Origin of the sequence: Microvirga flocculans ATCC BAA-817 (assembly GCF_000518665.1) — a bacterium.
In the GTDB taxonomy this organism is placed as follows: Bacteria; Pseudomonadota; Alphaproteobacteria; order Rhizobiales; family Beijerinckiaceae; genus Microvirga; species Microvirga flocculans.
Window position 1 is genome coordinate 54600 of record NZ_JAEA01000001.1, and the last position, 54193, is coordinate 108792.

At 66.3% G+C, this 54193-nt stretch carries 59 protein-coding genes (2 of these 59 only partly in view); 22 read left to right on the forward strand and 37 right to left on the reverse strand.

Annotated features, from left to right (window positions below):
• Together L879_RS0100305 and L879_RS23430 are read left to right on the forward strand one after the other, a co-directional pair.
• Positions 1-245: the final stretch of an adenylate/guanylate cyclase domain-containing protein gene (locus tag L879_RS0100305; RefSeq protein WP_051434925.1), read on the forward strand. Its footprint begins 1441 nt before the window's first position; the window shows 245 of its 1686 coding nt (coding positions 1442-1686); its start codon lies off the left edge, out of view; the stop codon is at positions 243-245.
• A gap of 109 nt (positions 246-354) precedes the next feature.
• Entirely contained in the window at positions 355-1050 is a 696-nt protein-coding gene (locus L879_RS23430) for a hypothetical protein (protein ID WP_154664032.1), read from the forward strand.
• 103 nt (positions 1051-1153) lie between these two features.
• Here the strand turns inward: L879_RS23430 and pnp are convergent, their stop codons facing one another.
• From pnp to rimP, 8 genes are all read right to left on the reverse strand, one after another.
• Positions 1154-3328 carry a polyribonucleotide nucleotidyltransferase gene (pnp, locus tag L879_RS0100320; protein ID WP_027314370.1) on the reverse strand — a complete coding sequence of 725 codons (2175 nt, stop codon included), beginning with the start codon at positions 3326-3328 and terminating at the stop codon, positions 1154-1156.
• A gap of 295 nt (positions 3329-3623) precedes the next feature.
• Positions 3624-3893 carry a 30S ribosomal protein S15 gene (gene rpsO / locus L879_RS0100325; protein WP_027314371.1) on the reverse strand — a complete coding sequence of 90 codons (270 nt, stop codon included), beginning with the start codon at positions 3891-3893 and terminating at the stop codon, positions 3624-3626.
• A gap of 269 nt (positions 3894-4162) precedes the next feature.
• On the reverse strand, positions 4163-5083 hold the full coding sequence (truB, locus tag L879_RS0100330; protein WP_027314372.1) for a tRNA pseudouridine(55) synthase TruB: 921 nt from the start codon (positions 5081-5083) through the stop codon (positions 4163-4165).
• 5 nt (positions 5084-5088) lie between these two features.
• A complete protein-coding gene (gene rbfA / locus L879_RS0100335) occupies positions 5089-5514 on the reverse strand; it encodes a 30S ribosome-binding factor RbfA (RefSeq protein WP_027314373.1) in 426 nt (141 codons plus the stop codon).
• Positions 5515-5620: 106 nt separating this feature from the next.
• Complete coding sequence (gene infB / locus L879_RS0100340) at positions 5621-8476, reverse strand: translation initiation factor IF-2 (protein WP_027314374.1); 2856 nt, start codon at positions 8474-8476, stop codon at positions 5621-5623.
• The gene (locus tag L879_RS19835; protein WP_051434926.1) at positions 8469-9143 is read right to left on the reverse strand and encodes an RNA-binding protein; all 675 of its coding nucleotides are present in this window, start codon (positions 9141-9143) and stop codon (positions 8469-8471) included. Before L879_RS19835 ends, infB begins: the two co-directional genes overlap by 8 nt.
• 31 nt (positions 9144-9174) lie before the next feature.
• Complete coding sequence (nusA, locus tag L879_RS0100350; protein ID WP_027314375.1) at positions 9175-10794, reverse strand: transcription termination factor NusA; 1620 nt, start codon at positions 10792-10794, stop codon at positions 9175-9177.
• Between the two features lie 12 nt (positions 10795-10806).
• Positions 10807-11430, reverse strand: coding sequence for a ribosome maturation factor RimP (rimP, locus tag L879_RS0100355; protein ID WP_027314376.1), 624 nt, complete (start codon positions 11428-11430; stop codon positions 10807-10809).
• A 248-nt stretch (positions 11431-11678) separates the two neighbouring features.
• On the opposite strand from rimP, the gene L879_RS0100360 reads away from it, so the two are divergent.
• From L879_RS0100360 to L879_RS0100370, 3 genes are read left to right on the forward strand one after another with little or no spacing between them, the layout of a single operon-like run.
• Entirely contained in the window at positions 11679-12677 is a 999-nt protein-coding gene (locus L879_RS0100360) for an efflux RND transporter periplasmic adaptor subunit (RefSeq protein WP_027314377.1), read from the forward strand.
• A gap of 1 nt (position 12678) precedes the next feature.
• Positions 12679-13926, forward strand: a complete 1248-nt coding sequence (locus L879_RS0100365; RefSeq protein WP_027314378.1) for an ABC transporter permease — start codon at positions 12679-12681, stop codon at positions 13924-13926.
• Positions 13923-14624, forward strand: a complete 702-nt coding sequence (locus L879_RS0100370) for an ABC transporter ATP-binding protein (RefSeq protein WP_027314379.1) — start codon at positions 13923-13925, stop codon at positions 14622-14624. Before L879_RS0100365 ends, L879_RS0100370 begins: the two co-directional genes overlap by 4 nt.
• 126 nt (positions 14625-14750) lie before the next feature.
• Here L879_RS0100370 and trmB read toward each other — a convergent pair whose 3' ends face one another.
• The 10 genes from trmB to L879_RS19840 form a co-directional block, all read right to left on the reverse strand.
• Entirely contained in the window at positions 14751-15434 is a 684-nt protein-coding gene (gene trmB, locus L879_RS0100375; RefSeq protein ID WP_027314380.1) for a tRNA (guanine(46)-N(7))-methyltransferase TrmB, read from the reverse strand.
• A 220-nt stretch (positions 15435-15654) separates the two neighbouring features.
• On the reverse strand, positions 15655-16833 hold the full coding sequence (gene metK, locus L879_RS0100380) for a methionine adenosyltransferase (RefSeq protein WP_027314381.1): 1179 nt from the start codon (positions 16831-16833) through the stop codon (positions 15655-15657).
• 104 nt (positions 16834-16937) lie between these two features.
• Positions 16938-17342, reverse strand: a complete 405-nt coding sequence (locus L879_RS0100385) for a helix-turn-helix domain-containing protein (protein WP_027314382.1) — start codon at positions 17340-17342, stop codon at positions 16938-16940.
• Positions 17343-17392: 50 nt separating this feature from the next.
• Positions 17393-19000: an apolipoprotein N-acyltransferase gene (gene lnt / locus L879_RS0100390; RefSeq protein WP_027314383.1), complete on the reverse strand. Its 1608-nt coding sequence runs from the start codon at positions 18998-19000 to the stop codon at positions 17393-17395.
• Positions 18997-20031 (reverse strand): hemolysin family protein, encoded by a 1035-nt coding sequence (locus L879_RS0100395; RefSeq protein ID WP_027314384.1) that lies wholly within the window; start codon positions 20029-20031, stop codon positions 18997-18999. Before L879_RS0100395 ends, lnt begins: the two co-directional genes overlap by 4 nt.
• A gap of 20 nt (positions 20032-20051) precedes the next feature.
• Positions 20052-20510 (reverse strand): rRNA maturation RNase YbeY, encoded by a 459-nt coding sequence (gene ybeY / locus L879_RS0100400; protein ID WP_035458396.1) that lies wholly within the window; start codon positions 20508-20510, stop codon positions 20052-20054.
• Positions 20511-20524: 14 nt separating this feature from the next.
• Positions 20525-21622: a PhoH family protein gene (locus tag L879_RS0100405; protein WP_027314386.1), complete on the reverse strand. Its 1098-nt coding sequence runs from the start codon at positions 21620-21622 to the stop codon at positions 20525-20527.
• 161 nt (positions 21623-21783) lie between these two features.
• Complete coding sequence (gene miaB, locus L879_RS0100410) at positions 21784-23142, reverse strand: tRNA (N6-isopentenyl adenosine(37)-C2)-methylthiotransferase MiaB (RefSeq protein ID WP_027314387.1); 1359 nt, start codon at positions 23140-23142, stop codon at positions 21784-21786.
• Between the two features lie 104 nt (positions 23143-23246).
• Positions 23247-23930 (reverse strand): glutathione S-transferase family protein, encoded by a 684-nt coding sequence (locus L879_RS0100415; RefSeq protein ID WP_027314388.1) that lies wholly within the window; start codon positions 23928-23930, stop codon positions 23247-23249.
• Between the two features lie 21 nt (positions 23931-23951).
• A complete protein-coding gene (locus L879_RS19840) occupies positions 23952-24188 on the reverse strand; it encodes a DUF1127 domain-containing protein (protein ID WP_035458306.1) in 237 nt (78 codons plus the stop codon).
• Positions 24189-24312: 124 nt separating this feature from the next.
• On the opposite strand from L879_RS19840, the gene gcvA reads away from it, so the two are divergent.
• A complete protein-coding gene (gcvA, locus tag L879_RS0100425) occupies positions 24313-25245 on the forward strand; it encodes a transcriptional regulator GcvA (RefSeq protein ID WP_027314389.1) in 933 nt (310 codons plus the stop codon).
• A 113-nt stretch (positions 25246-25358) separates the two neighbouring features.
• Here the strand turns inward: gcvA and olsA are convergent, their stop codons facing one another.
• The 5 genes from olsA to L879_RS0100455 form a co-directional block, all read right to left on the reverse strand.
• The gene (gene olsA / locus L879_RS19845) at positions 25359-26129 is read right to left on the reverse strand and encodes a lyso-ornithine lipid O-acyltransferase (RefSeq protein ID WP_035458308.1); all 771 of its coding nucleotides are present in this window, start codon (positions 26127-26129) and stop codon (positions 25359-25361) included.
• Positions 26126-26500 carry a Fur family transcriptional regulator gene (locus L879_RS0100435; protein WP_051434988.1) on the reverse strand — a complete coding sequence of 125 codons (375 nt, stop codon included), beginning with the start codon at positions 26498-26500 and terminating at the stop codon, positions 26126-26128. The genes olsA and L879_RS0100435 overlap by 4 nt, the downstream gene beginning before the upstream one ends.
• Positions 26501-26631: 131 nt before the next feature.
• Positions 26632-27117, reverse strand: coding sequence for a GNAT family N-acetyltransferase (locus L879_RS0100440; protein WP_027314391.1), 486 nt, complete (start codon positions 27115-27117; stop codon positions 26632-26634).
• Entirely contained in the window at positions 27114-27797 is a 684-nt protein-coding gene (gene tsaB, locus L879_RS0100445) for a tRNA (adenosine(37)-N6)-threonylcarbamoyltransferase complex dimerization subunit type 1 TsaB (RefSeq protein ID WP_027314392.1), read from the reverse strand. Before tsaB ends, L879_RS0100440 begins: the two co-directional genes overlap by 4 nt.
• Positions 27798-27975: 178 nt before the next feature.
• Complete coding sequence (locus L879_RS0100455; protein WP_027314393.1) at positions 27976-28404, reverse strand: VOC family protein; 429 nt, start codon at positions 28402-28404, stop codon at positions 27976-27978.
• A gap of 69 nt (positions 28405-28473) precedes the next feature.
• Here L879_RS0100455 and L879_RS0100460 point away from each other — a divergent pair, with 69 nt between their 5' ends.
• The gene (locus L879_RS0100460) at positions 28474-29058 is read left to right on the forward strand and encodes a TetR/AcrR family transcriptional regulator (RefSeq protein WP_027314394.1); all 585 of its coding nucleotides are present in this window, start codon (positions 28474-28476) and stop codon (positions 29056-29058) included.
• A gap of 1 nt (position 29059) precedes the next feature.
• Here the strand turns inward: L879_RS0100460 and L879_RS0100465 are convergent, their stop codons facing one another.
• The 6 genes from L879_RS0100465 to L879_RS0100490 all read right to left on the reverse strand — a co-directional run bounded on the left by L879_RS0100465 (position 29060) and on the right by L879_RS0100490 (position 34648).
• Complete coding sequence (locus L879_RS0100465) at positions 29060-29650, reverse strand: malonic semialdehyde reductase (RefSeq protein ID WP_027314395.1); 591 nt, start codon at positions 29648-29650, stop codon at positions 29060-29062.
• 82 nt (positions 29651-29732) lie between these two features.
• Positions 29733-30293: a NifU family protein gene (locus L879_RS0100470; RefSeq protein WP_027314396.1), complete on the reverse strand. Its 561-nt coding sequence runs from the start codon at positions 30291-30293 to the stop codon at positions 29733-29735.
• Positions 30294-30418: 125 nt separating this feature from the next.
• On the reverse strand, positions 30419-30916 hold the full coding sequence (locus tag L879_RS0100475) for a universal stress protein (protein WP_027314397.1): 498 nt from the start codon (positions 30914-30916) through the stop codon (positions 30419-30421).
• 175 nt (positions 30917-31091) lie between these two features.
• Positions 31092-32132 carry a tryptophan--tRNA ligase gene (trpS, locus tag L879_RS0100480; RefSeq protein ID WP_027314398.1) on the reverse strand — a complete coding sequence of 347 codons (1041 nt, stop codon included), beginning with the start codon at positions 32130-32132 and terminating at the stop codon, positions 31092-31094.
• A gap of 165 nt (positions 32133-32297) precedes the next feature.
• Entirely contained in the window at positions 32298-33821 is a 1524-nt protein-coding gene (gene murJ / locus L879_RS19850; RefSeq protein WP_051434927.1) for a murein biosynthesis integral membrane protein MurJ, read from the reverse strand.
• 95 nt (positions 33822-33916) lie between these two features.
• Positions 33917-34648: a sulfate transporter family protein gene (locus L879_RS0100490; RefSeq protein WP_027314399.1), complete on the reverse strand. Its 732-nt coding sequence runs from the start codon at positions 34646-34648 to the stop codon at positions 33917-33919.
• A 107-nt stretch (positions 34649-34755) separates the two neighbouring features.
• Here L879_RS0100490 and L879_RS19855 point away from each other — a divergent pair, with 107 nt between their 5' ends.
• Entirely contained in the window at positions 34756-36051 is a 1296-nt protein-coding gene (locus tag L879_RS19855; RefSeq protein WP_051434928.1) for a flavin monoamine oxidase family protein, read from the forward strand.
• On the opposite strand, the gene L879_RS0100500 is transcribed toward L879_RS19855, so the two are convergent.
• The 3 genes from L879_RS0100500 to L879_RS0100510 all read right to left on the reverse strand — a co-directional run bounded on the left by L879_RS0100500 (position 36026) and on the right by L879_RS0100510 (position 38449).
• On the reverse strand, positions 36026-36745 hold the full coding sequence (locus L879_RS0100500; protein ID WP_027314400.1) for a Crp/Fnr family transcriptional regulator: 720 nt from the start codon (positions 36743-36745) through the stop codon (positions 36026-36028). The two genes, L879_RS19855 and L879_RS0100500, sit on opposite strands and share 26 nt — an antisense overlap.
• Before the next feature lie 181 nt (positions 36746-36926).
• On the reverse strand, positions 36927-37304 hold the full coding sequence (locus tag L879_RS0100505; RefSeq protein WP_027314401.1) for a response regulator: 378 nt from the start codon (positions 37302-37304) through the stop codon (positions 36927-36929).
• Between the two features lie 152 nt (positions 37305-37456).
• Positions 37457-38449, reverse strand: a complete 993-nt coding sequence (locus L879_RS0100510; RefSeq protein ID WP_027314402.1) for a 2-hydroxyacid dehydrogenase — start codon at positions 38447-38449, stop codon at positions 37457-37459.
• 149 nt (positions 38450-38598) lie between these two features.
• Here L879_RS0100510 and L879_RS0100515 point away from each other — a divergent pair, with 149 nt between their 5' ends.
• Complete coding sequence (locus tag L879_RS0100515; RefSeq protein WP_438268090.1) at positions 38599-39150, forward strand: SH3 domain-containing protein; 552 nt, start codon at positions 38599-38601, stop codon at positions 39148-39150.
• A gap of 132 nt (positions 39151-39282) precedes the next feature.
• Here L879_RS0100515 and L879_RS0100520 read toward each other — a convergent pair whose 3' ends face one another.
• Both L879_RS0100520 and L879_RS19860 read right to left on the reverse strand, forming a co-directional pair.
• Positions 39283-39897 (reverse strand): 3'-5' exonuclease, encoded by a 615-nt coding sequence (locus L879_RS0100520; RefSeq protein WP_027314404.1) that lies wholly within the window; start codon positions 39895-39897, stop codon positions 39283-39285.
• Positions 39898-40132: 235 nt separating this feature from the next.
• The gene (locus L879_RS19860; RefSeq protein ID WP_183501300.1) at positions 40133-40693 is read right to left on the reverse strand and encodes a P-loop NTPase family protein; all 561 of its coding nucleotides are present in this window, start codon (positions 40691-40693) and stop codon (positions 40133-40135) included.
• Positions 40694-40966: 273 nt separating this feature from the next.
• Here L879_RS19860 and L879_RS24435 point away from each other — a divergent pair, with 273 nt between their 5' ends.
• Both L879_RS24435 and L879_RS23035 read left to right on the forward strand, forming a co-directional pair.
• Entirely contained in the window at positions 40967-41089 is a 123-nt protein-coding gene (locus L879_RS24435; protein WP_275944439.1) for a hypothetical protein, read from the forward strand.
• A 137-nt stretch (positions 41090-41226) separates the two neighbouring features.
• Complete coding sequence (locus L879_RS23035; RefSeq protein ID WP_084020587.1) at positions 41227-41373, forward strand: DUF3096 domain-containing protein; 147 nt, start codon at positions 41227-41229, stop codon at positions 41371-41373.
• Positions 41374-41382: 9 nt separating this feature from the next.
• On the opposite strand, the gene L879_RS0100535 is transcribed toward L879_RS23035, so the two are convergent.
• Positions 41383-42297, reverse strand: coding sequence for a LysR substrate-binding domain-containing protein (locus tag L879_RS0100535; protein WP_051434929.1), 915 nt, complete (start codon positions 42295-42297; stop codon positions 41383-41385).
• A gap of 81 nt (positions 42298-42378) precedes the next feature.
• On the opposite strand from L879_RS0100535, the gene L879_RS19865 reads away from it, so the two are divergent.
• The 3 genes from L879_RS19865 to L879_RS19870 are packed head-to-tail and all read left to right on the forward strand — an operon-like array spanning position 42379 to position 45316.
• Positions 42379-43344, forward strand: coding sequence for a carbon-nitrogen hydrolase family protein (locus tag L879_RS19865; protein ID WP_245265141.1), 966 nt, complete (start codon positions 42379-42381; stop codon positions 43342-43344).
• Between the two features lie 29 nt (positions 43345-43373).
• Positions 43374-44342: a threonine ammonia-lyase gene (locus tag L879_RS0100545; RefSeq protein ID WP_027314406.1), complete on the forward strand. Its 969-nt coding sequence runs from the start codon at positions 43374-43376 to the stop codon at positions 44340-44342.
• Entirely contained in the window at positions 44342-45316 is a 975-nt protein-coding gene (locus tag L879_RS19870; RefSeq protein WP_051434931.1) for an ornithine cyclodeaminase family protein, read from the forward strand. Before L879_RS0100545 ends, L879_RS19870 begins: the two co-directional genes overlap by 1 nt.
• Positions 45317-45353: 37 nt before the next feature.
• Here the strand turns inward: L879_RS19870 and irr are convergent, their stop codons facing one another.
• On the reverse strand, positions 45354-45824 hold the full coding sequence (irr, locus tag L879_RS0100555; RefSeq protein ID WP_027314407.1) for a Fur family transcriptional regulator Irr: 471 nt from the start codon (positions 45822-45824) through the stop codon (positions 45354-45356).
• A gap of 275 nt (positions 45825-46099) precedes the next feature.
• On the opposite strand from irr, the gene fabA reads away from it, so the two are divergent.
• The 4 genes from fabA to L879_RS0100575 all read left to right on the forward strand — a co-directional run bounded on the left by fabA (position 46100) and on the right by L879_RS0100575 (position 49619).
• A complete protein-coding gene (gene fabA, locus L879_RS0100560; RefSeq protein ID WP_027314408.1) occupies positions 46100-46621 on the forward strand; it encodes a 3-hydroxyacyl-[acyl-carrier-protein] dehydratase FabA in 522 nt (173 codons plus the stop codon).
• 219 nt (positions 46622-46840) lie between these two features.
• Positions 46841-48064, forward strand: a complete 1224-nt coding sequence (gene fabB / locus L879_RS0100565) for a beta-ketoacyl-ACP synthase I (RefSeq protein ID WP_027314409.1) — start codon at positions 46841-46843, stop codon at positions 48062-48064.
• 157 nt (positions 48065-48221) lie between these two features.
• Positions 48222-49052: an enoyl-ACP reductase FabI gene (gene fabI / locus L879_RS0100570; protein ID WP_027314410.1), complete on the forward strand. Its 831-nt coding sequence runs from the start codon at positions 48222-48224 to the stop codon at positions 49050-49052.
• A gap of 141 nt (positions 49053-49193) precedes the next feature.
• Entirely contained in the window at positions 49194-49619 is a 426-nt protein-coding gene (locus L879_RS0100575) for a voltage-gated chloride channel family protein (protein ID WP_027314411.1), read from the forward strand.
• Here the strand turns inward: L879_RS0100575 and L879_RS0100580 are convergent.
• Positions 49616-50530, reverse strand: a complete 915-nt coding sequence (locus L879_RS0100580; RefSeq protein ID WP_027314412.1) for a LysR family transcriptional regulator — start codon at positions 50528-50530, stop codon at positions 49616-49618. The genes L879_RS0100575 and L879_RS0100580 overlap by 4 nt on opposite strands.
• 100 nt (positions 50531-50630) lie before the next feature.
• Between L879_RS0100580 and wrbA the strand changes: the two genes are divergently transcribed.
• The 4 genes from wrbA to L879_RS19885 form a co-directional block, all read left to right on the forward strand.
• A complete protein-coding gene (wrbA, locus tag L879_RS0100585; RefSeq protein WP_027314413.1) occupies positions 50631-51257 on the forward strand; it encodes an NAD(P)H:quinone oxidoreductase in 627 nt (208 codons plus the stop codon).
• Positions 51257-52453 (forward strand): MFS transporter, encoded by a 1197-nt coding sequence (locus L879_RS19875; protein WP_051434932.1) that lies wholly within the window; start codon positions 51257-51259, stop codon positions 52451-52453. The genes wrbA and L879_RS19875 overlap by 1 nt, the downstream gene beginning before the upstream one ends.
• 683 nt (positions 52454-53136) lie before the next feature.
• Positions 53137-53532, forward strand: a complete 396-nt coding sequence (locus tag L879_RS19880; RefSeq protein WP_154664033.1) for a GNAT family N-acetyltransferase — start codon at positions 53137-53139, stop codon at positions 53530-53532.
• Between the two features lie 40 nt (positions 53533-53572).
• A protein-coding gene (locus L879_RS19885; RefSeq protein WP_051434933.1) for a thioredoxin domain-containing protein crosses the window boundary here: on the forward strand, positions 53573-54193 show its 5' portion. It continues 6 nt past the right edge of the window; the window shows 621 of its 627 coding nt (coding positions 1-621); its start codon is at positions 53573-53575; the stop codon falls past the right edge of the window.

Genomic DNA, 54193 nt, shown 5'->3' on the forward strand with positions numbered 1-54193 from the left:
TCGTTGGCAAGATGGGCTACGGCCAGGCAACGAGCCTCACGGCCGTCGGCGATACCATCAATGCGGCAAGCCGTCTGGAGGGCTTGGCGAAGGAACTCGATGCGGAACTGGTGATCTCCGACGACATTGCCATGCGCGCGGGTCTCGACCTGTCGGATTGCAAACGGAGCACCCTCTCCATCAGGGGAAGGGCCGCGTCTCTCGACTGCTGGATCATTCCCGAGGTGGAAACGCTGGCGCGATGACCGAAAGCATCGAGTAGCTCTGGCGCTATTTCATAAGAAGTTGGAATTGATATATTTTTGCAATCGCTCAGGATGAACCCTGAGGCTTGGTCGGAGATGACGAGGCGATATGCAAAGAATAGCTGCTTTGGTTGGACTGTTCTTGTTGGGAGCAGGATATGCGGTGCGAGCAGCGGAGCAGTGCTCTTTTCGTGCGGTGGGCGGAAGAGAAGATCTCTGGATTGCATCAGGAGAGGCTGATGCTTGCGATGTGAAACGAGTGGTAACTCCCAATTATGACTGTCGCATCTGGGTTGGAGTTCATCACGGGTATCAAGGCCTCAGCTGTGGCGACTTAAGTGGAAAATGGGGCGCAACCGGCCTCGGATTTCAAGGATCTGCGCTGACCACGGTCGGGACGGATCGGAGAGTCAAGCTCCCTAAACACTCTCAACTGAGGAAGACATGGCTGGCACCGATTGACCAGGAGGGCCTAAGCAAGAGCTACCCGATCGATATGGACGAATACATCGATTACTACCCGCGCCGGTTTACAGCGATAGGTGCAAAAATCGACTTAAAGAATCCGCACTTCAGGACAACGGCCCAGACGCTTCGCTACGTGACCATGAAAGGCGAGCAAAGAGTTGCCGTGACTGGAGAAGCTATATTGGATTGTCTGAGACTCTACTTCTACACCTGGGTCGAGCCAGCAAAATCTGATGTTGCCGAGCAAGACATGGCTGCTTTCCTCAAGGATTTGCGTCTGGAGCCCGTCACAGAGATTGACAAGCGCCGCGACTGGGCCTGCCGGCGTCGGGATTAGGAATGTGCCCAGCCGCGTAGAACGTCTGCCGAGAAGGCTAACTAAATCAACCGAATGAAAAAGGCGGCCCGAAAGCCGCCTTTTCCTTGCATGTAATGCGCTCTTACTCGCCAGCTTGCTTCTGCTGGTCGCGCTGGGCCTTTTCGGCTTCGCGCTCGGCCTTGAGCTGCTCGGTGATGTCCTCGCCGGTCTCCTGGTTCACGACCTTCATGGAGAGGCGGACCTTGCCGCGCTCGTCCATGCCGAGGAACTTCACCTTCACCTTGTCGCCTTCCTTGACGACGTCCGTCACCTTGGCCACGCGGTTCTTGGCGAGCTCCGAGATGTGCACGAGGCCGTCGCGGGAACCGAAGAAGTTCACGAAGGCGCCGAACTCCATCACCTTCACGACCGTGCCGTCATAGATCACGTTGACCTCGGGCTCGGCGACGATGGAGCGGATCCAGTTGTAGGCGGCCTTGATCGACTTGCCGTCGGCCGAGGCGATCTTGATGAGGCCGTCGTCGTTGATGTCGATCTTCGCGCCGGTCTTCTCCACGATCTCGCGGATGACCTTGCCGCCCGAACCGATGACCTCGCGGATCTTGTCGACCGGGATCTGCATGGTCTCGATGCGCGGGGCGTGCTCGCCGAGTTCGGCGCGCGGCGCGGTGAGCGCCTTGTTCATCTCGGCCAGGATGTGGGCGCGGCCGCCCTTGGCCTGATCGAGCGCGACGCGCATGATCTCTTCCGTGATGCCGGCGATCTTGATGTCCATCTGGAGCGAGGTGATGCCCTGCTCCGTGCCCGCCACCTTGAAGTCCATGTCGCCGAGGTGATCCTCGTCGCCGAGGATGTCGGAGAGAACCGCGTAGCGCTCACCCTCGAGGATGAGGCCCATGGCGATGCCCGCCACCGGACGGCGCAGGGGCACGCCCGCATCCATCAGCGACAGGGAGCCGCCGCAGACGGTGGCCATGGAGGAGGAGCCGTTCGATTCCGTGATCTCCGACACGACGCGGATCGTGTAGGGGAACTCGTGGCTCGGCGGCAGCATCGGGTGGATGGCGCGCCAGGCGAGCTTGCCGTGGCCGATCTCGCGGCGGCCGGGCGAGCCCATGCGGCCCGTCTCGCCCACGGAATAGGGCGGGAAGTTGTAGTGCAGCAGGAAGGTTTCCTTGCGGGTGCCTTCGAGCTCGTCGATGAACTGCTCGTCCTCGCCGGTGCCCAGCGTCGTCACGACGAGAGCCTGCGTCTCGCCGCGGGTGAACACCGCCGAGCCGTGGGTGCGGGGCAGCACGCCGACTTCCGAGAGGATCGGACGCACGGTCGTGAGATCGCGGCCGTCGATGCGGGTGCCGGTGTCGAGGATGTTCCAGCGCACGATCTTGGCCTGGACGTCCTTGAAGACCGCCTTGACCTTTTCCGCGTCGAACTTGGCCTCGCCCTCGGGCGGGCAGAGCGCGTCCATCACCTTCGCCTTCACGGCGTCGACGGCGGCGTAGCGGTCCTGCTTCTTGGTGATCTTATAGGCCTCGCGCAGGTCCTTCTCGGCGATGTCGAGAACGGCCTTCTCCACGTCGGAGACGTCGGCGGGCTGGAAGTCGCGCGGCTCCTTGGCGGCCTTCTCGGCGAGGCGGATGATGGCCTCGATCACCGGCTGGAAGTGCTTGTGGCCGAACATCACCGCGCCGAGCATCACGTCCTCGGGCAACTCCTTCGCCTCGGACTCGACCATGAGCACGGCTTCGGAGGTGCCGGCGACCACGAGGTCGAGGGCCGAGGATTCCATTTCCTGCAGCAGCGGGTTCAGCTTGTACTGGCCGCCGATATAGCCGACGCGGGCGGCGCCCACCGGGCCCATGAAGGGAACGCCGGAGAGGGTCAGGGCCGCGGAGGCCGCCACCATGGCGACGATGTCGGGATCGTTCTCGAGATCGTGCGAGAGCACGGTCACGACGACCTGGGTGTCGTTCTTGTAGCCGTCGAGGAAGAGCGGGCGGATCGGGCGGTCGATGAGGCGGGAGACCAGGGTCTCCTTCTCGGTCGGACGGCCCTCGCGCTTGAAGTAGCCGCCCGGGATGCGGCCGGCGGCGTAGGTGCGCTCCTGGTAGTTCACCGTGAGCGGGAAGAAGTCGATGCCGGCCTTCGGCTCCTTGGCCGAGACGACGGTGGCGAGAACGGTGGTCTCACCGTAGGTGGCGACGACGGCGCCGTCGGCCTGGCGGGCCATCTTGCCCGTTTCGAGCACGAGCTTGCGCCCGGCCCAGATCAGTTCTTCGCGTTGAATATCGAACATGTTTCGTCTTTCATGACAGCAGGAGCGGGGGCTCGATGCCATGAGCAAGACGGCAAGAGGCTCGCGGAGCGGGCGCATCCGCTCCTCCAAGCCCCTTGCGATCCTGCCATGGTCATCGCGTCATCCGTCTCCTCAGAGAGACGCCGGGACTTTCGCGAAGTCGCATCGGCGCCGGAGCGAACGACCGGATGCTTCTTCATCCGATCCGTTCTTCAAATCCCGGAGACGATCTGTGCCGATCATGTCCGGAAAACCGTCCGGAGCCGGGCTCCGGACGGAAGTCTTGCCGACAAGCTTAGCGGCGGATGCCGAGCTTCTCGATCAGCGTCTTGTAGCGGTTCTCGTCCTTCTTCTTCAGGTAGTCGAGAAGCGAACGACGCGACGAGACGAGCTTCAGGAGGCCACGACGGGAATGGTTGTCCTTCGTGTGGGTCTTGAAGTGACCGGTCAGGTTGTTGATCCGCTCGGTCAGGATGGCGACCTGCACCTCGGGGGAGCCGGTATCGCCAGCCTTCTGGGCGAATTCCTTCACGAGCGCGTTCTTGCGCTCAGCCGTAATCGACATCGTCAGTCCTTTCGGTTTGCTGTTTTCGAAAAGGTCCCGCCCTTCTGGGCTCGGGTCCGTGACGCCGGGGGCGGCCGGGCCGGGATGTCGTCCAGCGCGGTCGGATCGTCCGACGAAATCCCCCAGGCAACGCCCAGGAGAAGTGGCCGCACCATACACGAAAACGATACAAGTGCCAGAGATTTTGTTTTTGCCAAGCCGCGCAAGGCGTTGAGGCCGGCCAACGCCATCGTCCCGGATCGTTGCCGCGCTCCGTCCGGGACCGCGTCTCACGCCCCCAGGTTGAACACCCGGTGCGGCACCATCTCCCCGCGCTCCACGTCGCCCACGGCCACGAGCACGCCGTTGCAGGTGGCGTAGACCTTCCCCGACAGGGGGGCCTCGCGGCCGCGCAGGATGATGGACTGGCCGCGCATGAGGCGGGCGGCCATGTCGCGGCTCACGGGGATCGAGGGGATCTCGCCAAGCGCGGTCTCCACCGGGCGAAGCGCCGCCGGATCGGTCGCGAGGTCGTCCACGGTGACCGCGTCCTCCTCCGTGAAGGGGCCGACGCGGGTGCGCCGCAGGGTGGCGATATGGCCGAGGCACCCGAGGGCCCGGCCGAGGTCGCGGGCGATGGCGCGCACATAGGTGCCCTTGCCGCAATCCGCCTCGATCACCGAGCGGTTGCCCGCGTGGTGGATCAGCGCGAGGCGGTCGATCTCCACGGTACGGGGCTGCAGCTCCACCGCCTCCCCGTCGCGGGCGAGGTCATAGGCGCGCTCGCCCTGGATCTTGATGGCGGAGAAGCGCGGCGGCACCTGCTGGATGGAGCCGGTGAAGCGCGGCAGCAGGGCCTCGATCTCGGCGGGGTCCGGCAGCCTGTCGGTGCGCTCGACAATCTCGCCCTCGGTGTCGTCCGTGGTGGTCTCCGCGCCCCAGGCTACGGTGAAGACATAGGATTTGCGCCCGTCCATGACGAAGGGCACCGTCTTGGTCGCCTCGCCCAGCGCGATGGGCAGGATACCGGACGCGAGCGGATCGAGAGTGCCCGCATGGCCCGCCTTCTTGGCGGAGAGGCTGCGCTTCACCACGGCCACCGCATGGGTCGAGGTCATGCCGACGCCCTTGTCGAGGATGATCCATCCATTGACGTCGCGCTTCTTCGGGCGGTCGCCGTGAGGCCTCCGCTGCGGGCGTTCTTCGGTCATCGCTCTTACTCGCTGTCGTCGTCGGAAGGATCGGTCCCGGGCTTCGCCATATCGCGCGCCACGCGCTCGGTACGCAGCAGCGCGTCGATGCGCGCCGCCTCGTCGAAGCTCTCGTCGCGGCGGAAGCGCAGGTCCGGCGCGAATTTCAGGTTCACCCGGCGGGCGACCTCGTGGCGCAGCAGCTTCTTGTTGCGGTCGAGAGCCTTGATCACCGCGTCCTCGTCCTTGCCGCCCAGCGGCATGACATAGGCGGTCGCGAGCTTCAGGTCGGGCGACATGCGCACTTCCGGAATGGTGATCACGTGCTTCGTCAGCACGTCGTCCTGAAGGTCGCCGCGGGAGAGCACCTCCGCGAGGGCGTGGCGCACGAGCTCGGCCACGCGCTGCTGGCGCTGGGAAGGTCCGGTGGATTGTTCGAAACGTTTGGCCATCGTGTTGTCTCCGGGGTTGGACCGGATCGATCAAAAGGGGTCATGGCCGGGAGCGACCCGGCCATGACGAAGGATTGCGCGTTGCGGTGGCGAGGACGGAAGCCTGTTACAGCGTCCGCTTCACCTCTTCCACGCGGTAGCACTCGATGATGTCGCCCTGGCGCATGTCCTGGTAGTTCTCGAAGGCCATGCCGCATTCCTGGCCCGACGTGACTTCCTTGGCGTCGTCCTTGAAGCGCTTGAGCTGCGAGAGCTTGCCTTCGTGGATGACCACGTTGTCGCGGATGAGGCGCACATGCGCGCCGCGCTGGACCACGCCGTCGAGGACGCGGCAGCCCGCGACCTTGCCGACCTTGGACACGTTGAATACCTCGAGGATCTGCGCCTCGCCGAGCCGCTCCTCGCGGAGCGTCGGAGCGAGCAGGCCCGACATGGCCGCCTTCACGTCATCCACGAGGTCGTAGATGATGTTGTAGTAGCGGATCTCGATGCCCGCGCGCTCGGCGGCCTCGCGCGCTTCCTTGTGGGCGCGCACGTTGAAGGCGAGGATGATGGCGCCTGAGGCTTCCGCCAGGGTGACGTCGGATTCGGAGATTCCGCCGACGCCGGCCTGGATGATGCGGGCCGCGACTTCCTCGTTGCCGACCTTCTCGAGAGCGCCGGCGATGGCTTCCGCCGAGCCCTGCACGTCCGCGCGGATGACGAGCGGGAATTCCTTCCGGCCGGCACCGGCCTTCAGGTCGCGCATCATGTCGACGAGCGTGCGTCCGGCCGAGCCCATGCGGGCGGCGGCGCGTTCGCGCTTCTGGCGGGCGCGGTACTCGGTGATTTCGCGGGCGCGGGCCTCGGACTCGACCACCGCGACGCGGTCGCCCGCCTCCGGCGTGCCGTTGAAGCCCAGAACCTCGACGGGAACCGCAGGGCCGGCTTCCTTCACGCTGGCGCCCAGGTCGTTGATGAGGGCGCGCACGCGGCCCCATTCGGCGCCTGCCACCACGATGTCGCCGGTGTGCAGCGTGCCGCGCTGGACGAGCACGGTGGCGACGGGACCGCGGCCGCGATCGAGCTTCGCCTCGATGACGGTACCTTCCGCGGAACGGTCCGGGTTGGCTTTGAGGTCGAGGATTTCGGCCTGGAGCGTCAGGCCTTCGAGCAGGCTGTCGAGGCCAAGGCCGGTCTTGGCGGACACCTCGAATTCAAGCGTCTCGCCGCCCATGGATTCCACGACGATCGAGTGCTGGAGCAGCTCGGTGCGCACGCGCTGCGGGTTGGCATCCGGCTTGTCCATCTTGTTGATCGCCACGATCAGCGGCACGCCGGCCGCCTGCGCATGGGTGATCGCCTCGATGGTCTGCGGCATGACGCCGTCGTCGGCGGCGACGACCAGCACGACGATGTCCGTCACCTTGGCGCCGCGGGCGCGCATGGCCGTGAAGGCCGCGTGGCCGGGCGTGTCGATGAAGGTGATCTTGCCGCCGAGCGGCGAGGTCACCTGATAGGCGCCGATATGCTGCGTGATGCCGCCGGCCTCGCCGGAAACCACGTTGGTCTTGCGGATGGCGTCGAGCAGCGAGGTCTTGCCGTGGTCGACGTGGCCCATGATGGTGACCACGGGCGGACGGGGCGAGAGGTTCTCGTCCACGTCCGGCGTGTCGAACAGACCTTCCTCGACGTCCGATTCCGCGACGCGCTTCACCGTGTGGCCGAGTTCCTCCGCGATGAGCTGGGCGGTATCGGCATCGATCACGTCCGTGATCTTGTGCATCTGGCCCTGCTTCATGAGCAGCTTGATCACGTCCACGCCGCGCTCCGACATGCGGTTGGCGAGCTCCTGGATGGTGATCGTTTCCGGAATCGTCACCTCGCGGGCGATCTTTTCCTTCTGCTCCACCTGGCGGTGGCCCATGAGGCGCTGGTTGCGGCGGCGGAAGGCCGCGAGGGAGCGGGTCCGCTCCTCGTCGCTGTTCAGCGCGTTCGAGAGGGTCAGGCGGCCGCGGCGCTTTTCCTCGCCGGGAGCGGCCTTGGGGGCCTTCGGCACGGCCGCGGGCTTCGCGGCGACGCCGGGACGGCGCACGGCGCGCACGCCCTCCTCGTCATCCACTTCGACGGCGCGTGCCGCGACGGGCGGCACCGTCCGGGCATGGGGCTTGGCCGCCGTCGGCTCGGGTACGACCGGCGCGGCCGGGCGGGCCATATGGTTCAAGCTCGGCGGACGGCCTCCGCTGGTTCCGACGCCGGGGCGGAAACCGCCACCCGGACGGGGACCCTCGGAACGGGCGCCTGCGGGGCGCGGGCCTTCCATACGGGGGCGCTCGGAACGCGGACCTTCCTGGCGCGGCGCGCCGGTGCGGGCCGCAGGCGCGGAGCCCGGAGCCGGGCGCGCGGGAGCGGCCGCTTCGCCCAGACGGCGGCGGGCCTCGTCCTCGGCGCGGCGCTTGCGCTCCTCGTCCTGGCGGCGGCGCTCCTCTTCCTCGCGCTTGCGGGCTTCGGCGGCCTCGCGCTCCTTGGCCTCGGCAGCCTCGCGCTCGGCGCGGCGGGCAGCCTCCTCGGCCTGGCGGCGACGCTCTTCCTCGTCGCGGCGGCGGGCATCGGCAAGGGCGCTCATGCGGGCATCGCGCTCCTGCTCGGACAGGGTCTGCAGGACCATGCCGCCGGAACGGGGCGTCGTTGGGGCCGGGCGCGGCGGACGGCCGCCCTGGGCGGGCGCCGCGGGCTTCGGAGCCGCTGCCGCGGGCTTGGGCGCGCCTGCAGGGGCCGCGGCCTGTTGCGGCGCGGGCCGCTCTTCCTTGGCCGCGCCGGGGCCGACAGCAGGGCGACGCTTGACCGTCTCCACCACGACCGCCTTCGAGCGGCCATGGGAGAAGCTTTGGCGCACCGTGCCTTGCTCGACGGGTCGCTTCAGAGACAGCGTCTTGGACGACACATGAAGAGTCTTGTCGCCCTGGTTTTTCGTATCAGTCATTCCGCCTCAGTTCCTGCGGGTTCAAAATCGTGGGTTCGCCGGTCTCGTTTCCGAGGCCAGGTTGATCGGCGCCGATGCCGCGATAAGAGCGGTAACGATGCCAGCGGTTCAGAAAGCCGTCGCTCCCAGCGCCCGCGACGAGGGCAGCATGTATCACATGTGACCGGCCTAATGCCAAATCCAATTCGTCAATCGACAATTCTTGGATGACCGGAAAGTGAGATATTGCCTCGCCGAGGCGTTTTCGCAACTGGTTCACCAATTTTCTTCGCCCATCTTCGGCCGCCTCTGCGGCATGAATAAGGGCGACGATGGGCTTATCCGTGATCGCCGACTCGACCTTGTGGAAGCCGGTGATCACCGATCCCGCCTTGTTGGCCAGCGACAGGCCCTGGCGCAGATCGTCCCGGAGAAGGCGCTCGATATCCTGCGCCAGGGTCTCCGGAGCCGCTGCCTCCGTCTTGAAGGCGCGGGAGAAGAGGCGGCGTTTCGTCGCCTCCTCCACCATGTCGGAACGGGCCGTGACCCAGACGCCGCGGCCGGGCAGCTTGTGCCGGAGGTCGGGCACGACCCGGTGATCGGGCCCGAGGACGAAGCGGATCAGTCCCGCGGGGCTTTGCGCCTCGCGGGTGACGATGCAGGTGCGCTCCGGTTCATGCCGCGGCACGGGTGCTGACCTCGCTTCCTCATGGCCTTGGTTAAGACGGCTGAGCCTCGGTCTCGGCCTCTTCGGCCGATCCCTCGGTCTCAACAGCCTCTTCCGGCTGCTCGATCCAGCCGGCCTTCACGCGGGCGGCCATGATCATGTTCTCGGCATCCGCGCGGGACAGGTCGAAGCCGTCGAGCGCGCCCTTGTAGCGGGTGGCGTCGGCGCCGCGGCCTTCCGTCCAGCCGACGAGATCGTCGGTGGCGCAGCCGGCGAGATCCTCGACATTCTTGATGTCGTTCTCGCCGAGGGCCACGAGCATGGCGGTGGTGATCCCGTCGATCTCCTTCAGGTCGTCCGAGACGCCTAGCTCCTTGCGGCGGGCCTCGTTCTCGGCCTCGATACGGGCGAGGTATTCCTGGGCGCGGTTCTGGATCTCGGCGGCGGTGTCCTCGTCGAAGCCCTCGATGGAGGCGACTTCGGAAGGATCCACATAGGCGATCTCCTCGACCGAGCGGAAGCCTTCCGAGGCGAGGAGCTGGCCCACCACCTCGTCCACGTCGAGGGCGTTCATGAACAGCTCGGTGCGCTCGGCGAATTCCTTCTGACGGCGCTCGGATTCCTCGGCCTCGGTCAGGATGTCGATGTCCCAGCCGGTGAGCTGCGAGGCCAGGCGCACGTTCTGGCCGCGGCGGCCGATGGCGAGCGAGAGCTGGTCATCGGGCACCACCACCTCGATGCGGTCGGCCTCCTCGTCGAGCACCACCTTGACCACTTCCGCGGGCTGGAGCGCGTTGACGATGAAGGTCGCCTGGTCGGGGGACCACGGAATGATGTCGATCTTCTCGCCCTGGAGCTCGCCCACCACCGCCTGGACGCGGGAGCCGCGCATGCCGACGCAGGCACCGACCGGGTCGATGGAGCTGTCGCGCGAGGTCACGGCGATCTTGGCGCGGGAGCCCGGATCGCGGGCCACCGCCTGCACCGTGACGATGCCGTCGTAGATCTCCGGCACTTCCGAGGCGAAGAGCTTCGCCATGAACTGCGGATGGGTGCGCGAGAGGAAGATCTGCGGGCCGCGCGCCTCGCGGCGCACGTCGAAGAGATAGGCGCGGATGCGGTCGCCCGGACGGAAGGTCTCGCGGGGGATGAGCTCGTCACGGCGGATGATGGCCTCGCCGCGGCCGAGATCGACGATCACGTTGCCGTACTCGACGCGCTTGACCGCTCCGTTCACGATCTCGCCGATGCGGTCCTTGTATTCCTGGTACTGGCGGTCGCGCTCGGCGTCGCGCACCTTTTGCACGATCACCTGCTTGGCCGACTGGGCCGCGATGCGGCCGAAATCGAAGGGGGGCAGTGTGTCGGCGATCACGTCGCCCACCTGGGCGGCCGGGTTGTGGCGGGTGCGGGCCTCGGCGAGGGTGATCTCGCGGGCATCGTTCTCCACTGCGCCGTCCTCGACCACGAGGAGGTGCCGCGACAGGCGCAGCTCGCCGGTCTTCGGGTTGATCTCGGCATGGATGTCGGTCTCGGCGCCGTAGCGGGACCGGGCTGCCTTGGCGATGGCGTCCGCCATGGCGTCGAGGACGATCTGCTTGTCGATCACCTTCTCGCGGGCGACCGCATCGGCGATCTGCAAGAGTTCAAGCCTGTTGGCGCTGATAGCCATCGAGGTCGCTCCTTAATTCGGTTTCGTCTTGGACGAGGCGCGCGGTTCGGGCGCCTCGATCACATCCGTGTCTTCGTCCAGTTCGTCCGTGGTCGGCGCCGTTCCCCGGCGCAGCGATTCACGGATCAGCTCGTCGGTCAGAACGAGGTGCGCCTCGCCCAGATCCGTCAGGGGCAGATGCGCGATGGGCTCCAGGCCCTCCTTCACATCCGGCAACTCGATCACGAGCGCCCCGTTCTCCACGCCCCGGAGGAGGCCCCGGTAACGCTTGCGGCCCGCCACCGGCACGGCCATCTCCACCTTCGCCTCGTAGCCGTTCCAGCGCTCGAAATCGCTGAGGCGCACGAGCGGGCGGTCGATCCCCGGAGAGGAGATCTCGAGATGATACGCCCGATCGATGGGATCTTCGAGGTCGAGCACCGGCGAAATCGCCCGGCTCACGGTCTCGCAATCGTCCACCGACATGGTGCCGTCCGGCCTCTCGGCCATGATCTGCACGGTGCAGCCGTTCGTGCCGGTGACCCGCACCCGCACGAGGTTGAAGCCCAGATCCTCGATCACGGGCTCGACAATGGCCGCCACCCGGGCGGCGACGCCGCTTTCCGTAATCAACCGCTTGTCGCGTTCGTTTGTCATGGCTCTCCGCACGCTCCGGCGTTCAAGCAATAAAAAAGAGCGGACCCGGCGGGGCCCACTCTCGACCAGCAGCTTGACGCTGCAACCAGAGCTGACATCGCCGATATACCGATTCAAGCCTGAAAATGCAAGGGTCCCGCCAAAGACCCGCCTCGGCCGCCTTTCGGGCCGCCCGTCTCCGGAATGTTACGCATTCGCAGGCCCGGCCCGCTTATGATACCCCACTTGCGTCTTTTGGGAGAGTTTTCTTGAAGTTGTCGCGCGTTCTCCTTCTCCTGGCCCTGCTGCTGGCGGCAGGGGCCGCCTTCTGGCGTTTCGGCCGGCCGCAGGAGGTCGCGGTCGTTGCGCCCAGGCGCGGCGAGGCGGCCGAGATCGTCTACGCTACGGGAACCGTCGAGCCGCGCACCTGGGCCAAGGTGACGCCTCTCCTGCGGGAGCGGATTGTGGAGCTGTGCAACTGCGAGGGCGAGGCCGTGGAGAAGGGGGCGGTGCTCGCCCGCCTCGACAGCCGCCAGCCGGAGGCGACCCTGGCGGAGCTGAGGGCCCGCCTGAAGCTGAATTCCTCCGATTACGACCGGATCGCCGCCCTCGTGGAGCGCCGGGTCGCCAGCGAGCAGGCCCTCGACCGGGCCCGCAGCGAGCTCGGCCAGATCCAGGCCCTCATCGCGGGGCAGGAGACGCGGCTCGAATCCTACGTGCTGCGGGCGCCCATGAGCGGGGTCGTCCTGCGCCAGGACGGGGAGGTGGGCGAGGTGGCCGAGCCCGGAACGGTCCTGTTCTGGGTCGGCGAGCCCAAGCCCCTGCAGGTGGAGGCCGAGGTGAACGAGGAGGACATCCCCCTCGTCGCGGTGGGCCAGCGCGCCGTTCTCAAGGCCGATGCCTTCCCCGACCGGATCCTCGAAGCCAAGGTCGATTCGATCACGCCGAAGGGTGACCCGGTCGCCAAGACCTACCGGATCCACCTCGCCCTGCCCGACGACACGCCCCTGCGCATCGGCATGACGGTCGAGGTGAACGTGATCGCGCGCGTCGCGCCCGACGCCCTCCTCATTCCCGCCAACGCCCTGCGCGGCAGAAGCCTCTTCGTGGCGGAGGGCGGCACAGCCCGCCGGCGCGACGTGACGGTCGGGATCCGCGGCACCGGCAGCGCGCAGATCCTGGAGGGCCTGGGCGAGGCGGACAGGGTGATCGCTCCCTTCCCGGACGGCCTGACCGACGGTGCCACCATCGCGCAGAAGGGAGGGTGAGATGCGCCTCCTGCTCGAACTCGCCCTCACCCATATCGCCGGACGCGGCCGGCAGACGATCGTCGCCATTCTCGGCGTCGCTCTCGGGGTCGGGTTCTCCATCGCCATGGCGGCGCTGATGCAGGGCACGGAGAAGGACTTCATCGCCCAACTCGTCGACACCATGCCGCATGTGCAGATCACCGACGAGCGCCGCATGGCGCGCCGTCAGCCGGCCGAGGACCTGTTCGCCGCCGCCCAGTTCGAGGGCCTGAGGCCGAAGGAGGACCGCCGCGGCATTCTCAACCCCGCCGCCGCCACGGCCTCCTTACGCGCCTGGGTGCCGGGCCGCATGGCAGAGAGCCTGCGCACGCAGGGCGTCGTCCGTTACGCGGGGCGGGACGTGGGCGTCACCATTGTCGGCATCGAGCCGGAGATCGAGGCCACGGTCTCCTCCGTCGTCGGCGATTTCGTGCACGGCAGCTTCGACGCCCTGCGCGCGGGCGGCAACAACATCGTCGTGGGCGACCGGCTGGCGCAGCGGCTCGGGGCCTCCATGGGCACGACGATCCAGCTCGTCTCGCCCACCGGGCAGGCGCGCGGCTTCAAGATCGTCGGCCAGTTCCACACCGGCAACAACGCCCGCGACGAGGGCGAGACCTATGTGCTCCTGAAGAGCGCGCAGATCCTCAGCGAGCGTCCCAACGCCATCAACGACATCCGCTTGCGCCTGGACGATCCCGATGCCGCGCCCCGCGTCGCCCGCCAGGCGGAGGCGGAGCTCGGCTACAAGGCCGTGCCCTGGCAGGAGGCGAACGAGTCGCTGCTCGAGGCCTTGGTGGTGCGCAATATCGTGATGTACACGGTGGTAGGCGCGATCCTGCTGGTGGCGGGCTTCGGCATCTTCAACATCATCTCCACCATCACCCACGAGAAGGCGCGCGACATCGCGATCCTGAAGTCGCTCGGCTTCACGCAGGGCAACATGCGCCGGCTGTTCCTCGTCGAGGGGCTGGCGCTGGGGCTCGCGGGCTCCGCGGCCGGCTGGGTCATCGGCTTTCTTCTATGCCTTGCCCTGTCGCAGGTGGAGTTCAAGCTCTCGGGCGCGGGCGTGGGCCGCGAGATGACCCGCCTGCCGCTCTTCTGGAGCCCGTGGCATTACGCGATCGCCTCCGCCTTCGCGCTCGTCTCCGCGGGCGTGGCCGGGTATCTCCCCGCGCGGCAGGCGGCGCGGCTCAACCCGGTCGACATCATCCGGGGGGCCACATGACATCGCTCATCGAGGCCGAGCACCTCACCCGTATCCTGCCCGCAACGGTGCCCGTGACCCTGGTGCGGGACGTGTCGCTCACCGTGGGCGAGCGGGAATTCATCGCCATCACGGGCCCGTCCGGCTCCGGCAAGTCGTCGCTGCTCTATCTCCTCGGCCTGCTCGACCGCCCGACGAGCGGCAGCTTGAGAATCGCCGGGCACGATACCTCGGCCCTCGACGACGACGCGCTCGCCCGGCTGCGCCTCGAGACGCTGGGCTTCGTGTTCCAGTTCCATTTCCTGCTACCGGAATTCTCGGTGCTGGAGAACGTGATGCTGCCCATGCGCAAGATGGGCCGCCTGTCCTCCGCCGAGATGCGCGCGCGGGCGGCGAGCCTCCTGGAGGATCTCGGCCTTGCCGGGCATCTCGACAAGCGGCCGGACCAGCTCTCCGGCGGCCAGCGCCAGCGGGTCGCCGTGGCGCGGGCGCTCGCCAACGATCCCCATATGGTTCTGGCGGACGAGCCGACGGGCAGCCTCGACAGCAAGAGCTCCGAGCAGGTGTTCCAGATTCTGCGCGATCTCGTGCACAAGCGCGGCAAGACGGTGATCGCCGTCACCCACGATCTCGACATCGCCGCGCGGGCCGACCGGCGCATCCATCTCGTCGACGGCAGGGTGGTGAGCGACGAGCGCGTCGCTCAAGCGGCTGGATAAGCTAGCGCATCGTGCGCAAAAGAGGACCCGGTTTTGCGCCCAAACGATGCCTCATCGAAGAAGGAAGCATCGGATCGCTCCCAAAAGTGAAAATCCACTTTTCTCGTCCGATGCTTTAAGGGCGCGTCAGACCCGCACGAAGGTCAGGTAGCTCGGCACCCGGCCTTCCCGGATCGCCTTGGCCTCGTAGCGCGTGCCCGGCCAGCCCTCGTACGGCTTGCGCCAGTCGTCGGCGCGGGTGGCGGTCCAGCGAAAATGCGGGGAGCGAAGGATCCGCGCGAGCACCCAGCCGATGTAATCGTCGATGTCGCTGGCAAAGCGCAGCTGGCTGCCTGGCTTCATCACGCGGGCGAGCATTTCCAGCGTCTCGTCGGAGACGAGGCGGCGCTTGCGCTGGCGGCGCTTCGGCCAGGGATCGGGGTAGAGGATATAGACCCTGTCGAAGGCGGCGTCGGGCAGGGTCGGCAGCAGGTCGGTGACGTCGTCGTCCCAGACGCGGATATTGTCGAGATTCTCGTGATCGATCACCGCGAGAAGCTTCGCCATGCCGTTCACGAAGGGCTCGCAGCCGATGAAGTTGACGTCGCGATGAGCGCGGGCCTGGGCGGCGAGGTGTTCGCCGCCGCCGAACCCGATCTCGAGCCAGGTTTCGCGCGCATTCGCATTCGGAAACTGGGTGGCCGGATCGCGGCCCGGAACCACGCGGATCGCGGGCAGGAGATTCTGGACCAGCTCGTCCTGGCCGGCGCGCAGCTTCTTGCCTTTCCGGCGTCCGAAGAAGGCGCCCGCGCGTTCGGAGGCTTCGCTCATGGGACAATCGCTCCTGGAGACAGCCCGGTTGGGTGGACGATCCGCGCACATATTGCGCCGGACGATGCGCTCGTTCCAGCATGGAGCATCGGATCAACCCAAAAAGTGCAAATCCGCTTTTCTCGTCCGATGCTCAAGAGCCGATTCTCCTCGCGGGGAACCGGCTCTTCGGGTGAGGCTTGCAGGGGCCGAGGTGTGCTCGGCTTGCTGAAAAAGGCTCTTAGCGGAACGCCGCCTTCAAACGGTCGGCGAGATCCGTGCGCTCCCAGGAGAAGCCGCCGTCGGCATCGGGCTTGCGGCCGAAATGGCCATAGGCCGAAGTGCGGGCATAGATCGGCTTGTTGAGGCCCAGATGGGTGCGGATGCCGCGGGGCGACAGGTCCATCACGTCCATGAGCACGGCTTCGAGCTTGCCCTCGTCCACATGGCCGGTGTCGTGCAGGTCGACATAGATCGAGAGCGGCTTCGCCACGCCGATGGCGTAGGAGAGCTGGAGGGTGCAGCGGTCGGCGAGCCCGGCGGCCACCACGTTCTTGGCCAGATAGCGCGCGGCGTAAGCCGCCGAGCGGTCCACCTTGGTCGGGTCCTTGCCGGAGAAGGCGCCGCCGCCGTGCGGAGCCGCGCCGCCATAGGTGTCGACGATGATCTTGCGGCCGGTGAGGCCGCAATCGCCGTCCGGGCCGCCGATCACGAACTTGCCGGTGGGGTTCACGTGCCAGATTGTGTCGGCGGAGATCCAGCCCTCGGGCAGGGTCTTGCGGATGGTCGGCTCGACGATGGCGCGCACGTCGTTCGAAGAGAGGTTCTCGTCGAGATGCTGGGTGGACAGCACGATCTGCGTGGCCGCGACCGGCTTGCCGTTCTCGTAGCGCACCGTGACCTGGCTCTTGGCGTCGGGACCGAGCTTGGCCGCGTCGCCGACCTTGCCCTTGCGGGCGGCGGTCAGGTTCTCGAGGATCTTGTGGGCGTAGTAGATCGGCGCCGGCATCAGGTCGGGCGTCTCGGTGCAGGCATAGCCGAACATGATGCCCTGGTCGCCCGCGCCCTCGTCCTTGTCGGCGCCGGCGTCGACGCCCTGGGCGATATGGGCCGACTGGGCGTGCAGGTACACGTCGATCTCGGCCTTCTGCCAGTGGAAGCCTTCCTGCTCGTAGCCGATGTCCTTGATGGCGTCGCGGGCGAGCTGGATCACCTTGTCCTTGGTGATCGAATCGGGGCCGCGCACCTCGCCGGCGATGACCACGCGGTTCGTGGTGGCGAGGGTTTCGCAGGCCACCCGGGCTTCGGGCTCGGCGGCCAGGTACGCATCGACGACGGCATCGGAGATCCGGTCGCAAACCTTGTCCGGATGCCCCTCGGAAACCGATTCGCTCGTGAAAAGATAGCTCGAACGCCGCACGGCAGAATTCCTTCAGGAAAAGAAAATCGGGGCCCGCGATCGCTCACGGGCTCGAAACAATGGTCATGCCGCAGGCCAAGGGAAAGGTCAAGCGAACGCGTTCTTTATGCCGAACGCTCCGCCTCGTCCTGGGCGGCGAGGGAGACCACCAGCTGGACGATGCTCTTGCGGACCTTGGCATTCTTGATGCTCGTGAAGTTTCTCACGAGCTGCAGGCCTTCCGGCGTGGACATCACATCCGCTACATAGGGAGGCGCGCCCTCTTCCGCAAAGCCAGGTTCCGCTTTGATTCCGTTGAAGAAGAAATGGATGTCCACCCCGAGGATTTTGGCAATATCGACAAGACGCGCCACGCTGATCCGGTTCATGCCTTTTTCGTATTTCTGAACCTGCTGGAACGTCAGCCCAAGCATATCGCCAAGTTTCTCTTGGCTCATGCCAATGGAAACACGCCGCATACGGACTCTGCTGCCGATTTCCTTATCGATCGACCCCGTCGATTTCTTCATAAAGCCCCGATTCCTTGTCTAAGGTGACGCAACGTAGGGGCATGGTTTAATTATGGAAAAGGTGTTTGCTGCCCGCGACGTACAATCAAGATTATTAAGCAGATCAGCAGCAGCGCCGTCAAAGAAAACCTGCCCCATTTGCTGTAAACGGTTGGGCTTTCCGCAACTGGAAGGTAAGAGTCTATAATCCCATCAACTCCTAATGGAAGTTGATCCACGATCCGGCCGAAAGGATCGACGATCGCGGAAATTCCCGTATTCGCGGCGCGCACCAGGGGAAGCCCCTCCTCGACGGCGCGGAGCCGCGCCTGCGCGAAGTGCTGGTAGGGGCCGGTAGTCTGCCCGAACCAGCCGTCGTTGGTCACGTTCAGGATGACATCCGGGCGCGGTCCCTCGGCGAGGATCTCACCCGGAAAGATCGCCTCGTAACAGATCGTCGCGGCGACCGGCGGCAGGCCGGGAACGGTAAGGGCGGTGCGCTTCGGGCTGGGCTCGAACCCGCCTGGGATATGCACGAACTGACGCAGGCCCAGGGCCTTGATCAGGCTGTCGAGGAACTTCGGCACATATTCCCCGAACGGCACCAGGTGGACCTTGTCGTAGGAGCTCAGGATCGTGCCGCGATCGTCGATCACCTGGATCGCGTTGAAGAACTTGCCGACTGCCTCTCCGGGGAGGGGCATGTCCATGCGGGCGGCTCCGGTGATCAGAACGGAACCGGGCCCCAGCAGGCCGCCGATCTGCGCCAATGAGCCGGGATCGCGGTGGAGCAGGAACGGGAAGGCCGATTCCGGCCAGATGATGTGGGTCGCCGATGCATGATCGTTGCCGTCCTTGCCCGGGCTCGCGCTCAAGCCCAGGTAGCGCCGCATGATGGCCTCCCGGTTGCGCGGGTTGAACTTGGCGTCCTGCGGCAGGTTGGGCTGCATGATGCGCAGGCGCACGTCCGGCACCGCGGCGGACGCCTCTCCGGGCACGCGCCAGGCTCCGAAGGCGGCAAGGCCGAGCAGAAGGGCCGCCGCGAGCGCAGGCGCGCTCCAGCGGTCCCGCGCCGTCCGGCCCGTCAGCAGGATTGCGGGCGCCGCGCCGATGCAGAGGCTCAAGAACGTCAGGCCGTAGAGGCCGACCAGCGAGGCGGATTGCATCAGCCAGAGGTTCTGGCCGAGCGCCATGCCGGGGCTGTTCCAGGGAAAGCCGGTGAAGAGGTGGCCCCGCAGCCATTCGCTGACGGAAAGCCCGAAGGCGAAGGCGAGGATGCGCCAGGCGTCCCGCAGCCAGAACAGGCGGGCCAGGGCGAATCCGGCGGCCGGAAACACGGCGAGCGCTGCCGGCAGCCCCAGGACCCCGAAGGGCATGGCCCAGGCAAACTGGTCCGCCTCGACGAGAAAGGCGGCGCCGAGCCACCAGAGACCGGCGACGAAATAGCCGAAGCCCCAGAACCAGCCCACCAGTCCCGCCGCTGTGAGGGCGGTCCGGCGGGATGGGCCGTCCTTGACGGTTCCGTCGAGGAGCCAGATCGCGGGGGCGAGCGACAGGACGAACGCGGGCAGGAAGCCGAAGGGCGGCATGGCCAGGGCGCCGATTGCCCCGGCCGTGAAGGCCGTGAGCCACCGGCGCCATCCTCGGGAGAGGATCAGGCGCTCGACCGGCGGCATCATTCGGCGGCAGCGCTTTCAGGGCGCGGGGCGAGGGGAAGGCCGTCGCTCGATTCCGCCTCGGGAGCGGCGACGGCGCGGCGATGGATGCGCAGCCGCTTCACGCGCCGGGGATCGGCGTCCAGGACCTCGAATTCCAGGCCGGCCGGACCCACGATCACCTCGCTGCGCGAAGGCACGCGCCCGGCGAGCGTCACGATGAAGCCGCCGAGCGTGTCGATGTCCTCGGCGCCCTCCTCTTCCGTCAGGTCGACGCCGAGGGTCTCCTTGATCTCGTCGAGGCCGGCGCGGGCATCGGCGATGTAGGTTCCGTCGGCGGCCTGGACGATGGCAAGCGTCGCATCCTCGTCGTGCTCGTCCTCGATATCGCCCACCACCATCTCCACGAGGTCCTCGATGGAGACGAGGCCGTCGGTGCCGCCGTATTCGTCGATCACGAGGGCCATGTGGGTGCGCGTCGCCTGCATCCGCACCAGCAGGTCGATGGCGGGCATGGAGCGGGGCACGAACAGGACCGGGCGCAGGATATTGGCTTCGGCCAGCGTCATGGACAGGTCGATCTGGCCGAGGCTCGGCGGGGGCGTCTCGTCGCTCGCGCCCGATTCCGAGGCGCCGCCGTCGGCGCGCATGGCGATGAAGTCGAGGAAGTCGCGGATATGGACCATCCCCTTGGGATCGTCCAGGGTCTCGCCATAGACCGGCAGGCGCGAATGGCCGGCGGTGCGGAACAGGCTCAGGAGCTCGCCCAGATTCGTGTCGGCGGCCACGGCCACGATGTCGGCGCGGGGCACCATCACGTCCTCCACCCGGATGCGGTGGAAGGACAGCACGTTCTTGAGCATCGCCCTTTCCTGGGGCGAGAAGTCCGTATCCTCCACCGCCTCGTCGAGGGCGTCCTCCAGATCGTGGCGGATGGATTCGCGGGGTTTCAGGCCGAGGCGGGTCAGGACCCGGTCGTACCAGTGGTCGCGTGTCTCGTCCGTGTCGCTCGGTGATCGGACAGGACGGTCGCTACGACTTCGATCTTCGTTCATTGCTTTGGGTTGTCAGCCGTTCATGCTGCCATATCGCGATAGGGATCGGCGATGCCAAGGGTGGCGAGCGCCTTGACCTCGAGACCTTCCATGATGTCCGCCTCTGCCTCGACCTCGTGGTCGTAGCCGAGGAGATGCAGGACGCCGTGGACGATCAGATGTGCAAAATGGTGCGCGAGTTCCTTGGATTCCTCCTCGGATTCGCGCACCAGTGTCTCATAGGCTAAAGCAATATCGCCCAAATGGCGAGGGCCCGCCGCTCCCGGCTGCTCGGGCGCGGGGAAGGAGAGCACGTTGGTGGGCTTGTCCTTGCCCCGCCAGGTGCGGTTCAGCTCGCGGATATGGGCATCGTCGGTGAGCATCACGCTCGCCTCGAAATCGCCGTCGGCCTCACAGGTCACGGCCAGCGCCGCCTCCGCCGCCTTCTGGGCCAGGCCCTCCGCATCCTCGAGGCGGTCCCAGCCGCCCTCCTCGATCATGATGTCGAGCGTGATCACGGCCTGCGCTCCCGTTCCCCTCGAGGCTGATCCTGCGGCGCCTGCTCCTGACGCGCGGCCTTGTCGTAGGCCGTCACGATGCGGCGCACGAGATCGTGGCGCACCACGTCCTGCTCCTTGAAGGTCACGCGGGCGATGCCTTCGACGCCGTGAAGAATCCGCACGGCCTCGACCAGGCCCGATTTCTGGCCCGGCGGCAGGTCGATCTGCGTCGGATCGCCGGTGATGATCATGCGCGAGCCTTCGCCGAGGCGGGTCAGGAACATCTTCATCTGCATGGAGGTGGTGTTCTGCGCCTCGTCGAGGAGAACCAGGGCGTTGGTCAGCGTGCGCCCGCGCATGAAGGCCAAGGGCGCGATCTCGATCATGCCGGTCTGCAGGCCCCGGTCCACGTGCCGGGCCTCCATGAAGTCGTAGAGCGCGTCGTAGATCGGGCGAAGATACGGATCGACCTTCTCGCGCATGTCGCCGGGCAGGAAGCCCAGGCGCTCGCCCGCCTCAACGGCGGGGCGGGAAATGATGAGCCGGTCCACCTGCCCCTGCTCCAGGAGCGAGACCGCATAGCCCACCGCCAGCCAGGTCTTGCCGGTTCCGGCGGGGCCTTCGGCGAAGACGAGCTCGTTCGTCTTCAGCGCCTTGATATAGGCATTCTGCGAGGCGTTGCGGGCGCGCACCGCGCCGCGGCGGCGCGTGGAGATGTGGTCGAAGGCGGTCAGGCCCGGAGCGGAGGGCTCCTCGGCCGGGAAGAGGCTGCCCTGAAGGGTGCTTTCCTGGATGGCGCCGTCCACGTCGCCGGGGCTTAAGGGCGCGCCCTGGCGGGCGCGCTCGTAGAGGCCCTCGAGAACGCGGCGCGCGAGTTCGGAGGCCTCCGGCGTGCCCTTGACGGTGACGCGGTTGCCATTGGCGATGGCGGTCACGTCGAGCCGCCGTTCGAGATGGGCCAGATTCTGGTCGTATTGCCCGAAAACGAGGCTGGCGAGGCGGTTGTCGTCGAAGGTGAGGACGATTTCCGCCTCCTCGACGACGCCGGGATGCAAGCCGGCGGGGGTTCGTCCCTTTTGGGCTCGTGCGGTCGCGTTGTCCGCTGGGCTCAAATGCCTCTCCTCTGAATGTCCGTCGCGCCTGGGGCGACGAATGGATATGGGCCTTCCGGGGCCGGGATCTAGAGCCGATTTCACTGGCGTGGAATCGGCTCTCTTCTTTGGTGTGCCGCATTTTTGAACGGCGAACCGGATCCACTTCGCCGAAAAATGCTCTAGGCGGCCGCCTGGCTGCCGGACCCGGCGACTTCGCCGAACAGGCTGTTCGAGCCGGCCTGCGTGATCCGCACCGTTACGATCTCGCCGATGGCGTGGCGGTCGCTCTCGATCTGCACGGCCTGCAGATAGGGCGACTTGCCGGCCATCTGGCCCGGATGACGACCCGGCTTCTCCAGGAGAACGTCGAGGGTCCGCCCGACGGTTCCGCGGTTGAAGGCCTGCCGCTGCATTTCCAGCAGGTTCTGCAGGCGCGCCAGACGCTCCGCCTTCACGGCCTCCGACACCTGCGCCTCGATCTCCGCTGCCGGGGTGCCGGGGCGGGGACTGTACTTGAACGAGAAGGAGCTCGCGAAGCCCACATCGGCGATCAGCCGCATGGTGTCCTCGAAATCCTCGTCCGTCTCGCCGGGGAATCCGACGATGAAGTCTGAAGAGAGCGCCAGGTCGGGCTGGGCCTTCCGGATGCGCTCGATCAGGCGGCGGTACTCGTCGCCCGTATGCTTGCGGTTCATGGCGTCGAGAATGCGGTCGGAGCCGGACTGCACCGGCAGGTGCAGGTAGGGCATCAGCGCGGGGAGATCGCGATGGGCGGCGATCAGCTCGTCGTCCATGTCGCGCGGGTGGCTGGTGGTGTAGCGCAGGCGGGCGATGCCGGGCACCTCGGCGAGGCGATGCAGCAGCCTCCCCAGGGACCAGACCGAGCCGTCCGGCCCTTCGCCGTGATAGGCGTTCACGTTCTGCCCGATCAGCGTCAGCTCGCGCACGCCCGCATCGGCGAGGCGCATCGCCTCGTCCAGGATCTTGGCGACCGGGCGGGAGACCTCCGCGCCGCGCGTATAGGGCACCACGCAGAAGGTGCAGAACTTGTCGCAGCCTTCCTGGATCGTCAGGAAGGCCGATACGCCCCGATTCCGGATGGCCGTCTTCGAGGGCTTGGGCAGGTGGTCGAACTTGTCCTCGACCGGGAATTCCGTGTCGACGACGCGCTCGGCGCGCGCCTTCTGCAGGAGCGCCGGCAGGTTGTGATAGTTCTGCGGGCCCACCACCACGTCGACGGCGGGCGCCCGGCGCAGGATCTCCTTGCCTTCGGCCTGGGCGACGCAGCCGGCCACCACGATCCGCGTCTCCTGGCCCGCGGCCTCGCGCTCCTTCTTCAACTCGCGCACGCGGCCGAGTTCGGAATAGACCTTCTCGGCGGCCTTCTCGCGGATGTGGCAGGTGTTGAGGATGACGAGGTCCGCCTCCTCCATCGCCTTGGTTTCGCTGTAGCCTTCGGTCGCCAGCATGTCCGCCATGCGCTCGGCGTCATAGACGTTCATCTGGCAGCCATAGGATTTGACGAAGACTTTTTTCACGAGGTCGGCCTGTGTGATTGCAATCGAGCGCCCTTTTAAGCCTTTTGCGCGCTCAAGAGAATAGCGGCTGTTCGGCGCGAGGGTTTTCAGGCCTGGATGCTTTCTCAATCCCGGAACGCGCCCTCCACGGGGGCCGACAGTTTCGCATCCGCCGCGTGGATCTGCGCGACGACCTTCGCAAAGGCCGGCCGGTCGCTCAGGCGCGCATACCAACCGGTCAGGTTCTCATGCCCCCTCAGGGATGGCCCGCCCAGGCGGCGGGTCCAGAAGACCGGCATGAAGGCGGCGATGTCGGCGGCCGACAAGGCGCCGCACAGGTAATCCTTGCCCTCGAGCGCGCGGTCGAGCGCGGCGAAGTGCCCGGCCAGGGCGGGTTCGGCTTCCCGCGCCTTCAGCTCTTTCGCGTTCCAGCGCTCCGGATCGTCCGGCTGCGGCTCGGTCCGGTGCATCAGGAAGCGTAAGGGGGCGAGCATGACCTCGTCCGCGAAGAGCTCGAACAGGCGGCAGCGGGCGCGCTCCCGGGGCGCTGTCGGGTACAGCGCCGGGTGGGGATAGGCGTCCTCCAGATATTCGAGGATCACGGTCGAATCATAGAGGGACAGGTCCCCGTCCACGAGAACCGGGACCTGTCCCTTGGGATTGAGGGCCAGCACGTCGGGATGCTTCGGGGCATAGCCCTTCGTCTGGCTGAAGGCGACCTCGACGCGCTCGAAGGCGAGCCCCTTCTCGTAAAGGGCGATCTCGACCTTGCGGGAGAAGAGGCTGACCGGACCGGAATAGAGCTTCATCGGGGTGCCTTTCGGAGCGGCCTATCGGCTCATGGAGGGCGGCAGGTGATCCTGCCAGGAGGCATTCAATCCCTCCACGTCGGCCCGCGACAACCCGATATCGGCCAGCGCGTGGTCGTCGAGCCGATACAGGATTTTGGAGGTCCTGCGGCGCTCGAGCCAGGTTTCGTACTGCAGAAGCAGGCCGAGAAGCGTCTTTCGGTTGTTCCGCTGTGTCGTGTGAAGCCCAAGATTTGCTGCGGCATATCCCATCGCCATGACAGCTCTCCTTCGATGGCGTTTTGCTGGAGACAAATGTGCTCCTGTGATAGGCTGCGGGCAAACGAGAAGTTCTTCAGTTTCGCCCAAGGAAAACTTGGGCATTTCAGGTGCTGGAACCGCCATGGCCCGTCGTCGCCTTCCGCCGCTCAACGCCCTGCGCGCCTTCGAGGCCGCCGCCCGGCACCTGAATTTCGAGAAAGCGGGCGACGAGATCGCCGTCACGGCGAGCGCCGTGGGCCAGCAGGTGAAGTCGCTCGAGGCCTGGCTCGGGCGGCCCCTCTTCGTGCGCCAGCCGAGCCGCGGCGTCGCGCTGACGCCCTTGGGCGAGCGCTATGCGGCCTCCCTCGCCGACATTCTCGACCGGCTCGACGAGGCGACGGCGCAGGCGCTGCGGTCGGACCGGTCCAACGTGGTCACGGTGAGCTCCATGCCGAGCTTCGCCTCAGGCTGGCTGATTCCGCGGCTCGGATCGCTGAAGGAGCGGCATCCCGACCTGGAGGTGCGGGTCTCGGTCGATACCCGGCTGACCGACTTCGCCCGCGAGGACGTGGACGTGGCGGTCCGCTTCGGGCGCGGCGGCTATGCGGGCCTCAGAACGGACCTGCTGATGGAGGAATATTTCTTCGCCGTGTGCAGCGCCTCGCTCCTCAACGATCCCGAGCGTCCCCTGAAGGAACCGGCGGACCTGCGCCACCACACCCTGCTGCACGAATCGGTCTACAGCATCCCGGACTACACGACCTGGGACCGCTGGCTCGCCGCCATCGGGGTCGAGGGCGTGGACACCTCCCGCGGCCCGAGCTTTCCGCACACCTATCTCTGCCTGCAGGCGGCGGCCTCCGCCCAGGGCGTGGCGCTGGCCACGAACGTGCTGATCGGCGACTACCTCACGGCGGGGCGCCTGGTGCAGCCCTTCCCGCATCAGGTGAAGGGAACCTATCAATATTACGTCGTCTGCCCCGAGGCGACGGCGGACCGCCCCGCCGTCGCAGCCTTCCGCGCCTGGCTCCTGGAGGAGGCGAAGGCTCACGTGGCCGAGGCAGGTCGGCAATAGGCGGAGACGACCGGCAAGAGCCGTTTCAGGACAAGTGGGGACCGGTTTTCCGTCCGAAATGGCGGCCAGCAAGAACGTGTGCAGCGGCTTGCTTCCACGAAAAGCAAACCGCTCTACGCCGCCTTCAGCGCCCGCCGCACCTCGAATTCGGCGAAGGCCGTCGCTTCCTTGCGGTTGCCGTTGAAGGGAATCGGCTCGCCCCAGGTCACGACCACATCGAGGGGGATGGCCTGGACGAACAGCCTCAGGTGCGGGGCGAGATCCATGTCGCCGTACCAGGCGATGGAGGGGCGCTCGCGCCGGGTCACGGGCAGCCCGTGGCGACGGGTGTAGGAAATGGCGAGAGGCTGGAGCAGGACGCGCTCGACGCTGTCGTGCATGAGTGCCGTCTGGGCCGCGCCCACCAGCGAGGAGCGGAAGGGCAGGAGGCGGTTGCCGTCGCTCGTGGTGCCCTCCGCGAAGAGCACGATCGCCTCGCCCTTCACCAGGCGGTGGGCGAGGGCATCGTTCACCTCCGCCGTGGCCTTGCGGCGCTGGCGGTCGATGAACACGGAGCGCTGGAGCCTCGCCAGCGTGCCGACCACCGGCCAGCCCTCGATCTCCGACTTCGCGATGAAGGAGAGCGGGTGGAGCGATCCGATCACCGGAATGTCGAGCCACGAGACATGGTTCGACACGACGATCGTCGGCGCGTTGCCCGGCGGCGTTCCGCGCTCGATCACGCGCACGTTGAAGATCGCCAGAAGCGCCCGGTGAAACCACACGGGCAGCACGTGCAGCGGGGACGACCAGTGAAAGCGCAGGGCCAGCATCTGCACGGGCACGAGCGCGAGGGCGCACAGGCCGAGCAGCAGAAGCCTGAAGGCGACGGCGATCCGCGTCACGCCTCGTCCTTGTCGAGCGGCACCGCGTAGAGCTCGAGGCGGTGATAGACGACCCTGTAGCCGAGCCGCCGGGCGATCTCGTTCTGCAGCGCCTCGATCTCCTCCGAGCGGAACTCGATCACGTTGCCCGTCTCCAGGTTGATGAGGTGGTCGTGGTGCTCCCGCGCCGCCTGCTCGTAGCGCGAGCGCCCGTCGCGGAAATCGAGCCGCTCGAGAATGCCTTCCGTCTCGAACAGCTTCACCGTGCGATAGACGGTGGAGAGCGAGATGCGGTCGTCCACCGCCGACGCGCGGCGGTGCAGCTCCACCACGTCCGGATGATCCTCCGCCGCATCGAGCACCTGCGCGATGACCCGCCGCTGGCCGGTCATGCGCAGTCCCTTGTCGCGGCAGGCGCGCTCGATGGCGTCCGACCGGCGCGGTTTGGCGGATGTGCTGTTGCGTGTGGCCAAGGCGAAACCCACTCCTCACGGAGGCTTATAAGCGACGCAGGCGCGGCGGGCTATAGGTCCAGGGCCATGGTGAGGGCCGCAGCCTTCGTCCCGTCGGCCTTCCGGTAATAGCCTTCCCGCCGTCCGGTGTCCCGGAAGCCCGCGCGGCGATAGAGCGCGATCGCCGGCGCGTTGCCCTCCTCGACCTCCAGGTGAACCCTGCCGGCGCCCCGGCGGGAGAGCTCGTCGAGATGATGGGCCAGGAGCGGGCGCGCATGGCCTTTCCCGCGGGCCTCGGGCGCAAGGGCGATGGTGATGATCTCCGCCTCGTCCAGCACGATCCGTGACAGGACGAAGCCCGACGGTTTCGCGCTGCGCCCGAGAAAGAGCCCGTCGGCCACGACGCCGCGCTCCGCCATCAGGCGTTCGAAATCGAGGGTGCTCCAGGGCCGCGGAAAGGCCGTGGCGTGGATCGCCGCGAGTCGCGCGGCGGCTTGCGTCCCCACGGGTTCGACATGGGGAGCGGGCGAGGACATGAAACGGTCGAGGATGCTCATTGGCGCGCGATTCGCGCCCCGTCCTGCGGCTTGGCGTCGGGATCGCGCAGGTAAAGCGGCTTCGGCAGGGCCTGGGCCGGGTCGGCCAGCGCCCCCAGGCGCGCCACCCAGGCGATGTCGGGATGAGCCGCCGCGTCGCTCACATGCGCCTCGACGCCCTGGATCCGGGCCTCGGCCGCCAGCATGGGCGCGGCCGATCCGGCGATCAGGATCGGGCCGGAGCCGAGGAGGCGGATCGCCTCGCGATAGGTCATCAGCCCAGGTGGGATGATGGTGCGCCCGCCCGGCGCGACGGCCTGGATGTAGAGATGCCCGTGCTTGGCGTCGATGGCGGCGGTGTAGAGCCCGCGCCTGTCGCCGACCATGAGCGGGGCGAGGAAGGCCGAGAGGGTCGCGACCCCGACCACCGGGATTCCAGCGGCCAGGCCGATGCCGCGCGCCGCGCTGATCCCGACCCTCAGCCCCGTATAGCTGCCCGGCCCGACCGTCACGGCGACCCGGTCGAGGCTTTCGAACCCGCCCTCGACCTGGGCGGAGAGCCGGTCGAGCAGCGGCATCAGCGCCTCCGCGTGGCCGCGCTCCATGGGAATGGACTCGGCCGCCAGCGGCACGGTCTCGCCGGCCTGGAGAATGCAGGCCGAACAGGCGCCGAGGGCGGTATCGATGGCAAGAACGCGCAACGTTCGTCTCCGTCTGGTCTGACGTTTCTTTAGATCAGGAAGCGCGGAGAAGGGAACCCGGAATCCGAGGCGAGTCCGCAACGGTGGTAGCGATGAATGGTCTTCCTCGATGTCATCACCGGCCTTGTCGCGCCGGCGATCTCGATTGAGAAAAGCACCACAACGACATCGGCAGCGCTCAACCCTGCGGCAACGCCTCGCCTGCATATTGCCCGGCGAATTCGGCGCTCGGTGGGATCGGCTTGATCACGTCGATCAGCACGCCGTTGGGGTCATGAGTGATGAAGTGGCGCTGGCCGAAGGGTTCGTCGCGCAGCGGGACCAGGATCGGCAGGCCTGCCGCCTGGATCTCCCGGTAGAGCGCGTCCGGATCCTCGATCTCGAAATTGAGGATCATCCCGGCAGCGGGGCGCCGGGCTTGAGGCGGGATCGTGTCGTGCTCGCTGTCGAGGATCGCGAGATTGACGGATTCGTCGCCAGCAAACTGGAGGTGCACGTACCAATCGCTGCTGAAGGCAGGCCGGAACCCGAAATGCGCCATATAGAAGGCAGTCGTGCCGACGATGTCGCGGGTCATGATGACCGGATAATAGCTTGTGACCTTCATCGCTGTTCATCCCCCGAATATCGACATACAATCTGCCTGTTTCTTTCAATTAACATACAGGCTGTATGTATGCAACCGAGACGAAGCAATCCCGAGCGCGCCGAAGCAACCCGGACGGCGCTGCTGCAAGCGGCGCGGAGGCTTTTCATCGAGAAGGGCTACGCGGAAACCTCGACGCCGGAGATCGTCGTGGCCGCGCAGGTGACGCGCGGGGCGCTCTATCATCACTTCGCCGACAAGCGTGACCTGTTCCGGGCGGTGCTGGAGCGGGAGGCCAAGGCCGTGGCCGACGAGATCGAGAAGGTCGCGGCCCCAGACAAACGGCCGCGCGAGGCGCTCGTCGCGGGAAGCCTCGCCTATCTTGACGCCATGTCCGTTCCGGGACGGACGCGGCTGCTGCTCATCGACGGTCCCGCCGTGCTCGGTTCCATGGGGATCGCTTCCATCGACGAGGCCCATGCGGCGCGAAGCCTCAGCGAGGGGCTGGAGGCTGTGCTCGGGCCTGAGCCGAACGCCTTTTCCATTCAGGCCATGACCACCCTACTCTCGGCTGCCTTCGACCGGGCGGCGCTCGCCATCGAGGCGGGCGCCGATCCGGCGGAATTCAAAGCCGCGATGATCTGCCTCGTGGAGCGCGTCGTGGCATCTGCCTGACTCACGCGATGGTGCAGAATTCCTCGAAGGCGAAGCGCGGCTGGCGCGGGTGGAGCTTGCCCGGAATGCCGTAGCCGAGATTGATCAGGAAGTTCGACCTGACCGTCCCGCCGGGGAAGAAGGCCTCGTCGACGCCCTGCCGGTCGAAGCCGCCCATGGGGCCGCAATCGAGACCGAGCGAGCGGGCGGCCATGATGAGATAGGCGCCCTGCAGGCACGAGCCCTGGAAGGCCGTCCGCTCGATGGCCTCGGGCTTGCCGGCGAACCAGCTGCGGGCGTCGGGGCTGTTGGGGGCGAGGTAGAAGAGCTTCTCGTAGAACGCGGTGTCGTAGGCCACGATCACGGTGGCGGGCGCGCTCATGGTCTGGCGCACATTGCCCTCGTCGAGATGCGGCCTGAGCTTCTCCTTGGCCTCCGGCGACACCACGAAGACGAAGCGCGCCGGGCAGGAATTGGCGCTGGTCGGGCCGAGCTTGGCGAGATCGGCGAGGGCGCGCAGAATCGCCTCGGGAATGGGCCGTTCCTCCCACCAGCGATGGGTGCGGGCCTCACGGAAGAGCTGGTCCAGAGCGGCATCGGGCAGGGCGGGCAAGGCAAAACCTCCAAACGAAAAGCGCGGCTCGACAAAGCCGCGCTTCGATAGCTGAAATTTCAGGGATGAATCAAACGGCGGGTCAGACCGCCTGCACCTCGCGCACGTCCGGCAGGAAGTGGCGCAGCAGGTTCTGGATGCCGTGGCGCAGGGTGGCCGTCGAGGACGGGCAGCCCGAGCAGGCTCCCTTCATGACCAGATAGACCGTGCCGTCCTTGAAGCCGCGGAAGGTGATGTCGCCGCCGTCGCCCGCCACAGCCGGGCGGATGCGGGTTTCGAGCAGCTCCTTGATGGTCTCGACGGTGGAGGCGTCCGCGGGGTCGAAGAACTCCTCGCCATCGTCCTCCGTCGCGCCGTAGCCGTTGGCGAAGAGCGGCGCGCCGGTCATGAAATGCTCCATGATCGCGCCGAGAATGGCGGGCTTGAGGTGCTGCCACTCGCCGTCCGCCTTGGTGACGGTGACGAAGTCGTAGCCGAAGAACACGGCCGTGACGCCGGGCACCGCGAAAAGGCGCTGGGCGAGCGGCGAAACCTCGCCGGCTTCGGGGGTCTTCGCCTCGAAGGTGCCCTCCGGCATCACCACGCGGCCGGGCAGGAATTTCAAGGTGGCGGGATTGGGGGTCGCTTCAGTCTGGATAAACATCGTCTTTGCGTCCTCTGCGCCGGTTCAAGGCCGGCCGAGTGGGGATTTAGAATCGTTCTAACAGCTTCCTGTCCCAATGTGGATCGAATCGGGACGGATTCCAAGGGGAGACCGTCGGGCCTGTCTCACCCCGCCAGCGCGTCGATCTCCTCGTCGGTCAGGCTGCCCGGGACGATGACGATGGGGACCGGGAAGGAGGCGGCGGCGCGGCCGCCGAGGGTGGAGACGAGGGGGCCGGGGCCCTCCTTGCCGTGGCCTGCGGCGAGCACCAGGAAGGAGATGTCCTCGTCCTCGCGGATGAGCTTCATGATCTCGTCCGCGCGGTTGCCGACGCGGATCACCTGCTCCGGCTCGACGCCTGCCGCGTTGCGGGCTTCGCGGGCGGCGGCATCGAGCTGCTTCTGGGCCTCTTCGCTTGCCTCTTCGATCATGGCCTCGCCGACGCCGATCCATTCGAAGTTGTCGGGTTGGGCCACCACGGCCAGCATCACCATGCTCGCGCCCGTGCGGGCGGCACGGCGCGAGGCGAAATGGACGGCCCGGGCGCATTCCGGCGTCTTGTCGATCACCACCATGAATTTCGGACGGTGGCCTGACTCGTAGGATCGGCGCTTGTCGCTCACGGCACGCTCTCCTGCCTTGACCCTGATGCTGCCTCGCCTTCCCGCTGAGGGCAAGACGGCGCGAGCGCGCTTCCCTTCGGCGGAAACGCATCGCCCGTACGGGCGATGCCTGAGAGATGGGGCGCAGTCTCGATCCCGAAAGTGGCGTCGCCTTTGAGGGATCCTTCGCTTCAGTTCAGCGCGCGCGCACGAAGCCCACGATGTCCTTGACCGCGTCCATGGTGACGGAGGCAATGGCGCGCGCGCGGTTCGAGCCGTCCACCAGCACTGCATCGATATGGCCGGGATCGGCCATGAGGCGGCGCATCTCGCCGGCGATGGGGGCGAGCTTCGTCACGGCCACATCCACCAGGGCGGCCTTGAAGCCGGAGAACTGCGACCCGCCGTGCTGGCGCAGCACCTCCTCCGGCGTGATGTCCGTGAGCGCGGCATAAATCGCGACGAGGTTCTCCGCCTCGGGGCGTGCCTTCAGGCCCTCGACCTCGCTCGGCAGCGGCTCGGGATCGGTCTTCGCCTTGCGGATCTTCTGGGCGATGGTGTCCGCATCGTCCGTGAGGTTGATGCGCGAGTAATCCGACGGATCCGACTTCGACATCTTCTTCGAGCCGTCGCGCAGGGACATGACGCGGGTGGCCGGGCCGTGGATCATCGGCTCGGTGAGCGGGAAGAAGGCATCGCCGAAGCCGTTCGCGGCGATGGATTCGGCCCAGTCGTTGTTGAACTTCTGGGCGATGTCGCGGGTCAGCTCCAGGTGCTGCTTCTGGTCCTCGCCGACCGGCACGTGCGTGGCGCGGTAGACCAGGATGTCAGCGGCCATCAGGTTCGGATAGGCGTAGAGGCCGACCGAGGCGTTCTCCCGGTCCTTGCCCGCCTTGTCCTTGAACTGGGTCATGCGGTTGAGCCAGCCGAGACGGGCGACGCAGTTGAACACCCAGGCGAGTTCCGCGTGCTGCGACACCTGGGACTGGTTGAAGACGATATGGCGCTTCGGGTCGATCCCGGCGGCGAGGAACGCGGCCGTCACCTCGCGGATCTGCCGGGTGAGGTCGGCCGGGTTCTGAGGCACCGTGATCGCGTGCATGTCCACGACGCAATAGATGCAGTCGTGCGTCTCCTGCATGGTGACGAAGCGCTTGATGGCGCCGAGATAATTCCCGAGATGAAGGTTTCCGGTGGGCTGAACGCCCGAGAAAACCAGCTCCTTGAACTGCGCCATCGCCTTGAACTCCAAGAGGGATGCACCCTGCGGGCGGGACGCGCCGCACGATGTCCCGGACTCATGTTTCCAAACCATCGTCCTGCGGCCGGCGGTAAGCCCGCGTGCCGCGAAGACGCTTCTCCGCGGGGGTTACGACAGGCCCGCGCCACGATGCAAGGGTTCTCACGATTTTTTCGCGAGCGAAGCCCAATCGTCGCGGGTCACCGCCCCCGTGACCCAGGCCGCCAGCCCATAGAGCGCAAGGCCGCCCAGGCACAAGGCCGCCAGGGTGACGGGACCCGCCTGCGAAAGCGCGCTCCCGGCGGCGAACAGGCCCAGGCTCATGGCGAGGGTCGCCGCCGCGATCCGGCCCAGGCGCGCGATGAAGGACCGGTCCGGGGACCAGAGGCCGAATCGGGCAAGCCCCAGGATCACGGCCCCCGCATGGCCGAGGCATCCCAGGCTCACCCCGAGCGCGATCCCGGTGGGGCCGAGGGGCCCTGCGAGAAGAAGGCAGAAGGCCACCGTCAGGGCGAGGCCCGCGAGGGCGGCGGACAGCGCGGCCTTCAGGGAGCCGCAGGCGAAAAGGGTCTGGCTCGACACCTTGGCCACCGTCGCGAAGGGCAGTCCCAGGCTCAGGGCCATGAGCACCAGGGCCGTGCCCTCCACATCGGCGGAGGCGAAGGCGCCGCGCTCGAAGAGAACGGCGCTCACGGGCCGGGCGAGGATGAACAGGGCGGCGCCGGCGGGCAGGGCCAGCAGCAGCGCGGTCTCCAGCGCCCGGTTCTGCGCCGCCACGAGGGCGGGGGTCTCGCCCGCCCGGTGGCGGCGGGCGAGTTCGGGCAGGAGCAGGCTCGACGCCAGCGCGGCCATGAGGCCTAGGGGCAGCTGCATCACCCGCTCGGCGTAATAGAGCCACGAGACGGCGGAGGGCCAGAACGAGGCAATCTGCGTGGCTGCCAGGAAGAAGACCTGCACCGCGCCGCTCGCGGCGAGTACCGGAAGCCCGGCCAGCATCAGGCTCCGCAGCAGCGGGGACCGGCGCGGCCTGCGGAACCGGACGAGCGCCGGGCCGCCGCGCAGGAGCGCCACGGCGACGACCGCCAGCTGGACCAGGCCGGCGAGGCTCGAAGCGGCGGCGAGCCACGCCCCCTTCTGCGCGAGGGACAAGTCGAAGCCCGCTTCCAGGGCGACGAGCGTCAGGATGAGACCGCCATTGACCGCCAGCGGCGCGAGGGCCGTCGCGATGAAGCGCCCGCGCAGGTTCAGCACGGCCGCGCCGATGGAGGCGAGGGTCACGCAGGCCACAATGGGGAAGGACAGGCGCGTGTAGAGCGCGGCGAGCGCCAGGGTTCCGCCGTCGTCGCGCAGGCCGGGCGCCAGACCGAGGGCGATCAGCCCCGCCCCGATCTCCACGAGGCCCGTGAGCGCCAGGAGCGCGAGCCCGAAGACGGTCAGCACGCTGCCCGCCGCCTCTGCCGCGTCGTCCGGCTCCAGGCGGCTCAGCGCGGGCACGAGCACCGGATTGAGCCCGCCCTCGCCGACGATGCGGCGCACCAGGTTCGGCAGGCGGAAGGCCGCCAGGAAGGCATCCGCCACCGGCCCCGCGCCCAGGGCATGCGCGAAGAGCACATCCCGGACGAGGCCGAGGATGCGCGAGGCGACCGAGCCGAGGCCGACCAGAAGGGAGGAGCGGATGAGCGACATGGGTAATGTCGCGCTTAAACGCTTCCGAGGGGATTGTCTAAGGGAACGGCGTCCCGGAGCTCCTCGCCGGGAAAAGCTCCGGCGCCGCAGCCCCGTCAGAACCTCTCGAGGGATGCCGGGGCTTCGCGGCGTCCCGGCGCTCCTCTCGCGGCGTCCCGCGCGAGTTTCTTGTGCAGGTGAACCATCATCGCCGCGCCGAAGATCGGCGTGACGAGGTTCACCACCGGCACGAGCACCAGCCCCGCCACGACGGCGCCCGCGGCCAGAAGCGTGCCGCGATATTCGTTCCGCAGGCGCGCCACCTCCTCCGGCGGCCAGAAGCGTCCCGCCGCCAGCTCGAAATATTCGCGCCCCAGCAGATAGGCATTGGCGATGAAGAACGCGCCGATATTGACGCCGGGAATGAAGAACAGGAGCAGGGCGACGAGGTTCACCAGGAGCGACAGCCCCGCGAAGCGGAGGCCGTAGAGGAGCGCCTTGCCGAAGGGCAGCGCCCGGCCCGGCGGATCGGCCGGGTAATCCTGGCGTTCGACCACGTCGGCCACGTCGTCGAGGAAATAGCCCGCCACGACGGCCGAGACGGCGGGGAGCAGGTAGATCAGGGCGACGAAGAGCCCGAATCCCGCGAGGAAGAACGCAAGGCTGTCGACGATCGGATAGGCGGCGCTCAGCTCGTGATTCGTGAGGAAGATGTCGAAGAGCTTGGTCAGGCCGAGCCAGACGAGGACCAGCAGCGCCACCGTCAACCCAATCGATTTCCAGAGGATGCGCCGCAACGAGGGCGAGGCGATCTCGCGGGCCGCCGCGAAAACCGATTGGATCAGCATGGGTCGTTCGTCTCCTCGGGGCTGCAGGCCCCTTGTCCATGGCCCCGCTTGCGGCGGGGCGCGGACCTTACTTATGAACGAACACGCCGCAAAGCGAGAGGTGGAGGATGCAAGGGCCGCTGCAAACCGGATCGTCGACCGAACCCGGCGCGCATCCCGATGTGGTGGTCGTGGGCGCGGGAAGCGCCGGGATCGCCGCGGCGCGCCGTCTCCTGGCCGCCGGGCTTTCGGTCACGGTCCTGGAGGCGCGCCATCGCATCGGCGGCCGCACGCACACGCGGTCCTTCAGGGGCCACCCGCTCGATCTCGGCGCCCATTGGCTCCATGAGGGGCCCATCAACCCGCTGGTGAGGCTCGGACGTTTGCGCGGCGAGCCCCTGCGCCGGGCGCCGCTGGAGGGGCATCTGTTCGTCAGGGGCAAGCCGGGAAACCGGCTCCAGAAAGCGGCCCTCGACCGCGCCTTCGCCCTGGCCGGCCGGGCGATGGCGCTGGCCTCGAAGGCGCCCGTGGACCGGCCCGCGGCCCAAGGCCTGCCGCCCATGGGTCCGCAGGGGCGGCGGGTGGCCGCCATTCACGGACTCGTCTCGGGCCGCCCCCTCGACGAGGTGAGCCTGCACGATTTTCCGCAGATGGATTATGCGGACAACCTGTTCATCGCCGGCGGCCTCGGCGCCTATGTGAGCCGCCTGGGACAGGACCTGCCGGTCAGGCTCGGCGTCGCCGTTCAGGCCATCGACTGGTCGGGACCGGGCGTGCGGGTCGAGACGTCCGCGGGCACGCTCCGGGCCAGGGCGGTCATCGTCACCGCACCCATGGCCGTGCTGCAGCAGGAGGCGATCCGCTTCGCGCCCGCCCTGCCCGCCCTGAGCCGCGAGGCCATCGACGGCTTCACGCAGGGCGTCTACGAGCATGTGGTGCTGCATTGGCCGGGCTCGCCCTTCCGCGGCGCGGACCGCCTGGCGAGCCTCATCGGAACGCACCGGCAGCCGCCGGGGCTTCTCACCTGCATCGACGGCACGCCCTTCCATTACTTCGAGCTCGACCAGCCCGTCGCCGCCGGGTTCGACCGGCGGGACGCGGATGCGCCCTTCCGGTTCGCCCGCGCGGTCCTGGCCGAGCATTTCGGATCCCGGGCGATCCGCAATCTCAGCTCCGTGCACAGCACCGCGTGGCGGCACGATCCCTGGTCGCGGGCGTCCTGGGCCGTGGTGCCGCCGGGGCGTCACGCCATCCGCGACATCCTGAAGGCCTCCGTCGGGGAGCGGATCTGGTTCGCGGGCGAGGCGCTCTCTCGCGCGCAATGGGGCACGGCGGGCGGCGCCTGGGAGGAAGGCGAGCGGGCCGCCGGGGAAATCGTCGCGGCGCTTTGCCCCCCGTTCAGCGATCCTCCTTGCGCAGGCTGAGATAGGTCGAGGTGAACTCACCCACCTCCTGCAGCCTCTCCCAGTCGAGGATGGTCAGGGTATCGCCCTGGAAGCGGATCAGCTCCTCCTTGCGCAGCTCCTGCAGCACACGGTTCACGTGAACCGTCGAGAGGCCCAGGGTATCGCCGAGCTCCGCCTGGGTGACGGGAAGCTGCATCGTGTCGCTCTCGACGCGGCCGACGGCGCTCAGGCGCAGATACAATTCGCAGATCAGGTGCGCCATGTGCGCCGTCGCGGAGAGCCGTCCCATGGCGGTGAGCCATTCCCGATGAATGGCGCCGTCGATCAGCGTGTTGAGCCAGAGCATGCGGGTCAGGTGAGGAAACTCGTCGGTGATCCGCTCGAGCGTCGCATGCGGAACGGTGGCGATCCGGCAGGTGGTCAGCGCCAGGACGCCGTGGTCCATAGTCTTCAGCAGGAAACTGTGCAGATCGATGAAGTCGCCAGGAAGGTGCAGGGCGGAAATCTGCCGCCGCCCGTTCGAGACGATCTTGTAGCGCGCGGCGAAGCCGTCCAGGAGAAGGGAGCTTTCGGTCGGACGGTCTCCCTCCCGCAGAATATCCTCATCGCTCTCGACGATCCGAACCCGCGTGAAGGCATTGTCCAGCGTTTTCTTTTCGTCGTCGGAGAGCCGATCGCGTCGTTCGAGCTTGAGGATCAGAGGGTTGGTCATAACGGCCATGGAAGGGATCGATGAACCCTGTTCTGGCCAAAGACCAAACTTAGCCGCACTCACATATGTTATATGGCCTGGACGGTTTTTGAGGACATGCGGCCTTGTCCCAAATCTTCGGTCCCGCGATGCGCGGGCGACGATGACAGGACGCTTCGTGCGGCCCTTCGAGCCCGATGGTTCAGGCGAGAAGCGCCCGGATCGCGCGGGCGGGCGCCTGCTCGCCATAGGGCTTGGGGATGAAGACGGTCTTCTCGGGCAGAACGTCCCGGCGCGGATCCAGATGGCCGGATGTGATGACGATGGAGATGTGAGGCCACCGGCCGCGCACGAGAGAGGCGAGCTCGAGGCCGTTCATGGGCCCCGGCATCTTCACGTCGGTGAACAGGACCCGGATATCGGAGCGGCTCTGGAGGATCTCATGCGCCGCCTGGGCATGGGCGGTCTCGATCACGTCGTAGCCGGCCTCTTCCAGGGCGTCCGCCGCGGCCATGCGGACGAAAGGCTCGTCCTCGACGAGGAGCACCACGGGGCGGGCGGATAATGTCGGGCCTTTCATCGGAACGGGCTGCTCGCGATCTGAAGGGGTCGGACGTTACGCGCAGGTCCACTCGAATCGGTGGGCCTAACTTAAGGTATCGTAACGTTAGAGCAAAGGAAGAAACGTGCGGCAGAGCACGGAACGCCGCATTTATTCCTCTGCCATTCCCCTCACAGCATGCTCGGCAGCACCCGGTCCGGCGGCTTGTGGCCGTCCACGAAGGCGCGGATGTTGACGATCACCTTCTCGCCCATGGCGATGCGGCCCTCGACGGTGGCCGAGCCCATATGGGGCAGAAGCACCACCTTGCCCTGCTTGGCGAGCCGCACGAGGCGCGGATTGACGGCGGGCTCCTCCTCGAACACGTCGAGGCCCGCGCCGGCGATGGCCCCGGATTCGATGAGCTTGGTGAGCGCGCCTTCGTCGATGATCTCGCCGCGGGCCGTGTTCACCAGGATCGCGTCGGGCTTCATGAGCTTCAGGCGGCGCGCCGAGAGCAGGTGATAGGTGCCGGGCGTATGCGGGCAGTTCACGGACACGATATCCATGCGCGCCAGCATCTGGTCGAGGGATTCCCAATAGGTCGCCTCGAGCTCCGCCTCGATCTTGGGCGGAACGTGGCGGCGGTTGTGGTAATGGATCGACAGGCCGAAGGCCTTGGCGCGGCGGGCCAGCGCCTGGCCGATGCGGCCCATGCCGACGATGCCGAGGCGCTTTCCCGTGATGCGCCGTCCCAGCATCCAGGTGGGCGACCAGCCCGCCCAGTTGCCGTCCGGGATCACGCGCGCCCCTTCCGGGATGCGGCGGGCGACCGCCAGGATCAGCGCCATGGTCATGTCCGCCGTGTCTTCGGTGAGCACGCCGGGCGTGTTGGTGACGGTGATGCCCCTGGCCACCGCCGCCGGGACGTCGATGTTGTCGACGCCGTTGCCGAAATTCGCGATCAGCTTCAGGCCGGGCCCGGCCTTCCCGATGACGGACGCGTCGATCTCGTCCGTGATGGTGGGCACCAGCACGTCGGCCGTCCTGACGGCCTCGGCCAGCTCTTCGGCGGAAAGGGGCTTGTCGTCGAGATTGAGGCGCGTGTCGAACAATTCGCGCAGGCGCGTTTCGATCACGTCGGGCAGACGGCGGGTGACAACGACCAAGGGTCTTTTTTTCATCGGCTCATACGTCCCCGGCACTGAAACAGCCGCGAAGTGAAAAGAGTTTCACGCTCTCTTAACCCTGACTCGGCGATCAAAGGCGACGACCCGCCGCGTGGCGGTATCCGTCAAGCTTCTCTACCAGAGCCTCCACCCAAGACAAAGCCATGATCGGGAAAACCATGCGCAGGACCGTCCTTGCCCTTGCCGTAGCCGGCCTGAGCGCCGCGTCTGCTCTGGCGCAGCAGCAGCCTCCGGGCGGGCGCCTGGGAACCGGCCTGCCCGTGCCCCGCTATGTCAGCCTCAAGACGGACCGGGTGAACCTGCGCGAGGGCCCCTCCAAGGATCACCGGACGGCCTGGGTGTTCCAGCGCGCGGGGCTGCCGGTGGAGATCATCGCCGAATACGAGACCTGGCGGCGCATCCGCGATTCGGAAGGCACCGAGGGCTGGGTTCTCCACTCCCTCCTTTCGGGGCGGCGCACGGCCCTCGTGATGCCCTGGGCCAAGGGCAAGCAGCCCCCGATCAGCCTCCTCGACCGGCCCGACGAGAAAAGCGGCGTGATGGCCCATCTCCAGCCGGGCGTGATCACCAACATCAAGGGCTGCGACGGCAAGTGGTGCCGGGTCATGATCGTGATGGACGGTGCCCGCGACGTGGACGGCTACATCCAGCAGGACAAGCTCTGGGGCGTCTATCCCAACGAGACGATCGAGTAGGAGCCCCCTCTGCTCCCAAAGCAGAGAGGCCTCTGCAGGGTATATTAAGTCTCTTGCGTCTACCGGTTTTGCCACGGCGCGGAAGGGGCGCGTAATTTCGATAAGCAGAGGTTATGGAATTCAGCCTGGGTGCTAGGTTCGGTCAAAGACCTCTGGCTGCAAATTTCCGGTCCTCAACAGGTGTTGCACCGCGTATGCCACCGAGAGGGCATCGTCGAGCGCATCATGTCCCTGCAAGGGGGGGTGTTTGACGCCATAGTAGTCCGCCAGCTTGTTGCTGGGCGTCTTCCCGATATCCTCGATTGGCATCCCTGCCACGATCATCAGTTTGACAGCATTGTCGAACCGGTGAGCCGGGATGGCCCACGGAATGCCAGCGACGTAGCAACTGATGGCGACCATGTTGAGCTCATCCTTGCCCCACGACCAGGACTTTGCGCCGTCTGAGAAGCGGTCAAAGCCCGCAAGGGCTTCCTGTAACGGTACCCCCTCCGCCTGGATGTTTTCCTCAGTAATGCCGGTCAGCTTGGTGAAGAAAGGGTCGATTGGGTACCTCTTGCTGAAGCGATCAACCGGCTGAACGTAGGCTCTGTAGGTATCCATGAGAGGGAAATCCCCCTCCAGCCCAAGCTTCACGGCACCGATTTGGGCGATCACTGGATCGGGGTCGTGAGCCGCACACCAAAACCTGCTTTGTGAACCCTGGACGCACAGAAACTCGCAGTCGAATACGATGGCCGTCTTCATGATCGAAGCTTCCCTTCTTCGCGCCAGCACTCGTCCTGCGCCAAGCGCCACATAAGGATTAAAGCACTCTCGCGCGCACGTTAGAAGATAATCCGCGAATTGCGCGTAAGCCCATTTATGGAACCGGATAGGGTGTCTTTTGAGCGTATTCGGAAGAAGTATCCAGCATCGCAGGAAGCAGGCTAGCAAAGGGTTAGTCTAAGGTGCTCTGGCAAGAACCCTGAACGAGCTCGAATTACTTGGAAAGACTTGTAAGGGAAAATGGCTTCTGGAGAGCCGCCGAGCCATCAAAAAGCATGTCGAGAAGGTTGGCTATCTCCGCACGGGATCGAAGGTGGAGCTTTTTGCCCTCGAAAAGTTCGAAGAGCCGCGAATGTCCTGTGAAGGAGTTCGCATTGTCTCGGGTCCGGTACTCTCCAGCCCAAACGATCAGCGCCTCAAAGGCGGCCTCGTCGCCGCCCCGGCGAAGCCCACGCGCTCGAATGTTCTCAATGCATTCCGCCTCGGGCAGATCGAGCCAAATGAAGGCTGTGGCAGAGGGTACAGCCTCATATGCCAGCCAGCCATAGACCCCCTCAATGATCCAACAATCTTTGGAGGCTTGGTCGCGGACCATGCTCTTCGCAACATCAGGGTCCCGCCGGGCACTATAACCGCCCGGCACCCAATGAATGGAGTCCAGATCGATTGCAACTGTGCCCAGGCCTTCAGCCAGCCTCTCGGCCAACCAGCTCTTGCCTGAGCCACTGTTGCCGACAATGACAGTTTTGGAGAACTCGGAACGACCCGGAGCCATGCCCCACCTCGTATGCAGCCTGTCGCCAAGACGCATATAGCCTGATTTCGCGGAACGGACCTTATGGAACCGACTGGTGTAACTTTACATTATCCGTAAGCTCGGCTATGTTCGGAAATGCCAGGTTCGACTAAGTGTGAGTCACTCGGCCTGCGTTAGCTATGCTTCGACCCGCCCGCCTCCTTGGCGGGTTTTTCATGTCTACAGCCTGACAATCAAACCCATGCCAAGGGCCGCCCTTTTCGGGCGGCTTTTTGCGTTTGCGGAGTTCCCATGAAGAAATCCAAGCCTTACGACGTAGCCCGTACGCTCTTCCTCTTCATCGGCAAGGGGGCGCAACGGGTGTTAGTGAGACTGATTGTTGATTGGATTAAGGAACACTGGGACCGCTTTTGAGAGCGGTTATGCGGAAAACTGCAAATCTTCTACCCTGCTAGGCAAGCAATCCGCCTCCCGCCAGACGTCCTTTCCGTTTTATCAAGGTTTCGGCCCTAGAACGGAATAACGCTACCGAAAGCCCGAGACGAGAACGCATGTCCATCAACCTGAGCTTCAAACTCCTGCCGATCCTGGCCCTGGTGCTCGGCATCGCCTCCCTCGTCGCGCCGCGCTTCCTCAACGTCTTCGTGGCGATCTTCCTGATCGTCTATGCGCTCGTCGGCTTCGGCTTCATCCGGTAAGCAGCCCTCTCACGCCGTCAGTTCCCGCGAGAAGAATTCGGCGATCAGGTCCCGCATCTGCTGGATCGGGCGCTGGCGGACCGCGTCGAAGCGCCAGCTCAGGTCGATCGAGTAGCTCGGGAAGGCGATCGGGCAGGGCGAGACGCCGAAGATCCTCAACGGCAGCAGCGCCCGGGCGGCATGGCCGGGCAGGGTGGCGATGGCGTCCGTCTCAGCCAGCAGGAACGGCAGGGCCGAGAAATGCGAGGTTGCGGCCCGCAGCCGGCGCCGGAGGCCGTGCTCCGCCAGCACGTCGTCGACGACCCCGACGAGGCCCGAGAACGAAATCAGCAGATGCTCGCGGGCGATGTATTCCTCGATGGCGAGGGGAGCATGGGAGCCCCGGCGCTTGAGATCGTAGACGCACAGATATCCGGAGCTGCCGAGCGACAGGTGCTTCAGGCGGCTGTCGCTGACCCCGCCCGAGGTGATGGCGAGATCGATCTGGCGGTCGTGCAGGGCCGCGGCGACCATGGCGCTGTTGGTCTGCCGGAAGACGAGCCTCACGCCGGGCAGGAGCCGCTCCGCCGCCTGGATCAGCGCCCTGCCGAAGGCCATCTCGAAATCGTCCGAAAGGCCCAGCGTGACCACATGGGTCTGCGAATCGGCGGCCGGGTCGCCGGACAGGTCGAGGCTCTTGCGCACGATGGACAGCGCGTCCTCGACCATGGGCTTGAGCACGATGGCCCGGGGGGTCGGTCTCAACCCGTTCTGCGTCCTCAAGAAAAGGGGGTCGCCGTAGAGCGCCCTCAGCCGCTTCAGCGATGCGCTGACCGCGGCCTGGCTCAGGCCCAGCCGGGCCGCCGCGGCTGTGACGTTGTGCTCCTGCAGCAGGTGCTCGAACACCACGAGCAGGTTGAGGTCCATCTTCCGGATATCGTTCATGTTTATATCTGAAACTTTGTGCATTTGTTTCATTTGTTTTGAGTGTTGCCATAGACTGCCTCTGTCAAGCGAGGAATGAACATGACGACGGTGGCGGCGCTTCAGATTGGTACGGACCCGGCGGGGACGCAGGCGACCTTGGCCCGCATCCTTTCCTATGCGGGCGCGATCAAGGAGGCGGGCGCGAAGCTCGTCGTGATGCCCGAGGCCCTGCTGGGGGGCTATCCCAAGGGGTCCGATTTCGGCGCGCGGGTCGGGTTCCGCACCCCGGAAGGCCGAGCGGCCTTCCGGGCCTATTGGGAGAGCGCCATCGACGTTCCGGGCCCGGAAACCGACGCCCTCGCGGTTCTCTCGGCGGAGACCGGCGCGTCGCTCGTCGTCGGCGCGATCGAGCGCGACGGCTACACCCTCTACTGCACGGCCCTGTTCTTCGACCCGCAGGCGGGCCTCGTCGCCAAGCACCGGAAGCTCATGCCCACCGGCAGCGAGCGGCTCGTCTGGGGGTTCGGGGACGGCTCGACCTTGCCGGTGATCGAGACGGCGGCCGGCCGCATCGGCGCCGCGATCTGCTGGGAAAACTATATGCCCCTGCTGCGCACCGCCATGTATGCGAAGGGCGTCGAGATCTGGTGCGCGCCGACGGTGGACGAGCGCGAGATCTGGCAGACCTCCATGCGCCACATCGCCTATGAGGGCCGTTGCTACGTGGTCAGCGCCTGCCAGGTCCTGCCCGCGCCGCAGGCCTTGGGCGTCTCCATCGAGAACTGGCCGGCGGACCGGCCCCTGATCCGAGGCGGCAGCGTCATCGTCTCCCCCATGGGCGAGATCCTGGCCGGGCCGCTTTTCGAGAAGGAGGGGCTCGTGGTGGCAAAGACCGACCGCGGTGCGATTGCCGAGGCCCGCTACGATCTCGACGTCACCGGGCATTACGCCAGGCCGGACGTCTTCTCGCTGCAGGTCGACGAGCGGGAAAAGCGTCCCGTCCGAATCGCTTCCGATCGCGATCCTTCCGAGGGTGCGCCGCAGGCGGCGCCCGTTCAACCCTGATCGCCGGACGACCGACGAGAGATTCCAAGATGACCGCCCTTCCGCTGGATCTGATCCGCTCCGCCCGCTCCGCCCTCCAGGGCAAGCTTCCCGTCTCGCCCTGCCTCGAACTGGAAGACGGCGCGTCCCGGCCGGGTCGCGTGTTCGTCAAGGCCGAAAACCTCCTGCCGACGGGCTCGTTCAAGATCCGGGGCGCGACCTTCCGCCTGTCGACCCTGACGCCGGAGGAATGCGGGCGCGGCGTCATCGCCTATTCGACGGGCAATCACGCCCAGGCCGTCGCCAAGGCGTCCCGCGACCGGGGCGTGGCGGCCACCATCGTCATGTCGCCGGACGTGCCCGCGACCAAGATCGCCGCCACCGAGCGCTGGGGCGCGACGGTCGTGATGGCCGAGCCCACCTCCCAGGCCCGGCGGGCCCTGGCGGAACGGCTCGCCGCCGAGCGCGGGCTCGTGATCGTGCCCCCCTATGACGACCTCCAGATCATGGCCGGCCAGGGGACCATCGGCCTCGAACTCGCCGAGCAGATGCCCCGGGGCGTTCCCTTCACCGTCTATGTGCCGATCGGCGGCGGCGGGCTGCTTGCGGGGGTCGCGGCGGCCCTGAAGCAGGCCCGGCCCGACGTGCGGATCGTCGGCGTCGAGCCGCAGGACGAGAACGACGCCTACCGGTCCTTCCGGACCGGGCAGCTGGTTGCCTTGAGCGGTCCGAGCGCCAGCATGGCGGACGCGATCAAGGTGCAGCAGCTCGGCAACCTCACCTTCCCGCTGATCCGGACCCATGTGGACGATATCGAGCTGGTGAGCGAGCGGGAGATCGCCCAGGCGGTCGTGACCTGCGCGACCTCCCTCAAGCTCGTCGTCGAGCCGGGAGGAGCGGTCGGCATGGCCGCCGCGCTGCGTGCGGCCGCCGCGCGCGAGGAGCGGGCGGTCGCTCTGCTCTGCGGCGGCAACATGGCCCTGGAGCGATTTGCGGAAATTCAAGCGAGGGCACTGTGATGAAGCATGAATTAGCGTCGCTGCCGGTCTTTTCCCGGGCGCAGATCGAATCGGTCATCGGCATCGCCGATGCGCTCGAGCCCACGGCGGCATCGCTCGTCGCCTACAGCGAAGGGCGCGCCGTGCGTCCGCCGCTGGGCCTTCTGACCTTCGACAATGGCGGCGAAGCCCATATCAAGAGCGGATACATCAAGGGCGGCGGCCATTTCGTGACCAAGATCGCGACCATGGTCCGCGCCAACCGGGAGCGCGGCCTGCACTCCTCCGACGGCGTCATGCTGCTGTGCAGCGCCGAGACCGGGTTCCCCATCGCGGTCCTGCACGACCGCAAATACCTCACCGACATCCGCACCGCGGCGGTCGGCGCGCTGGCCGCCCGGCTTCTCGCCCCGGAACAGGTCGATACGGTCGGCATCTTCGGAACCGGCGGGCAGGCCCTCCTGCAGATCCAGGCCCTGGCGCTGGTGCGGTCGTTCCGGCGGGTGCTGATCTGGGGACGCGACGCGGAGCGCGCGGCGGGTCTCGCGGCCTCGCTCAAGGGCTCCTTCCCGGATCGCGAGATCGCGGTCGAGCCCAGCGAGAAGGCCGTTTGCGAGGCCTCCCAGGTCATCATCACCGCCACCGCCGCGACCTCACCCCTCATCCGCGGGGAATGGCTGCGTCCGGGCACGCATATCACGGCGATGGGAGCCGACGACGCCGACAAGTGCGAGATCGATCCCGCCTGCTTCGAGCGCGCCCGAATTCTCGTGGTCGACAGCTATGATCTGGCGGAGCGCTTCGGGGACATTCCCAATTGCCTGAAGCGTGCTCCGGGCCTGCGCATCCCTATCGATGCGGAACTGGGAGAATTGCTGGGCGGGAGCAAGACCGTCCGCCGCGCGCCGGAGGACATCACCATCAGCAAGCATATCGGGCTCGGGGTCGAAGACCTTGCCGTCGCGCTCGAAAGCTACCGGCGCCTGACGGCCTGAGCCGTCGGGAAAAACGCTGAGCCTGCCGTTGAGCGGTTCAGGACGCCTTGCGGCGCAGCCGCACGATGACCTCGACGCCCGCCACCTCCATGCCCTCGGGGGGCTCGGGCAGGTCGGCCACGCTCACGCCGGAGGAGGGCATGTCTACGAGCTCGCCCTCTTCCTCCAGGAAGAAGTGGTGGTGCTCGGTGGGGTTGGTGTCGAAATAGGCCTTGGCCCCGTCCACCGCGAGCTGGCGCAGGAGGCCGGCATCCGTGAACTGGTGCAGGGTGTTGTAGACGGTCGCCAGCGAGACCGGAACGCGGGCGCGGGTCGCCTCGTCGAACAGCATCTCGGCCGTGATGTGCCGGTCGCCCTTGCCGAACAGGAGCCAGCCCAGGGACACCCGCTGCCGGGTCGGGCGCAGGCCGACGCGGCGCAGCTTGTCGCGCAGCTCGGACACGGGGCAGCCCTTCCGGTGGGACGGAGCGGTGGTCGACTCGATATAGGCGGACAAGGGATCGGACATGAGCGGAACTGAATGGACGAATGGGCGCTTCTAACATCACAATAATAAGAAAGCGAGAGAATTGCCGCAAGGTTGACCCCGGCAGGGTTGCTGGGCTGGCGGTGTTCCGGCGCGGTTCTTCGGGCACCGCGCTTGGGATGATCCTTGAGGGGGCGAAGAATCCGGGCTCAGGTCCCTTGGATGGATGGCCAAGCCTGTGCTACCAGAGCCGCATTCATAGCCTTGGGCCCTCCCGGGGCGCTTCTTGAAGACCCGAGAAAGGATCGGCATCCGGCATGGCCCGCCAGTCCAGCTTTACTTATGAAGAGCTCCTTGCCTGCGGGCGCGGAGAATTGTTCGGTCCCGGCAACGCGCAATTGCCGCTTCCGCCCATGCTGATGTTCGACCGCATCACCTCCATCGGCGAGGATGGTGGCGCCTATGGCAAAGGCCACGTGATCGCCGAGCTCGACGTGCGGCCGGACCTCTGGTTCTTTCCCTGCCACTTCAAGGGCGATCCGGTGATGCCGGGCTGCCTCGGCCTCGACGCGCTCTGGCAGATGACCGGCTTCTTCCTCGGCTGGGGCGGCTCCCCGGGCCGCGGCCGGGCGCTCGGCGTCGGCGAGGTCAAGTTCAGCGACCAGGTGCTGCCCACCGTCAAGAAGGTGGTCTACGGCGTGGACCTCAAGCGCGTCTTCCGCTCCAAGCTGGTGCTCGGCATCGCCGACGGCTGGCTGGAAGCCGACGGACGCCGCATCTATGAGGCCAAGGACATGCGCGTCGGGCTGTTCCAGGCCGAAACCCCGGCCGGCGGCTAGCGCCGGATCTTGTTCCGGCTCGGCCTGAGGCCGGGCCGTATCGTATTGACAAAGCATGATCTTTTTTAAAGAACCGGCCCTGCCGCCCGGCGGCGGGCCGTCAGCAACGGGAATCATGCAATCTCCCATGCGCCGGCTCGGTGTTGAGAATGAGCGGCGCGAGCCTTACGTGTTGAAGTGTTAAGGCTGGCATCGGAAGTCCTTTGAAGAGGTTTGGCTATGAGGCGCGTCGTCGTCACCGGAATGGGCATCGTGTCGTCCATCGGCAACAACACGCAGGAGGTGCTGGCCTCTTTGCGCGAAGCGAAGTCCGGCATCAGCAAGGCTGAGGATTACGCGAAATACGGTTTCCGCTGCCAGGTTCAAGGTGCTCCGACCCTGAACCCGGAAGAGCTGGTCGACCGGCGCGCCATGCGCTTCCACGCCCGCGGCACGGCCTGGAACCATGTCGCCATGGACCAGGCGATCCGCGACGCGGGCCTCGAGGAGAACGACGTCTCCAACGAGCGCACCGGCATCATCATGGGCTCGGGCGGCCCCTCCACCCGCGTGATCGTGGAAGCGGCCGACATCACCCGCGACAAGGGCCCCAAGCGCATCGGCCCCTTCGCGGTGCCGAAGGCCATGTCCTCCACCGCGTCCGCGACGCTCGCGACCTGGTTCAAGATCAAGGGCGTGAACTATTCCATCTCCTCGGCCTGCGCGACCTCGAACCACTGCGTCGGCAACGCCTACGAGATGATCCAGTACGGCAAGCAGGACGTGATGTTCGCCGGCGGCTGCGAGGATCTGGACTGGACCATGTCCAACCTCTTCGACGCCATGGGCGCCATGTCCACCAAGTACAACGACACCCCGGCCCGGGCCTCCCGCGCCTATGACGCCAACCGCGACGGCTTCGTGATCGCCGGCGGCGCGGGCGTGCTGGTGCTCGAGGAGCTGGAGCACGCCAAGGCCCGCGGCGCGAAGATCTACGGCGAGATCGTGGGCTACGGCATGACCTCGGACGGCTACGACATGGTCGCCCCCTCGGGCGAGGGTGCGGTGCGCTGCATGCGCATGGCCTTGCAGAACGTGCACAACCCGATCGACTACATCAACCCGCACGCCACCTCGACCCCGGTCGGCGACCAGAAGGAGATCGAGGCGATCCGCCAGGTCTTCGGCTCCGGCGACAAGTGCCCGCCGATCTCCGCGACGAAATCGCTCACCGGCCACTCCCTCGGCGCGACCGGCGTGCAGGAGGCGATCTATTCGCTGCTGATGATGCAGAACGGCTTCATCTGCGAGAGCGCCCATATCGACGAGCTCGATCCGGAATTCGCCGACATGAACATCGTCCGCAAGCGCATCGACAACGCCAGGATCGATACGGTCCTGTCGAACTCGTTCGGCTTCGGCGGCACCAATGCCACACTCGTCTTCAGCCGCTACAACGGGTAAGACACAGTCATAAACCTGAGACGGCGCCATGCGATGCCGATTCCCTGAAGGAGGGCCTCGCATGGACACGCTCATTGAAATGAACACCAAGGCTCACGATGCACGGTTTGCTAACCGCCGTCATCCGACAATGGAGCCGATGCAGAGGGGGACCCGCATGGGCGGTCTGATGCAAGGAAAGCGCGGCCTCATCATGGGCGTCGCGAACGACCATTCCATCGCCTGGGGCATCGCCAAGACCCTGGCGGAGCACGGTGCGGAACTCGCCTTCACCTATCAGGGCGAGGCGCTCGGCAAGCGCGTGACGCCTCTGGCGCAGTCGCTGGGCTCGGATCTCGTGATCCCCTGCGACGTGGAAGACCTCTCCTCCGTCGATGCCGCATTCGAGGCCATCGACAAGCGCTGGGATTCCATCGACTTCGTGGTCCACGCCATCGGCTTCTCCGACAAGTCGCAGCTCAAGGGGTCCTATGTGGACGTCACCACCCGCGAGAATTTCTCGCGCACCATGGTGATCTCCTGCTTCTCCTTCACGGAAATCGCCCAGCGCGCCGCCCAGCGCATGACGAACGGCGGCTCGCTTCTCACCCTCACCTATGGCGGCTCCACCCGCGTGATGCCGAACTACAACGTGATGGGCGTGGCGAAGGCAGCGTTGGAAGCCTCCATGCGCTACATCGCCTCCGACCTTGGCCCCCGGGGCATCCGCTGCAACGCCATCTCGGCGGGCCCGGTGCGCACGCTTGCGGGCGCGGGCATTTCGGACGCCCGCCTCATGTTCACCTATCAGAAGGCGCACGCGCCCCTGCGCCGCACGGTGACCATCGAGGATATCGGCGGCTCGGCCCTCTACCTGCTCTCCGACCTCTCCAACGGTGTGACCGGCGAAATCCACTACGTGGATTCCGGCTACAACATCATCTCCATGCCGCGCCCCGATGTGCTGAAAGCCCAGGATGCGGCCGGCGTGACCGGCGAAGAGGGCTGAGTCGCCTTCAGGGCCCATTCAGGACGAGTTCCCTAATGCCGCCTGTTCCACGGGCGGCATTTTCATTTCAAGAGCCCCCGTGACTTTTCACGTCCCGGGACGTTCCTCGACGGACATCCTCCCACGATCGAAGGCTGACGAATGAGTCTCGAACCGCGGCTTTCCTCCGTTCCCGCCATTCGAAAGCCGACCGGTTCGTTCCGTCTCGTTGCCCTTGCCGCCGCCATCGGCTGCCTCACGGGCGTCGTCGTCGCAGCCATCCAGTCCTTCGTGGTGTTCGCCCAGCGCGCCACTCTCGGCTTTGCCGCCGAGCGCCGGATCGTTCTGCCCGATCACGCTTCCTATTTCCGCATCGCCCTCGCCCTGACCTGCAGTGCGGTCCTCGTCACCGTCCTGACGCGCCTGGTTTCCCGCTGGAAGATCAAGGAGCCGATCGACGCCGTCGAGGCCAATGCGCTCAGCGGCGGAAGCATGGGCTGGTTCGACGCGATCGGCGTCGTCGTTCCGATCCTGGCTTCCGGTTCGATCGGTGTTGGTGGTCCTTGCTGCCGGACGCCGATGAGTTAGGCGCTGGGAGGTAGACCCGCAGCCAATGATCGGCAAAAGGCTTGAGCTGCCGGTCCCAGCGGCTCATCGAGGCGGTAGGCCAGATAGGCCTCGGAGATCACCTGGCTGCGACGTCCAAGAGCCCTGGTGTGGAGGCGCACCAGACGACCCTCGCTCAGGTCACGATCAACGAGCCAAAGGGGCAGCCGCCCCCAGCCCAGTCCGGCCAAGACCATCTCGTGTTTGGCGTCCTGGCTGCTTACTCGGCAGGTTTGGGGGGAAAGAACTCCAAAGTCGCGGCCTTCCGATAGCGGCGTCGGATCGGACAGCACGATCTGGAGGTGATCCGCCAGATCAGGCAGGCTGACCGTTTCTACCCCATTCTTCATGGCCAACGGGTGCTTGGCCGAGACAACAGCCACCTGTTCGATGGGGAAGATCGCTTCTAGGGCGATGCGCGGGTTGCGGAAATCTTCACCGACGAGGATGGCAAGCGTGCTGCGCTTCTCGATCAAGGCCGTGACCGGGCCGCCGAGTGGTTCGATCGCCAGCCGAATGGAAACCGATGGGTAGGCTGCACGTACCTCCGTCAGCGCGGCCCCGACAGCAGCGATCGGGAATAGGGTGTCGACTGTCAGCGACAACTCGAGCTCGATCCCCTTATTCAGTCCCCGTGCCCGCGCCCGCATCGCGTCAACCCTGAGAAGGATGTCACGGGCATTGGCGAGCAGTGCCTGGCCTTCCGGGGTTAGCACCGGCCGGTGTCTCGAGCGATCAAACAGCGCAACGCCCAGCTCCGCCTCAAGGTTGGCGACCGCATTGCTGACCGCCGATTGAACGCGGGACAGCCGCTGGGCTCCGGAACGAAAGCTGCCGCTCTCCACCACCGTCACGAAGGTTCTCACCTGATCCAGCGTGAGCCCGTCCAGCATGATCTCCTCCGTCGATCAGTCTGATCGAATTTATATCACTCCCACAGATCAAGCATAGCTCCCATTCTGGCAACGCCAACGACAGGTGAGAGGAGTGACGATGACCAAGGTTCTGGTGCTGTACTATTCGTCATACGGCCACATCGAGGCCATGGCCGAGGCCGTTGCGGCGGGGGTCAAAGAGGCTGGGGCAGTGGCCATGATCAAGCGCGTTCCGGAACTCGTGCCGGAGTCCGTCATGGCGAAGGCCGGCTACAAACGCGATCAGTCGGCCGAGATCGCGACGGTTGCGGAACTTGCCGACTACGATGCGATCATCTTCGGCACGCCAACCCGGTTCGGGAACATGGCGTCTCAGATGAAGAACTTCCTCGACCAGTGCGGCGGGCTGTGGTTTGAGAACAGGCTCGTCGGCAAGGTCGGCAGCGTCTTTACCTCCACCGGCAGCCAGCACGGCGGGCAGGAGAGCACGATCCTGTCGACCCACATCGTCCTCATGCATCTGGGCATGGTGGTTGTGGGACTTCCTTACACGTTCCAGGGCCAGATGCGGATGGACGAGATCACTGGCGGCTCCCCTTATGGCGCGTCAACACTGGTCGATGACGGTCACGGCGGCGATCGTCGGCCGAGCGCAAACGAACTTGAAGGAGCCCGTTTCCAGGGGCGCCATGTTGCGCAGATTGCTCGTGCCCTGACTGCCGCCCGTCTGAGGGAAGCGGCGTGATGACCGCCATAGTGCATGTAGGACCATCCAGTGCGATGCCGTGGCCGATTGTAGCGACGGTGGTTGGTTCCGGGATCGTTGCGTCATTCCAGGTCGGCAAGGCGGCCATTGCCACACCGCTGCTTCAGACCGAATTGGGTCTTGATCTCGCGGCCGCTGGATGGCTCACGGCTGTCTTTGCTCTTCTCGGGGCAATCGGCGGCATCCCGGCTGGAGCAATAGCCGCCGCGGCAGGAGACCGCAGGATCCTAATCATTGGCCTGCTCGCGGTGTGTGTCGGATCTGCTGCCGGTGCGGAGGCCACCACGTTTTCCGTGCTTATAACATCGCGGGTTGTGGAGGGCCTCGGCTTCCTGCTGATCACGGTGGCCGGACCGGCGATACTTGAGCGCTCTCTGGCCGGCGGCCAGCGCGATCTTGCCTTCGCGTTCTGGAGTTGCTTCATGCCAGCCGGCATGGCCCTCGCCATGCTGGTCGGGCCACTCTTCGGCGGCTGGCGGTCCCTCTGGTGGGCGAGCACCGGGGCTGGGATTGCCACAGCCGTGGCGACGCTCCTCTTGGTGCCTAAAGCTACGGCTCGGGCCCCGCTTCTGTGGCGTGACGTCGGCATGAAGGCCTGTAGCATCGTGGGACTCAAAGGCCCGGTGCTGCTGGCAGGCTGCTTCGCACTCTATAGCCTCATGTTCTTTGCGCTCTTCAGCTTCCTGCCGGTCTTGCTGATGGACCGCGTGATGATCACGCATGCTGCGGCGGGAACGCTCGGCGCCCTTGTGGCGGGTGTGAACATCGTCGGGAACCTCATGGCAGGTTATCTTCTCACACGCGGCATCGGACGCCCGACCCTGATCACTGGAGCGGGCGTCGTCATGGGGGCATCTTCCCTGGGCATTTTCTTGCCTGTGTTTGGCCCTGTACCGACCCTCTTGCTCTGCGTCGTATTCTCGGCGGTCGGAGGGATAATCCCCGCGACTCTTCTGTCTACAGCGCCGCTCATCGCACCCGTCGGTTTGGTGCCAGTCGTCTTCGGATTGGCAATGCAGGGCAGCAACCTCGGCCAGATCATAGCTCCAGTCGCCGTAGGCGGTACGATCGAAGCCTATGGCTGGTCAGCAGCCGCAGCAACCGTGCTTGCAGCAGCCTCGCTCACGATCCTTGCCGCACAGGCCCTTAGACCCGAGTTCCGGCCCAATCACTAGCGGCAACGGGGATCACCCAGGCGTGAGCGACAAGAGCGGTATTCGGTAGCGATAACCACCAGACACACCTGAGCCCATCTGGGAGCATCCCGCTCCGTCCCTGGAGCGGGGGAACAGGAAGCCTGGCGTGGACGAAATGCCAGGACATCCTATAAGCTTCACACTAGCCTGCGGCTCCCACGCGATCCGGGGAAGGAAGGCGACGGTATCGTCAAGAGCCTCATCGTCCTGAACCTTCTAGCCTTCACCGCAACGGCCGCTGCCGCGAACCTATTTGGCAATCGCTCGGCTACTGAGTTGCTCGATGTCGCCACGTACGTAGGTCTTGGGATTGGAGCAGTAGGGACCCTGATGTTCGTAGGCTCGACGTCCGGCGCGAGCGGCTCCGCGGGGATGGCTGCAAGTGCAGCGGATCAGCCGAGCAGGATCATGGATGCCCTGTGGATGGACCGGAAGTCGGGGATCTCGATAGGAGCCGCATTCGTCTTGGGCGGGGTAAGCTGGCTCTTAATTGCTTGGGTCGCGGCCATGTTCCTTGGATTCGACTAAGCGCTTCTAATCTTCAAAACCGGGTACGGAGAAGATAATCTCCTTCAGCCACTTATATGATGGTTGGTGGCATTTGCTACCGAATGCCGGGTTTTTCCGCCCTGTTGTAGGAGAGTCTGTGCGAGGGACACGGGATGCTGCACCGCCTCGACGACAACTGGCGCAAGGGGACGAACACCTTTTCGCGTCGTGGCGAAATTCTGCTCGGCGCCTTTTCAGGCGATGCGCTCGTGGGAATCTGCGGTCGCAATATCGATCCCTACGGTCATGACGAGGCCGCCTGCCGCGTTCGCCATCTCTACGTCCAGACAGCTTGCAGACGCAGCGGCGTCGGCCGTCTTCTGGTCGAGACGATCGCAAGCGATGCAGCAGAATATTTTGACCGTCTCAACGCACGCGCCCCGCAGGGGGCACTCTGCTTCTACGAGCGCCTCGGATTCATGCGCATCGAAAACGATCCGCACGTGACCCATCGGCTGCCGCTTCACGAGGCCGTGACGCGGCCAACCTTGGCCTTGCCATCGCCATGATCGGACGGCACGAGAGAGCCTCCCTCACGAGAGTTCCTCCATGATCCTGTCCCGTCGCACTCTTCTCGCCGGTCTCGCCCTGTCCGGCGCCGGCGCTCCCGTCTTCGCGCAATCCGCGCCGGAGCCGCAGCTGGTTCCCATCGAGCTCGTCGAGGATACGCTCGCCCTGCCGTCACTCGTGAAGCTCGGCCACAAGCACGGCGACGTGATCATGATCGAGTATTTCGACTACAACTGCCCCTGGTGCAAACGCTCGGCGCAGGATCTTCCCGCGCTCCTGAAGGCGGAACCCGATCTCACCTACGCGCTGGTGAATTTCGCCGTGCTCGGCATTCCGTCGGTGACGGCGCACAAGGTCGCGCTCGCCTATCTCCAGCTGCACGGACCCGAGCGTTATCTCGACCTGCACCTCGCCCTCTTCCGGCTGTGCGGCGCGGTGGACGGGGAGCGGGCGCTCGCGGAGGCCGAGCGCCTCGGCGGCAACCGCAAGCGCCTGGAGGAGGCCGCCAACGGCGAAGGCACCACGCAATGGATGAAGGAGGCGTTCACCCTCGGCAATTCCTTGGGCTTTGTCGCCACCCCGTCCTTCCTGGCCGGCACGCAATCCTATGTGGGCGGCATGACCCTCGCCCAGAAGCGCCAGGCCATCGCGCAGGCGAGA

Excerpts from the sequence above, each read along its gene's own strand:
- fabA (WP_027314408.1), top strand. The coding sequence starts at position 46,100 with ATGGCCCGCCAGTCCAGCTTTACTTATGAAGAGCTCCTTGCCTGCGGG.
- trmB (WP_027314380.1), bottom strand. The coding sequence starts at position 15,434 with ATGAGCGAAGCCTCCGAACGCGCGGGCGCCTTCTTCGGACGCCGGAAA.
- L879_RS23430 (WP_154664032.1), top strand. The coding sequence starts at position 355 with ATGCAAAGAATAGCTGCTTTGGTTGGACTGTTCTTGTTGGGAGCAGGA.
- L879_RS0100440 (WP_027314391.1), bottom strand. The coding sequence starts at position 27,117 with ATGAGCATCCTCGACCGTTTCATGTCCTCGCCCGCTCCCCATGTCGAA.
- wrbA (WP_027314413.1), top strand. The coding sequence starts at position 50,631 with ATGACCAAGGTTCTGGTGCTGTACTATTCGTCATACGGCCACATCGAG.
- L879_RS0100510 (WP_027314402.1), bottom strand. The coding sequence starts at position 38,449 with ATGAAAAAAAGACCCTTGGTCGTTGTCACCCGCCGTCTGCCCGACGTG.
- fabI (WP_027314410.1), top strand. The coding sequence starts at position 48,222 with ATGGGCGGTCTGATGCAAGGAAAGCGCGGCCTCATCATGGGCGTCGCG.
- gcvA (WP_027314389.1), top strand. The coding sequence starts at position 24,313 with ATGGCCCGTCGTCGCCTTCCGCCGCTCAACGCCCTGCGCGCCTTCGAG.
- L879_RS0100545 (WP_027314406.1), top strand. The coding sequence starts at position 43,374 with ATGACCGCCCTTCCGCTGGATCTGATCCGCTCCGCCCGCTCCGCCCTC.
- L879_RS19880 (WP_154664033.1), top strand. The coding sequence starts at position 53,137 with ATGCTGCACCGCCTCGACGACAACTGGCGCAAGGGGACGAACACCTTT.
- L879_RS19865 (WP_245265141.1), top strand. The coding sequence starts at position 42,379 with ATGACGACGGTGGCGGCGCTTCAGATTGGTACGGACCCGGCGGGGACG.
- infB (WP_027314374.1), bottom strand. The coding sequence starts at position 8,476 with ATGACTGATACGAAAAACCAGGGCGACAAGACTCTTCATGTGTCGTCC.
- L879_RS0100535 (WP_051434929.1), bottom strand. The coding sequence starts at position 42,297 with ATGAACGATATCCGGAAGATGGACCTCAACCTGCTCGTGGTGTTCGAG.
- L879_RS23035 (WP_084020587.1), top strand. The coding sequence starts at position 41,227 with ATGTCCATCAACCTGAGCTTCAAACTCCTGCCGATCCTGGCCCTGGTG.
- L879_RS0100370 (WP_027314379.1), top strand. The coding sequence starts at position 13,923 with ATGACATCGCTCATCGAGGCCGAGCACCTCACCCGTATCCTGCCCGCA.
- trpS (WP_027314398.1), bottom strand. The coding sequence starts at position 32,132 with ATGGCGCAGTTCAAGGAGCTGGTTTTCTCGGGCGTTCAGCCCACCGGA.
- truB (WP_027314372.1), bottom strand. The coding sequence starts at position 5,083 with ATGACCGAAGAACGCCCGCAGCGGAGGCCTCACGGCGACCGCCCGAAG.
- L879_RS0100435 (WP_051434988.1), bottom strand. The coding sequence starts at position 26,500 with ATGACCGGCCAGCGGCGGGTCATCGCGCAGGTGCTCGATGCGGCGGAG.
- L879_RS19855 (WP_051434928.1), top strand. The coding sequence starts at position 34,756 with ATGCAAGGGCCGCTGCAAACCGGATCGTCGACCGAACCCGGCGCGCAT.
- pnp (WP_027314370.1), bottom strand. The coding sequence starts at position 3,328 with ATGTTCGATATTCAACGCGAAGAACTGATCTGGGCCGGGCGCAAGCTC.
- lnt (WP_027314383.1), bottom strand. The coding sequence starts at position 19,000 with ATGATGCCGCCGGTCGAGCGCCTGATCCTCTCCCGAGGATGGCGCCGG.
- L879_RS0100520 (WP_027314404.1), bottom strand. The coding sequence starts at position 39,897 with ATGAAGACGGCCATCGTATTCGACTGCGAGTTTCTGTGCGTCCAGGGT.
- L879_RS0100385 (WP_027314382.1), bottom strand. The coding sequence starts at position 17,342 with ATGAAGAAATCGACGGGGTCGATCGATAAGGAAATCGGCAGCAGAGTC.
- L879_RS0100365 (WP_027314378.1), top strand. The coding sequence starts at position 12,679 with ATGCGCCTCCTGCTCGAACTCGCCCTCACCCATATCGCCGGACGCGGC.
- ybeY (WP_035458396.1), bottom strand. The coding sequence starts at position 20,510 with ATGATCGAGGAGGGCGGCTGGGACCGCCTCGAGGATGCGGAGGGCCTG.
- irr (WP_027314407.1), bottom strand. The coding sequence starts at position 45,824 with ATGTCCGATCCCTTGTCCGCCTATATCGAGTCGACCACCGCTCCGTCC.
- L879_RS0100470 (WP_027314396.1), bottom strand. The coding sequence starts at position 30,293 with ATGTTTATCCAGACTGAAGCGACCCCCAATCCCGCCACCTTGAAATTC.
- L879_RS0100515 (WP_438268090.1), top strand. The coding sequence starts at position 38,599 with ATGATCGGGAAAACCATGCGCAGGACCGTCCTTGCCCTTGCCGTAGCC.
- L879_RS0100395 (WP_027314384.1), bottom strand. The coding sequence starts at position 20,031 with ATGAACGAAGATCGAAGTCGTAGCGACCGTCCTGTCCGATCACCGAGC.
- rbfA (WP_027314373.1), bottom strand. The coding sequence starts at position 5,514 with ATGGCCAAACGTTTCGAACAATCCACCGGACCTTCCCAGCGCCAGCAG.
- L879_RS0100575 (WP_027314411.1), top strand. The coding sequence starts at position 49,194 with ATGAGTCTCGAACCGCGGCTTTCCTCCGTTCCCGCCATTCGAAAGCCG.
- L879_RS0100505 (WP_027314401.1), bottom strand. The coding sequence starts at position 37,304 with ATGAAAGGCCCGACATTATCCGCCCGCCCCGTGGTGCTCCTCGTCGAG.
- L879_RS0100500 (WP_027314400.1), bottom strand. The coding sequence starts at position 36,745 with ATGACCAACCCTCTGATCCTCAAGCTCGAACGACGCGATCGGCTCTCC.
- L879_RS0100580 (WP_027314412.1), bottom strand. The coding sequence starts at position 50,530 with ATGCTGGACGGGCTCACGCTGGATCAGGTGAGAACCTTCGTGACGGTG.
- murJ (WP_051434927.1), bottom strand. The coding sequence starts at position 33,821 with ATGTCGCTCATCCGCTCCTCCCTTCTGGTCGGCCTCGGCTCGGTCGCC.
- L879_RS0100490 (WP_027314399.1), bottom strand. The coding sequence starts at position 34,648 with ATGCTGATCCAATCGGTTTTCGCGGCGGCCCGCGAGATCGCCTCGCCC.
- L879_RS19875 (WP_051434932.1), top strand. The coding sequence starts at position 51,257 with ATGACCGCCATAGTGCATGTAGGACCATCCAGTGCGATGCCGTGGCCG.
- L879_RS0100455 (WP_027314393.1), bottom strand. The coding sequence starts at position 28,404 with ATGAAGGTCACAAGCTATTATCCGGTCATCATGACCCGCGACATCGTC.
- fabB (WP_027314409.1), top strand. The coding sequence starts at position 46,841 with ATGAGGCGCGTCGTCGTCACCGGAATGGGCATCGTGTCGTCCATCGGC.
- L879_RS0100460 (WP_027314394.1), top strand. The coding sequence starts at position 28,474 with ATGCAACCGAGACGAAGCAATCCCGAGCGCGCCGAAGCAACCCGGACG.
- L879_RS24435 (WP_275944439.1), top strand. The coding sequence starts at position 40,967 with ATGAAGAAATCCAAGCCTTACGACGTAGCCCGTACGCTCTTCCTCTTC.
- L879_RS19840 (WP_035458306.1), bottom strand. The coding sequence starts at position 24,188 with ATGGCGATGGGATATGCCGCAGCAAATCTTGGGCTTCACACGACACAG.
- rpsO (WP_027314371.1), bottom strand. The coding sequence starts at position 3,893 with ATGTCGATTACGGCTGAGCGCAAGAACGCGCTCGTGAAGGAATTCGCC.
- L879_RS19870 (WP_051434931.1), top strand. The coding sequence starts at position 44,342 with ATGAAGCATGAATTAGCGTCGCTGCCGGTCTTTTCCCGGGCGCAGATC.
- rimP (WP_027314376.1), bottom strand. The coding sequence starts at position 11,430 with ATGACAAACGAACGCGACAAGCGGTTGATTACGGAAAGCGGCGTCGCC.
- L879_RS19860 (WP_183501300.1), bottom strand. The coding sequence starts at position 40,693 with ATGGCTCCGGGTCGTTCCGAGTTCTCCAAAACTGTCATTGTCGGCAAC.
- nusA (WP_027314375.1), bottom strand. The coding sequence starts at position 10,794 with ATGGCTATCAGCGCCAACAGGCTTGAACTCTTGCAGATCGCCGATGCG.
- L879_RS0100415 (WP_027314388.1), bottom strand. The coding sequence starts at position 23,930 with ATGAAGCTCTATTCCGGTCCGGTCAGCCTCTTCTCCCGCAAGGTCGAG.